The following is a 57083-nucleotide window of genomic DNA, read 5'->3' on the forward strand; positions in this document are numbered from 1 at the left end:
CACGCCCCCTTCCCTGGCCACCGAAACCGTCACCCTGTCCATCGACGGGCAGACCCTCACCGTGCCCGCAGGCACGTCCATCATGCGCGCCGCCGCCGAAACCGGCATCCAGATCCCGAAGCTGTGCGCCTCCGACAACCTGGAAGCCTTCGGGTCCTGCCGGCTGTGCCTGGTGGAAATCGAGGGCCGCCGGGGGCACCCCGCATCCTGCACCACGCCCGTCGAGGACGGCATGGTGGTGCGCACGCAGACGTCGAAACTCCACGACCTGCGCCGCAATGTCATGGAACTCTACATTTCCGACCACCCGCTGGACTGCCTGACCTGTCCCGCCAACGGCGACTGCGAACTGCAGGACATGGCCGGCGTGGTGGGCCTGCGCAATGTGCGCTACGGCTTCGACGGCGCCAATCACCTGCAGGACCCGCTGGACACCAGCAACCCCTATTTCACCTACGACGCCTCGAAATGCATTGTCTGCAGCCGCTGCGTGCGCGCCTGCGACGACGTCCAGGGCACCTACGCCCTGACGGTCCAGGCCCGGGGCTTCGATTCGCGCATCGTCGCCGGGCAGGACGACGGTTTCCTGGACAGCGACTGCGTGTCCTGCGGCGCCTGCGTGCAGGCCTGCCCGACCGGCTCGCTGATCGAGAACACCATCATCGAACAGGGCCAGGCCGACCACGCCGTCATCACCACCTGCGCCTATTGCGGGGTGGGCTGCGGCTTCAAGGCCGAAATGCAGGGCGAAACCGTCGTGCGCATGACCCCCTGGAAGGACGGCAAGGCCAATCGCGGGCACTCCTGCGTGAAGGGCCGCTTTGCCTGGGGCTATGCAACCCACGCCGACCGGCTGACCAAGCCCATGATCCGGGAAAAGATCACCGATCCCTGGCGCGAGGTCTCCTGGGAAGAAGCCCTCGGCCACGCGGCGTCCGAACTGCGCCGCATCCAGTCGAAATACGGCATCGATTCCATCGGCGGCATCACGTCGTCGCGCTGCACCAACGAGGAAACCTATCTGGTCCAGAAACTGGTGCGGGCCGCCATGGGCAACAACAACGTCGACACCTGCGGCCGAGTCTGCCATTCCCCCACCGGCTACGGCCTGAAGACCACCATCGGCGAATCGGCCGGCACCCAGACCTTCGACTCGGTCATGCACGTGGACGTCGCCATCGTGCTGGGCGCCAACCCCAGCGCCGCCCACCCGGTCTTCGCCTCGCGCCTGAAACAGCGCCTGCGCCAGGGCGCCCGCCTGATCGTGATCGACCCGCGCCGCATCGAACTGGTCGACGCCCCGCACGTCAAGGCCGACTACCACCTGCCGGTGCGCCCGGGCACCAATGTGGCGGTGCTCAACGCCCTGGCGCACGTCATCGCCACCGAAGGCCTGGCCAACCAGGATTTCATTCAGGCCCGCTGCGAGGACCTGGCCTTCGAACAGTGGCTGGAATTCATCCGCCGCCCGGAACACGCGCCCGAAGCCACCGAATCCATCACCGGCGTGCCGGCTGCCGACCTGCGCGGCGCGGCCCGCCTGTACGCCACCGGGGGCAACGCGGCCATCTACTACGGTCTGGGCGTGACCGAACACAGCCAGGGCTCCACGGCCATCATGTGCATCGCCAACCTGGCCATGCTGACCGGCAACATCGGCCGCGAAGGCGTGGGCATCAACCCGCTGCGCGGCCAGAACAACGTGCAGGGGTCCTGCGACATGGGGTCCTTCCCGCACGAATTCCCCGGCTACCGGCACGTGTCCGACGACGCGGTGCGCGGCGAATTCGAACAGGCCTGGGGCGTGCACCTGCAACCCGAACCCGGCCTGCGGCTGCCCAATATGTTCGACGCGGCCCACAGCGGATCCTTCAGGGGCCTGTACTGCCAGGGCGAAGACATCGCCCAGTCCGACCCGAACACGCAGCATGTCGTGGAAGCCCTGAAAGCCATGGAATGCGTCATCGTCCAGGACATGTTCCTGAACGAGACGGCCAAATACGCGCACATCTTCCTGCCGGGCTCGTCCTTCCTGGAAAAGGACGGCACCTTCACCAACGCCGAACGGCGCATCTCGCGCGTGCGCCAAGTGATGCGGCCCAAGGCCGGCCTGGCCGACTGGGAAGTCACCTGCGCCCTGTCCAGGGCCATGGGCTACCCCATGGATTACGCCCATCCCGGCGAGATCCTGGACGAGATCGCCCGCCTGACGCCGACCTTCGCGGGTGTGTCGTTCGGCCGCATCGCGGCGCTGGGCGGCAGCCTGCAGTGGCCCTGCAACGACAAGGCCCCGGACGGCACGCCCATCATGCACGTGGGCGAATTCGTGCGCGGCAAGGGCCGCTTCATGATCACGCAATACGTGCCGACCGAAGAACGCTCCACGCGCCGCTTCCCCCTGCTGATGACCACCGGCCGCATCCTGTCGCAGTACAACGCGGGGGTGCAGACGCGACGCACGGCCAACAACGCCTGGCACAACGAGGACGTGCTGGAAATCCACCCGCATGACGCCGAAGACCGGGGCATCCTGGAAGGCGACCAGGTCGCGATCCAGAGCCGCGCGGGCGAAACCGTGCTGCGGGCCACCGTCACGGACCGCATCCAGCCGGGGGTGGTCTACACGACCTTTCACTTCCCGGAATGCGGCTCCAACGTCCTGACGACCGACAACACCGACTGGGCGACGGACTGCCCCGAATACAAGGTCACGGCCGTCCAGGTCAGCAAGGTCACACAGCCGTCGACCTGGCAGCAGGACTGGACAGCCTTCGGGCAGGAACAGGGCCGGTTGCTGCAGGACCGGGAAACGCTGGCCAACGCCGCCGGATCCTGAGGACCCCGCCATGCATCCCGCCGACTTCAATCCCATGCCTACCCAGCCCGGCAGCGACGACGCCCACCAACTGGGCGCCATCGTCCGCATCCACGGCCCGCAGGCCGTCGCAGCCCAGGACGCCATCGCCTGCGAACAGGCCGTGGCCCTGGAATACAACGGCATCGCGCATGCCACGCTGCTGGCCTCTCCCCTGCACATCCGGGAACTGGCCCTGGGTTTTTCCTTCACCGAAGGCATCATCCGCAGCGCCGCCGACGTGCTGGACCTGGACATCGAAACCACGCCGCTGGGCCTGATCGCCCGCGTGACCATCCTGGGCAGCCGCCTGCATGCGCTGAAGCAGCGCCGACGCCACCTGGCCGGCATCACCGGCTGCGGCCTGTGCGGGGTCGAAGGCCTGGCCCAGGTGCCACGCGACTTGCCCCCCCTGCCCACGCCGGCACGCCCCTGGCGACAGGCTGCCGTGGAACGGGCGCTGGGGCAATTGCGCCGGGGCCAGCCGCTGCACAACCTGACCGGCGCCACGCACGCGGCCGCCTGGGCTGACGCCGACGGCACGCTGGCCTGGATCTTCGAGGACGTCGGGCGCCACAACGCCCTGGACAAGCTCATCGGCCATCTGCTGCTGCAGCCCGTGGACCGCAGACAGGGTTTCGTGGTGGTGTCCAGCCGGGCCAGCTTCGAGATGGTGCAAAAGGCGCATGCCGCCGGCATCGGCGCACTGATCGCAGTGTCGGCGCCCACATCCCTGGCCGTGCAGCTGGCGCAGGCCGCCCCCATGATGCTGGCCGGCTTCGCCCGGGATGGTCGATTCACCTTGTACAGCCATCCCGATTACCTGGAACAGGAGAGCCAACCGTGACCAATATCGAACATCTGATCCGACTGGCCAACCGCATCGGCTATTTCTTCGAGGCAATGCCGGACCGTTCCGCCAGCATCGACAGCATCGCCGACCACATCCGGCGCTTCTGGGAACCCCGCATGCGCGCAGCGCTGCTGGACTACCTGCACGCCCACCCCGACGGGCAATGGGGCGATACCGCCCTGACGCCCATCTGCCTGGAAGCCATCCAGCGTCATCGCGACCGGCTGACGCCGGCGCGGCCCGCAACAGCCTGACCTTTCTTCACGGATTTTCCGACCTCAACCGCAACACCAACCACAGACCGGGCATACGACCCAGGAGGAGACAGCATGAGTACGGAAGCAAGCCACCCCGGATTTTTCAGCAAGGAACGCATCACCGCCCCACCCGGCTTCAACCGCTGGATGATCCCGCCAGCCGCCCTGGCGGTCCACCTGTGCATCGGCCAGGCCTATGCCTTTTCGGTCTTCAACGGCCCCATGACCAAACTCATCGGCATCCAGCAGCCCGCACCGGATGACTGGGGCCTGCCCGCCCTGGGCTGGATCTTCAGCCTGGCCATCCTGTTCCTGGGCCTGTCGGCCGCCTTCGCCGGCAAATGGCTGGAAGAAGTCGGCCCGCGCAAGGCCATGTTCGTGGCCGCCTGCTGCTTCGGTGGCGGTTTCATCGTGTCCTCGATCGGCGTCTCCACCCATCAGCTCTGGCTGCTGTACCTGGGCTACGGGGTGCTGGGCGGCATCGGGCTGGGCATCGGCTACGTGTCTCCCGTCTCGACCTTGATCAAATGGTTTCCGGACAAGCGCGGCATGGCCACCGGCATGGCCATCATGGGCTTTGGCGGCGGTGCCTTCATCGCCTCGCCCATGTCCGTCGCCCTGATGGAACATTTCCGTACACCAATCTCCATGGGCGTATCCCAGACCTTCCTGGTCATGGGGGTGCTGTACTTCATCTCCATGATGATCGGGGCCTATGCCATCCGCATCCCGGCCGCCGACTGGAAACCCGAGGGCTGGACGCCGCCGGTCACCCAGAAAGGCATGATCTCCCGCAACCACGTGCACATCGACCAGGCGCTCAAGACCCCGCAGTTCTGGCTGCTGTGGTGGGCCCTGACGCTGAACGTCACGGCCGGCATCGGGGTCCTGGGCCAGGCCTCTGTGATGATCCAGGAAAGCTTCCGGGGTGCCATCACGCCCGCCGCCGCAGCCGGCTTCGTCGGCCTGCTGTCGCTGGCCAACATGCTGGGGCGGTTCTTCTGGTCCAGCACCTCCGACTACCTGGGACGCAAGACCACCTATGGGATCTTCTTCGTGCTGGGGGCGATCCTGTACTTCCTGGTGCCCGGCATGGGCGCATCGGGCAACGTGGCCCTGTTCGTCCTGTTCTACGCCATCATCATTTCGATGTACGGCGGTGGATTCTCCACCGTGCCGGCGTACCTGGCCGACCTGTTCGGCACCCGCTACGTGGGCGGCATCCACGGCCGGCTGCTGACTGCCTGGGCCGCTGCCGGGGTGCTGGGGCCGGTCCTGGTGAACTACATCCGCCAGTATCAGGTGGATCACGGCGTCCCGCCGGGCCAGTCCTACACGGTCACCATGTATCTGATGGCCGGGCTGCTGGTCATCGGATTCTTCTGCAACCTGTTCGTGCGGCCAGTGGCCTCGCATCACCACATGAGCAGCGACGCGGATAGCGGCATGCTGTCCGGCGCCACCCTGGCCCATCAGAAATAAGGAGACCCCATGTCCACCACGACACACACCCCATCGCGCGCGCTGATCGTCCTGTTCTGGCTGTACGTCGGCGTTCCCCTGGTCCTGGGCATCTGGGAAACCCTGCTGAAAGCCAGCGCCCTGTTCCACTGAACGGCTTCCGGCGCCCGGCGGCACCCGGGCGCGGCTTCGGCATTTGCTTATATCCGCATAAAAACATAAGCATCCGTTCGTTCACGGCCTGAAGGAAGCGTCCCAGAATGGACGCTTCTTTCGTTTCGCCAAGGCCATGCCATGCTCGCGCCGAACTATCTGCCCGAAGCCCATCATTCCCTGATCGCCGAACTGGCGGACACGCTCGAATCCACCAGCCTGCATTGGCTGTCCGGCTATTTCGCCGGAGTCGCCCAGGCCCGCCAGCCAGCACGCGAGTCCGCCCCACCGTTGACGGTCGCCGCAGCACCCGCAACCGACGCGGCCCAACGCCTGACCATCCTGTACGGCAGCCAGACCGGCAACGCCAAGCGCCTGGCCACCCAGCTGCACGAGCAGGTCCAGGCGCAGGGGCTGACTGCGCGCCTGGTGCGCGCCGACCAATACAAGACCAAGGAACTGAAGGACGAGCAACTGCTCTACGTCGTGATGAGCACGCAGGGCGACGGAGACCCGCCGGACGATTCCATCGCCTGGGTCGAGTTCCTGCTGGGCAAGCGCGCGCCCAAGCTGCCTAAACTGAAGTACGCCGTCCTGGGACTGGGCGATTCCAGCTATCCGTCTTTTTGCGGCATCTCGCAAAAGATCGATGCCCGGCTGACGGAACTGGGCGCCCAGCGCCTGCAGGACGCCGGCACGGCCGACCTGGACATCGAGACGGTTGCCGGCCCCTGGCAGGCCCGTGCCCTGGAACAGGCGGGACAGGCGTTGAAAGCCGCCGCGCCGGCCACCGCCCAGGCCACGGTGACGCCGCTGCGCCCGCAAACCGAAAGATTCACGCGCGACCACCCGTTCCAGGCCGAAGTGCTGCTGAACCAGCCCATCACCGGACGCGACAGCGACAAGGACATCCGCCACCTGGAACTGTCCCTGGAGGGCAGCAGGTTGAACTACGAGCCAGGCGACGCCCTGGGCGTATGGCCGGTGCAGGACGACACCCTGGTCGCCCGGGTGCTGGAGGCCACGGGGCTGAACGCCGCCGACTCCGTCGAACACCAGGGCGCCGCGCGGCCGCTGGGCGAATGGCTGGGCCGCTACCGCGAGCTGACCGTGCTGACCCGCCCCTTCCTGACGGCGCTGGCGGAGCGCGCCGGCCAGGCGGACCTGAGCACCCTGCTGCAACCCGAATCCCGCGAAGCGCTGTCGACCTACATGGCGCGGCACCAGCTGATCGATGCCGTGCGGACCTGGCCGGTGCGCTGGAGCGCGCAAGACCTGGTAGCGGCCCTGCGTCCCCTGACTCCACGCCTGTATTCCATCGCATCCTGCGCCACGGCTGCCGAAGACGAAGTCCACCTGACGCTGGCGCACGTCGCCTTCGAGCACGAGTCCGAATCCCGCTGGGGCGTGGCCTCGCACTTCCTGGCCGAACGCGCCGAGGGCGACACGGTGCCGATCTTCATCGAGGAAAACACGCGCTTTCGCCTGCCCGAAGACCCGGCCCGCGACATCATCATGATCGGTGCCGGCACCGGCGTGGCGCCCTTCCGCGCCTTCGTCCAGGCCCGCTCGGACGCGGACGCCGCCGGCCGCAACTGGCTGTTCTTCGGCAACCCGCATTTCACCAGCGACTTCCTGTACCAGACCGAATGGCAGCAGGCCCTGAAGGACGGCCAGCTGGACCGCATCGACCTGGCCTTTTCCCGCGATCAGGCCGACAAGATCTACGTGCAGCACCGGCTGCTGGAACGCGGCGCCGACGTCTACGACTGGATCCAGGCAGGCGCCCACGTCTACGTCTGCGGCGACGCGGACCACATGGCCCGAGACGTGCATGCCACCTTGCAGGAGATCGCCCGCGACCAGGGCGGTCTGAGCGAAGACGGCGCACGGCAATGGCTGGACGACCTGGCCGCCCAGGGCCGCTACGCCCGGGATGTGTACTGAACCCCGCCCCTACCGCCTGCGGACCGAACGGCCCGCAGCCCCTCTTTTCGACATGAAGCCCCCCCGATGAGCGTTTCCCCCCTATCCCCCCTGGAAGACATCAAGATCGCCAGTCGGTTCCTGCGCGGCACGATCGCCCAGGAACTGGAAAACCCGATTACCGGCGCGATCCCCGAATCCGACACCAAGCTGCTGAAATTCCACGGCAGCTACATGCAGGACGACCGCGACATCCGCGACGAGCGGCGCAAGCAGAAACTGGAACCCGCCTACGCGTTCATGGTGCGGGCGCGCCTGCCAGGCGGTGTCATCGCGCCGGACCAATGGCTGGCGCTGGACGAACTGGCACAGCGCTATGCCACCCGGGGCCTGCGCATCACCACGCGCCAGACCTTCCAGTGGCACGGCATCCTGAAACGCGATCTGCGGGCCTTCATGCAGGGCATCCGCGATGCCCGGGCGACAACGATCGCCGCTTGCGGCGACGTCAACCGCCAGGTGATCAGCTCGGTCAACCCGCACCTGTCCAGCCAGCACGCCCAGGTCCAGGAATGGGTGCTGCGCCTGTCCAACCACTTCCTGCCCCGCACCTCGGCCTACGCGGAAATCTGGCTGGGCGGCGAGCAGGTGGGCGAAGCGGCGGACGAGGAGCCCATCTACGGCAATAATTCCGCCTATCTGCCGCGTAAATTCAAGATCGGCATCGCCATCCCGCCAACCAATGACTGCGACGTGTTCGCCAACGATCTGGGCCTGGTCGCCATCATCGAAAACGGCGAATTGCTGGGCTTCAACGTGGCAGTGGGCGGCGGCATGGGCGCCACGGCGGGCGACCCCACGACCTATCCCCGCCTGGGCTCTCTGATGGGCTTCGTCACGCCGGACGACCTGATCGCCGTGGCCGAGGCCGTAGTCACCCTGCAACGCGATCATGGCGACCGCAAGGAACGCCAGCACGCGCGGCTGAAATACACGGTGGACCGCCTGGGCGTGGACTGGTTTCGCGAACAGATCCAGGCCCGCAGCGGGCGCACCCTGCAAGACGCCCGCCCCTACCGATTCGAGCGCAACGGCGACCGCTACGGTTGGTCGCGCGGCGAGGACGGCCGCTGGCACCTGGGCCTGTACATTGCTTCCGGACGCCTGTGGGATCGCGACGGCCTGCGGCTGCAGACCGGCATGCGTGAAATCGCCAAAGTCCTGAAAGGCGAATTCCGCCTGACCTGCAATCAGAATCTGGTGATCGCCAACGTGGACGAGGCCGACCGCGCCACCATCGACACCCTGGTGCAGGAATACGGACTGGACGGCTACCAGGAACAAAGCGGCATCCGCCGCCACCACATCGCCTGTGTGGCGCTGCCCACCTGCGGCCTGGCCATGGCCGAGAGCGAACGCTACGCTCCGGTGCTGCTGCCCAAGCTGGAGGCCCTGCTGGACAAGCACGGTCTGCGGGATGAGCCCATCCTGCTGCGCCTGTCGGGTTGCCCCAACGGCTGCTCACGCCCCTACCTGGGCGAAATCGCCCTGGTGGGACGGGCGCTGGGCCGCTATGACCTGCGCCTGGGGGCGGACTTCGTCGGTGAACGGATGAACCGCCTGTACCGGGAAAACATCGATGAAACCGAGATCCTGGGCAGCCTGGATACCCTGTTCGCCGACTATGCCGGCCAGCGCCAGCCGCAGGAAGCCTTCGGCGATTTCCTGATGCGCACCGGAGTGGTCTGATCATGCAGCTGTTTCCCCTGTTCACGGATCTGCGGGGCCGCACGGCGCTGGTGATCGGCGCCGGACTGGTTGCCGACCGCAAGATCCATCTGCTGTTGTCGGCCGGCGCCCGCGTGGTTGTCGGCGCCCACGCGGCCCACCCCCAGGTCCAGGCCCGCGCCCAGGCGGGAGAAGTGGAACTGTGCCTGGCCCCCTTTGACCCGGCCTGGCTGGACGAGGCCTGGCTGGTCATCGCCGCCACCAACGACCGCGCGCTGAACCGCCGGATCGCGGACGCCGCCGCCGCCCGGCGGCTGTTCTGCAACGTGGTCGATGACGCGGAGCTGTCCAGCGCCCAGGTGCCGGCCATCGTGGACCGGGCCCCCATCACCATCGCCATTTCCTCGAGCGGCAGCGCGCCGGTCATCGCGCGGCGCCTGCGAGAACGCATCGAATCCCTGTTCGACCCCGCGCTGGGGGCGCTGGCATCCCTGGCGCAGCGCAAACGCGCGGCGATCCGGCAGGCCCGGCCGGATCTGCGCACTCGCCGGGATTTCTACGACTGGCTGCTGGACGGCCCCGTGCTGAGCGCCTTGCGGCGCAGTCGGGCGGACGAGGCCGAAGCCGCCTTGGACCAGGCCCTGAGCCAGAACACCCAGGCGCCGGCCGGCAAGGTCCTGCTCGTGGGCGCGGGCCCGGGCGATCCGGGGCTGCTGACCCTGCGTGGCCTGCGCGCCCTGAACGAGGCCGACGTGATCCTGGCCGATCGCCTGGTCAGCCCTGAAGTGCTGGCCCTGGCACGGCGCGATGCGCAGGTGATCGACGTGGGCAAGACCCTGGGCGGCCCGCACGAAACCACCCAGGCCCGCATCCACGCCCTGATGGTGTCGCACGCGCGGCAGGGCCGCTGCGTGGTGCGCCTGAAAGGCGGCGACCCCATGGTGTTCGGCCGGGGGGGCGAGGAGCTGCAGCACCTGAAGCGCCACGGCATCGCCTACGAAGTCGTGCCCGGCATCACCGCCGCACTGGCCTGCGGCGCCTACGCCGGCATCCCGCTGACCCACCGCGACCACGCGCAATCGCTGACGCTGGCGACTGCGCACCGCCGCGCAGGAGCCGGCGGCGGCACGGTGGACGACCGACCCGGCAACGGCCAGACCCGGGTCTATTACATGGGGGTGAATCGCCTGCCGACCCTGCGCGAACAACTGCTGGCGGACGGGCTGACGCCGACCACCCCCTGCGCCATCGTGGAAAACGGGTCGCGAGTGAATCAGCGCGTACTGCACGGCACGCTGGCCAGCATGGAAGCGCTGGCACATGCACACGCCATCCAGTCTCCTGCGCTTGTCCTCGTGGGCGCAGTCACCGCCCTGGGGATGGAACTGGGCTGGTTCGGCCAGAGCCTCCATGCCCAGAAGACCTGCCGCCCCCGAGAAAACATGCAGCAGGCTATTGCCTGAAAATGCTTATATACGTATCAAAATATCTATTTTTTGTATATTGAGTTACAGGATATAATCCAGGAGGCATTGACAGACTGATACTTCACACTTGGCTCCAGGCAGCTACAGCAGCACGATGGTCGGACCCGGCACCCTCCTCCACAGGCTTTTCCGCTCCCCACTGCACAGCCTGGGCCGTTTGTTTCGCCACTGGATCCACGAAAACGACGCACAGTCTGCTGGATCATGGGTGCTGTCGCTGCTGACGCTCTGTCTGATTTCCCTGCTCATGCTGTGGCTGGGCGACAAGCTCAACGGCCAGGGCATGGCCGTCACGCGCTATCTGGCGCGCATGCAAGCGCCCCTGGCCGCTCAGGCCTACCCGGATGATTGGGGAAAGCAGATCAGCGTCATCACCTATGACAACGAATTCCTGCGGCATAACGATTACGCCTGGCCGATCCCCTACCAGGATCACGCCGACTGGCTCGACCGCCTGACTGCCGATCCCACAGGCCGCCCCAAGGCGCTCTTCCTGGATATCACCTTCGGCCAGGCCAGGGATGACGATGGCATCCAGGACCTGGCGCAGGTCCTGTGCGACATCCAGAATACACGCGGCATCCCGGTATTTCTGGCAGCGCTTGCCGACCCCGCCACAGGCTGGCTATCCACCCATCCCGCCTTGATGCAGGCGCAGCAAGCAGCACAACCTTGTCTGACCCTGGTGGGCGTGACGCACCACCCAGACCCGATCGATGGCGTCACCTGGAGCTACCCTCTGACTGTTCACGCCGAGCAGGGGCAGATCGTGAATGGCCGTCCTGCCTCGCCGGAGACGCCGCATTTCCAGAGCGCCGCGTTGACGCTTGCGGAACAGGTGGGCCGAATCCCGCTGGGCGAAGAAACCCACGCCCTGGCGCTTGTCTGGGGCAAGAGCCACATGCCATCACGGCCATCGGCCTACTGGCAGCACTGCAGTCCGGCGAAACACTGGCCCTGGTTAGCAATCCCAAACTTCATCCGCGACATACTGGGTGACACGCCGGTGCTACTGTCCTGCCCGACGCACGACACACTCTCCATGAAACAGGTTGGCGAGCTGGAAGACGAGGCCTTGCGTACATACACCAAGGACAAATATGTCTTTGTCGGGGCCATGATCGACGGCTACAACGATTTTGCCCAATCGCCCGTCCAAGGACGAATTCCGGGGGTCTTCGTCCACGCCATGGCACTGGACAATCTGCTGACCTACGGCAAGCGATACAAACAGGATGCAGGCTGGGCCTTCCCACCCTCCTGGGGCCTGGCCCTGATCTGCTGCATCACTGTGTTCAGCGTACTGCTGGCGCGGACTTGCCTGCGCTCAGCCGGAAAACGGCTGGCGGAACGCTACCGGACTGCACCCGGTCTGGACAGGCTGGCGGCGCGAGGCACAGCCCATCCCTGGCTGGCAAGTACGCTGAGACTGACAGGCCGCGCGGCAGGGTGGGCGCTGCGTGTCTGGGTTCAGTTGATCATCGCCACAGCGATGATCATCCTGCTACAGCACTATTTTCGTATTGGATCCTTGCCTGTCATCGAACTGATCGGCATGACGCTGCTGGCCGAAGGCTTCAACTACCTGGACAAGCTACGCCGCTACCTGGGCACACGGATCTCGCAGCAACCGGCAGGCGGGCGGAGCACACCCGCAACCTCAACCATCCAGAAGGAGACATCATGAAACAATGCGTCGGCATGTTGATCATGCTCATCGCCCTAACCCAGGCCGCAGCAGCAGCGAGCCCTGCTGAAATCAAGAGCGCCAGCCCGACATCTCGCGACATGATCGATCTCTACGAGCAAGCCAAGGCCGCAGCGCCGGTCGCCCAAGCCAAGACAGCCGCATTGCAGTTTCCCATCCCGGTGCTAGACACGAAATCCGGATACTCGAAGATCATGCTGAACGGCAAGGAATATTGGGTGCGCAACAGCCAGGTACGAATGCAGCGGACATCGAGCGCCAAATGCGGCCCCACCTCCATCATCGCCCTGGGGCCCACCACATCCACACCGGGCGTCAGCGAACACGCCTGCCCCAAAGGCCGCTAGTCATGATGGTGCCTTCGAAACGCACGATCCGCCTGGGGCTGACACTCTCCGGCCTGTTGCTGCTGGGCGCCTGCCAACACCTGCCAGACGGGATCAGCAGCCTGCCCTTCATGCACAGCAGCAAATCCGACGCCACGGACATTGCAGGCCCGCTGCCTCCGCCGGCGGACCGAACCTGGCCATCCGACAGCCACGATGTCATCAACCAGAAGGCGCAAGGATACGGCCTGGTGCACATGCCTGCCATGCAACGCTATCTTGATGGGCTGCTCACCCGCATCAAAGACGCTGCCGGCGTTCCTGAATGGCCCGGCCACGTGTATGTCCTGGCTGCCGCGGGCCTGGAAGCCACGGCCAGCGGCGCAGGCAATGTGTACGTCTCGCAGGCCTGGCTCAGTTCGGCCGAGTCCGAAGACGAAATTGTCGCCCTGCTGAGTCACGAGTTCGCCCACGTCTACCTGCACTACGACAAACTCAACGACGTGCTGCCCGCCAGCGACACCGCAGCCCGCGTACTGGCTGTAGGCGCAGCCCTGGCCATCGGCTCCAGCAATCTGCAGGGTTGGTCTCCGGTCGACACCGGCCTGCTGTCATACACCGCCGCACGCAAGCTCTTGTCCACGGCCTGGAGCCGCTCACAGGAATCCGACGCCGACATCCTGGGCGCCAACTTGGCGCTGAAGCTCGGTTATTCCTATGAAGCCGGCTTCAAGACCCTGCTTGAGCGTCTGGCCACCTGGGAAGAACAACGCGCCAAACAGGAGAAAGTCGCCGCCCGGCAGCTGGCGGAGTCCATCAAAGCGACTGCCATCGAAAACTACAAGCAGCGCCACCAGGCAGACGGCACAGGGATCGCAACTCAGAAAACGAACGAGGCCTTCGCCAATCTGACGGGGTTCCTGCAGGGCGGGTCTCATCAGGTTTCCAAGAACCTCGACGACCTGTGGGGCAGCGTCACGTCTTCCCATCCCGATCTGGTGGGTCGGCTGGACCGCCTCAGCGCGGCAGCCGACGAGTTGCCCAAGCACATGCTGAAGGATGAAGCCACGCAGGCCAGTTGGCTGAAGGCGCTGAAAGACCGGCACACAGCATCGATCCTGAAAAATCACGCGCTGGCATTCCAAGTGCTGGAGCATCCCGACAATCCCGAGGCGCTCGCATGGGCGCGACAATCGGCCCGTGGCGATACGTCCACGGATGCCCTGCCGCTCTTCGCCCTGTACATCGCGCAAAAGGCACACGGACGCATGCCTGCCGACAAGGCCAGCACCGTCCTGACCCGCAACTTCGCCTCAACCAAGGATCGGGCCTGGATCACATACGCCGAACGCAGCAAAGCGCTGGCGGACGCAGGACATCGGCAACAGGCCCAACAGGTGCTGGCCCAAGGGTTCCAGCTGTTCCAGGACGCTGGATCCGTCTGGCCATACTTCATTGGGTCCGTGGGACAGAACGGGGACTGGCCCCAAGCCAAGAACCTGGCCCAGGAATGCAGCACAAGATTTCCGCATGAGAAACCGGCCTGCAGCCAGGCAGCCCTGACGCCATCGGAACGTGCCCAGGCCGATCAGCAAAACGAGGCGAAAGCCAAAAGCCTGGTCGACAAACTGCTCCCATTCCAATAGAGGAAAAGCAGCGAAGGCCCTGTCACACGACAGGGCCTTCGCCAAATTACCAGCGGGAGACGCGGCAAGGCATTGCCGCAACGCATCAACCCCGTTACTGCGTGTCCTTCAGGTTCTTGTCCAGCACCGACAGGATCCGGCGCGCGGTGGCGTCGGTCAGCAGCTTGCCATCGGCGTCCAGCACGGTGACTGCCGTGCTGCCGCCCTGCTGGGCCAGGTGGACCCGCAGTTTTTGCGGCTCGGCGGCGTTCTTGGTGCCGAACATGCGGCCGAAGATGGTCTGCTGCTCGATCTTTTCACCGGTGTCGGTATCCAGATAGCGAATGTAGTAGTCGCCCTGGTCACGGTTGCGGTCTTCGACGGTGAAGCGTGCCGAATCGATGGCCACGCCGACGCGCCGCCAGGCGCGGTCGAAGGATTCATTCACCAGCAAGGAAGCCTGGCCATCGGCCAGCTGGGCCGTGGTGCCGGGGCCGGCATCCGTCGAGGCGTTCTTGATTTCCTGGGCGGCCTGCTTCTGGTCGGTGCCCAGGTAAACCATCAGGCGCGCCAGCATGGCGGCGTTCAGGCCCGGGTCTTCTTTGCCGAAGACCCACTTGAAGGCCGTGCCGTCGCCCGTGGGGGTTTCTTCCATGTGCTGGTGGCTGATGTAGATCTCGGTCTTGCCGTTGGCGCGTTCCAGACGGGTAGAGAAGCGGTCGCGTTCGCCGCTGTCGAACACCTGATCCAGGACGCTGCCCAGGGCGCTGCGCAGCCAGCCTTCGGGGATTTTCGCGCGGTTTTCAGCCCAGTCGGTTTCGATCAGCCCGGCCTTGGGGTTCTGGGACTGGATGGTGAAACCCTGCTGCCCCCAGAATTCGATGATCTTCGGGTACAGGGTCTCGGCGGTTTCGTCGACGACCAGCCAACGCAGCGTGCCGTCTCGCATCACCTGGACGCCAGCGGCCTGCGGCAGGACGCGGTCCGCCGGGTTGGCGCTCTGGTTGCGCTGGCTGGCGGAATAGGCGCTGAGGCTGGCGACGCCTTCGGGGGCCTTGTAGTGGGTGTTGTCGCTGGCCTGGGTCAGATCGGGTGGGATCGACAGCGGATCGCCGGTGACCGTGCTTTTGTATTCGATGGATTCGGATTGCCCGGTCAGCTGCCCGAGCGTGGAGCAACCGGCCAGCGCGCTGAGCAGCAGGATGCTGGCCAGGGAAAACGGCGTACGTTTCATCATCATGTCAGAGGCAACCTGCATCAATCAAGGCTTGGCGCACCACCGTGCGGAAGGAATCGGACAGCGGGGTCAGGGGCAGACGATAGCCCATCTGGATCAGGCCCATCTCGGCCACGGCCCACTTCACGGGAATCGGGTTGGCTTCCAGGAAAAGGACCCGGCCCAGCGCGGCCAAGGCCGTATTCAGACGCCGGGTTTCGGGTACGTCGCCGCGCAGGGCCGCCGCGCACAGTTCGTGCATCAGGCGAGGGGCGACGTTGGCCGTGACGGAGATATTGCCCCGCCCGCCCAGCAGGATCAGGGCCGCCGCAGTGGGGTCATCGCCGCTGATGACGTGAAAGCCCGCCGGAGCGGCGGCGATCAGCTGCGCGCCGCGCGCGATGTTGCCCGTGGCGTCCTTCACCCCGATGATGCCGGGCACCTGCGCCAGGCGCAGGATGGTGTCGTTGGACAGATCGGCCACCGTGCGGCCCGGCACGTTGTACAGGATGCTGGGCAGTTCGACGGATTCGGCGATCGCCCGAAAATGCTGGTACAGGCCTTCCTGGGTGGGTTTGTTGTAGTAGGGCACCACCGTCAGGCCGGCCGCTGCACCCGCCGCATAGGCATGGCGCTGCAGTTCGATGGCCTCGGCCGTGGAATTGCCGCCCGTGCCTGCGATGACGGGGATGCGTCCGTTGGAATGACGTACCGCCAGTTCGATCAATTCGGCCTGTTCCTGCACCGTGACCGTGGGCGATTCGCCCGACGTCCCGACCACTACCAGGGCATCGGTGCCTTGATCAATATGCCAGTCGATCAGTTTTCGAAAGGCATCGAGGTCCAGTTGCCCATCGGGATGCATGGGCGTGACCAGGGCGACCATGCTGCCCTGAAAGACTGGAAGGGATGAATCCGCACCGGCCATGATGAAGAATGTCTCCGAAAAACGCCCGGGCGACATCCCAGGCGGTAAAAGAATCAAGTTTACCGGATTCGCGCGCCTGATTTACAAAAATCCGTTGACGATCCATTCGCCGAATTTCAGCAGCGGCACCATCAGGGGCCAGAGCCATCCCATCATCATCAGCACGATCAGGATGACGAGCCCATACGGTTCGATGCGCCCGTACTGCCAGGCCATGCGCGGGGGCAGCAGGCTGAAGACGATGCGCCCGCCGTCCAGCGGCGGCAAAGGCAGCAGATTCAGCGCCATCAGGATGAGATTGACCTGCACGCCGGCATGGGCCATCTGCGTCCAGAAACTATCGCCGCCCTGCGCCACGCCGGTAGACAGCAGCACACGCCAGAGCAGCACCCAGGCGATGGCCTGCAGCAGGTTGGATGCCGGGCCGGCCAGCGCCACCCAGAGCATGTCCTGTTTGGGACGGCGCAGCCGGCTCCAGTTGACGGGCACGGGCTTGGCCCAGCCAAACAGCAGCCCGCCGCCCATGAATCGCGTGACGAACAGCAGCACCAGGGGCACGATGATGGTGCCCATGAGGTCGATGTGTCGCATCGGATTCAGACTGATGCGGCCCGCCTGCTGCGCCGTGGGATCGCCGAAGAACCGTGCCACATAGCCATGGGCGGCCTCGTGCAAGGTGATCGCAAACAGGACCGGCAAGGCGTAGACCGCGATGGTCTGGATGAGTTGATCCATGAAGAAACTGGCTGGGGAGCCGGCCCGCGCCGGCAATCCCCGCAAGCATAACCGCTATTGCAGCCCCAGCGTGGCCGGATCGCCCCGCCCCACCCGCACCACCTGCGGGATATCCTGGGTCAGGTCGATCACGGTAGTGGGATCGAAGGGGCAGGCGCCGCCGTCGACGATGGCGGCCAGGTCATGCTGATAGCGCGACAGGATGTCCTGCGCGTCGTTCAGCGGCAGGGCCTCGCCCTGCGGGATCAAGGTCGTGGACAGCAGCGGCGAACCGACGGCCTCGATCAGGGCGCGGGCCACGCGGTGGTCCGGCACCCGGATGCCGATGGTCTTGCGCGAGGGGTGCGATACCCGACGGGGGACTTCCTTCGTGGCCTCCAGGATGAACGTCCAAGGGCCGGGGGTGGCCAGTTTCAATAGACGATAGTGGGTGTTCTCGACCTTGGCGAAATGGCTGATTTCAGCCAGATCCCGGCATAGCAGGGTCAGGTGATGGCGGTCATCCAGACCCCGCAGGCGGCGCAGGCTGTCGGCTGCTGCCTTGTCGTCCAGCCGGGCGACGACGGCATAACTGGAATCCGTGGGCACGGCCACCAGTCCGCCCTGGGATAACAGTTCGCCCGCCTGCTGCAGCAGGCGGGACTGCGGGTTTTCGGGATGGACAACGAAAATCTGTGCCATAAGCGTTTCCTTTTTAGAGGAGAGGCCCGGCTGGCATGAGCCCGGCCCAATCGAAACCACAAGCGATAACATGACCGAAAACGCAGCGCGGATCAAGGGGCCGGGAGCATTTCAGCAAAAGCTTTGCGGGCATGTTAGAATCGCTGTTCTTTCAGTGGTGACCGTAGCTCAGTTGGTAGAGTCCCGGATTGTGATTCCGGTTGTCGTGGGTTCGAGCCCCATCGGTCACCCCATCTTTTTCCCGGCTCTCCGGCCAGGCAGGGACGACCCCGCCTGCGATGCTTGAACGCGGTGACGACACCGCCTCCATAGCACCCATTCCCCATGCAGATTCATCATCGATCGCTCTCCGAACGCATCTTTCATGCGCTGGCGTTCGAAATCCTGGCCATCGGCATTTCCGCCCCCCTGGCAGCCTGGATCACCGGCCATTCGGCGCTGGACATGGGCATCATGACCGCCGTCATCGCCACCATCGCCGTCACCTGGAACATGATCTACAACTGGCTGTTCGATCGCCTGCAGGCCCGCCTGGGGTTCGACCGCACCTACTGGGTGCGCGTGGGCCACGCCTTCGGCTTCGAAGGCGGCCTGATCATCATCGCCATCCCCTTCGTGGCCTGGTGGCTGGGCATCTCCATGTGGCAGGCGCTGATCCTGGACATCGGTTTCGTCCTGTTCTACCTGCCCTACGGGTTTCTTTTCAACCTGGGTTATGACAAGATTCGTCAGAATCTGATCGCCACGCACTAGCCAGGCTCGGCCCCGGAAACCCCGGCGGCCCGCAGCGGCGCTGGCGCATCGACCCGCCACCCGCCCGGACGCCCATGACACCGAACACCGCTGCCCCCCATCTCGACACGCCCGACTGGGCGAGCGCGCCGTCCGGCTGGAACTGGGCCGCACAGGATGCCGACGGCCGATGGTTCTGGTACCGGATCGAACCGGTCCCCGGCATTGGCGGCGGGGTCTGGCGATCCAATTCACGCAACCAGCAATACGCTGGCCTGGGTGCCCCCAACCCCGATTGGCTGGATTCGCTGCAGCAGCGTCCGGCCGCCGAAACCAGGGGCTGAGCCATGCTGGTCATCACGCAGTTCCTGTCGGATTACTGGCCGCACCTGGTGGCGGCCATCTCGCTGACGCTCAGCGCATTTGCCGCCGTGCATGCGGCCATGAACAAGAACGACGTGCGCGCGGCCATCGCCTGGGTCGGGGTCGTGCTGATGTCGCCGTTCCTGGGGCCGTTCCTGTATCTGGTGGCCGGCATCAACCGCATCCGCCACGATCAGCTCTCTACCCAGCGCAGCCGGCTGATCAAGGACTACGTCAACCACGCCCGCGAGCCCGTCAAAGACGTCGCGCCCCTGGCCGGCCCGCAGTTCGCGTCCCTGCGCGTGCTGTGCGACCGCATCAGCCGCTTTCCCCTGCACGACGGCAACCACATCACCCTGCTCGACAGCGGCGACCAGGCCTACCCGGCCATGCTGCAGGCCATCGATGCGGCAACCCATTGCATCGCCCTGCAAAGCTACATCTTCGACCACGACCGGATCGGCCTGCAATTTGCCGAGGCGCTGCGCCGCGCCCACGACCGGGGCATCGCCATCCGCGTGCTGATCGACTCGGTGGGCTCGCGTTATTCGCGCCCGCCCATCATCCACCTGCTGCGCCAGCATGGCATCCGCACCGAACTGTTCATGTCGAACATGCTGGGCCTGCGCATGCCCTACGCCAACCTGCGCAGCCACCGCAAGATCCTGTTCGTCGACGGCCACCTGGGATTCATGGGCGGCATGAACATCCGCGAGGGCTTCATGACATCCCTGGTGGGGCGCCATGCCGCCAGGGACACCCACTTTCGCATCGAAGGCCCCGTGGCCACGCAGCTCTTCGCCGTCTTCGCCAACGACTGGGAATTCACCACGCGCGAGCGGCTGCGCATCGAAGACTGGTGCCAGCGCGCCCCGGACGCCACCGCGCAGCAGGTGCCGGCGCGCTGCATCCGATCCAGTCCCGACCGCTTCATCGCCGCCACGCACAACGTGCTGCTGGGTGCCCTGGCCGTCGCCCAGCGGCACGTGCGCATCCAGTCGCCCTATTTCCTGCCCGACCAGACCCTGATGGGCGCGCTGAACACGGCCGCCCGCCGGGGCATCCAGGTCGACATCGTCATCCCGGGGCGCAACAATCTGCGGCTGGTCAACTACGCCATGACGGCACAGCTGGCCCAGGTGATCGCCGGCGGCTGCCGGATCTGGCGCAGCCGAGGCAATTTCGACCATTCCAAGCTGACCACCATCGACGAGGGCTGGTCGTACGTCGGCTCGTCAAACATGGACCCTCGCAGCCTGCGGCTGAACTTCGAACTGGACATGGAAGTCTACGATCCGGCCCTGGCCCGCCAGATCGCCGGGCGCATCGACGGCGAAATCGCCCAGGCCGATCCGGTCACGCTGGAATCCCTGCAGGCCATCCCCTTCCTGAAGCAGCTGCGCAACCGCATCATCTGGCTGGCCAGCCCGTATCTGTAAGAACCCGGCGTCATGTGCTTAGGCACTATGGCCATAAAGCATCCGGGCCGCCTGCATACAGGACCGAAATGGTGCAGAATAAACACGTTCGTTTCATGAACCGTTTTGGATGACACCATGACCCAGCGTCTCAACTACTACAAGGCCTCCCCCGAGGCCGCCCAGAAGTACTCCGAATTCAGCCAGACCCTGCATAAGAACCCCTTTCTGGCAAAGATCGGCTACCTGGTCACGCTGCGCGCCTCGCAGTTGAACGGCTGCGCCTTCTGCGTGGACATGCACGTGAAAGAAGGCAAACTGGCGGGCGAACGCGAACTGCGCCTGCATCACGTCGCCGTCTGGCGCGAATCGCCGCTGTTCGACGCCAAGGAAAAAGCCATCCTGGAATGGACGGAAGCCCTGACCCAGCTGCCGCCCCACGGCATCCCGGACGAGCTGTTCGCCCGGGTGCGCGAACATCTGTCCGAACAGGAACTGGCCGATCTGTCCTTCCTGGTCGTCGGCATCAACGGCTGGAACCGCCTGGGGGTGGCCTTTCGTGCCGTGCCAGGTTCGGCCGACAAGCAATTCGGCCTGGACAAGGCCGGGCTGAACTGACGCCCAGGGTCGCCATGATCGCAGGGCGCCGGCGCCCAGCCGGCCACCCCGCGATCGTCAGGCGCAGACGGCCAGACCCGATGATCAGGCCGACCCGATCCTGCCCAGCGCCTGGGCCAGATCAGCCTTCAGATCGTCGATGTGTTCCACACCGACCGACATACGCACGAAATTGGGCTCGATGCCGGCCGCCTGCATCTCGGCCTCGCTCATCGAACTGGCCCACATCGATGCCGTATGCACGGCCAGGGTTTCCACCCCGCCCAGGCTGACCGCCTGGGTTGCCAGTTTCAGCGCCGACACAAACCGCTGCGTGGCGGCGTAGCCGCCCCGGATCGAGTACGCCACGATGGCGCCAAAGCCCTTCATCTGGCGTGCCGCCAGTTCATGCTGGGCATGGCTGCGCAGCCCTGGATACAGGACCTGCTCGACTTCGGGACGCGATTCCAGCCATTGCGCCACGGCCAGGGCATTGGCGTTGATGCGTTCCATGCGCAAGGATAAGGTGCGCAGGCCGCGCAGCAGCAGCCAGGCATCCATGGGCGAGAGCACCGCTCCCAGGGTGACGTGCATCTTCCAGATCTGTTCGGCCAGGACCTGGCTGCAGCAGATGGCGCCCGCCATGATGTCGCTGTGTCCGCCCAGGTATTTGGTGGCGCTGTGGACCACGATATCGATGCCCAGGTCGTGCGGACGCTGATTCAGGGGCGAGGCAAACGTGTTGTCCGCCACCGTCAGGATGCCCCGGGGCCGCGCAATTGCCGCCACTGCGGCCAGATCCGTGATCGACAGGCTGGGATTGACCGGGGTTTCGACCATGATCAGCTTCGTGTCGGGCCGCAAGGCGGCCTTCAGGCTGTCCAGGTCCGTCTGGTCGAACACGCTGACCTGCACGCCGTAGCGGGTCAGGACTTCGGAAAAGAGCTTGGACGTGCTCATGTAGTGGCGCTGCTGCACGACGACGTGGTCGCCCGCCTTCAGCAGCGCCAGGATCGTGGTGCAGATGGCACCCATGCCCGATCCGGTCAGCAGCGCCGTTTCCGTGCCCTCCAGCCCTGCCAGGATGGCCTCTACGTGCTTGTTGACCGGATTGCCGTGGCGCGTATAGAAATTGGCCGGGCGCACCGTGGTCGCCATGGCCGAGAATTCTTCCGCCGATTCCGCCCGGAACGTCGCGCTGTAATGGATGGGCGGCACTACCGCAGCATCATGATGGCAGGCGGCATCGCCATGCAGGACCACGGTCTGTTCGTGCCAGGAGGCGATGTCGGGGATATCGGGCGAATGCGGATTCATGGGTGGGATTCCAGGGTGCGAATAGGGATTCATGATACTGCGGGGCGGCGAACGCATCGGGCCGCCCGAAGGCGGCCCGATGCCTGTCCGGACGCGATCCGATCAGTGGGCGCTGGCGGCCGCAGCACCGATGCCGGTTTCGCTGCGCACGGTCTGCGCCTCAAAGCCGGCGCGGTCGATGCGGGCACGTTCGCTGTGGTCCGTGACCGAGAACAGCCAGATCGACACGAAGCCGATCGTCATGGAAAACAGCGCCGGCGACGCATACGGGAACCAGGCGGAACCCGCCGGGTTGCCCAGCGTGGCTTCCCACACGGACGGCGACACGACCGTCAGGCCCACGGCGCTGATCAGGCCGGCAAAGCCGCCGATCATGGCGCCGCGCGTCGTGCAGCCTTTCCAGAGCACGGACATGAACAGCACCGGGAAGTTGGCCGAAGCGGCGACCGCGAAGGCCAGGGACACCATGAAGGCGATGTTCTGCTTTTCAAAGGCGATACCCAGCACCACCGCGACGATGCCCAGGATGATCGTGGTGATCTTCGCCACTTTCATTTCCTGTTCGCGCGAGGCGTTGCCGTTCTTGACCAGGGTGGCATAGATGTCATGCGACACGGCCGAAGTCCCCGACAAGGTCAGTCCGGCGACCACCGCCAGAATCGTGGCAAAGGCCACCGCCGACATGAAGCCCAGGAAGACGTTGCCGCCCACGGCATCGGCCAGATGCACCGCCGCCATGTTGCCGCCGCCGATCAGGGCGCCGGCCGCGTCCAGGAACTGCGGATTGGTGGACACCAGCACGATGGCGCCAAAGCCGATGATGAAGGTCAGGATGTAGAAATAGCCGATCCAGGACGTGGCCCAGAACACCGATTTGCGGGCTTCGCGGGCATCGGGCACCGTGAAGAAACGCATCAGGATGTGCGGCAGGCCTGCCGTGCCGAACATCAGCGCCATGCCAAAGGAAATCGCGCTGATCGGGTCCTTGATGAAGTTGCCCGGCCCCATGATGGACTGGCCCAGGGAACCGGCCTGCGCCGCGTCCTTGCCGGCGTTCATGGCGGCCAGGGTCTTGACCTCGACTGCAGCGGCGAACAGGCGTTCCGGCGAAAAACCATAATGCGCCAGCACCATCAGCGCCATGAAGGTCGCGCCGGCCAGCAGCATGGCGGCCTTGATGATCTGCACCCAGGTGGTGGCCGTCATGCCGCCAAACAGCACGTAGACCATCATCAGCACGCCCACCACGACCACGGCGATCCAGTATTCCAGGCCGAACAGCAGCTTGATCAGCTGGCCGGCGCCGACCATCTGCGCGATCAGGTAGAAGGCCACGACCACCAGGGTGCCCGACGCCGCAAAGGCACGGATCGGACCCTGCTTGAAACGATAGGCCGCCACGTCGGCGAAGGTGAATTTACCCAGGTTGCGCAGGCGTTCGGCCATCAGGAACGTCAGGATCGGCCAGCCGACCAGAAAGCCGATGGAATAGATCAGGCCGTCATAGCCGTTGATCATCACGGCCGCCGAAATCCCCAGGAACGACGCCGCCGACATGTAGTCGCCGGCAATCGCCAGGCCGTTCTGAAAGCCGGTGATGCCGCCGCCCGCCGTATAGAAATCCGCAGCGGAACGGGTACGCTTGGCCGCCCATTTGGTGATCCACAGGGTCAGCAGCACGAACACGGCGAACATGAGGATGGCCGTCCAGTTGGTCGGCTGCTGCTGCAGCTCGCCCAGGTCGCCGCCAGCCGCCAGGGCCGTCCCCGCCGCGCCCGTCAGGGCCAGCGCGCTCAAGGCGCGCGCAATCATGCGGTTCATCTCAGGCCTCCTGCACGATTTCGCGCGTCAGGCGATCGAATTCGCTGTTGGCGCGGCGCACGTACAGGCCCGTGATCAGCACGCTGAACACGATGACGCCGAAGCCGACCGGGATGCCCCAGGTCATGACGCCTTCGCCCAGCTTCAGGGCGAACAGTTCCTTGTCGAAGGCAATCACGCCGATGAAGGCGTAGTACACGAGCAGCATGACCACGGTCAGCGTCCAGCCGTAGCGCATGCGGGTGCGGCGCAGATGCTGGTATTTTGGATTGGACACGATGCTCCGTGTCAGTTTGTCTCCCATGTCGGTCTCCTACTTGTTATGGGGGATGAATCCTGATTTGCCGGCAAGTTAGAGGGCAGGTCTTACGGAAACCTTACATTCCCGTTAAAGCTGCCCCCGATCAGGGAAAACACCGATCCCGGGATTGCACGTTAGAATTCAGGGTTCACAGGCATGCAGCCACCACCGCAAGGCAGGCGTCCAGCGCTCGGCAACCCCGCCGATACTGTGCCCAGCCGCCCTTAGCTCAGTTGGATAGAGCAACGGCCTTCTAAGCCGTAGGTCACTGGTTCGAATCCAGTAGGGCGGGCCACCCGCCTGTCCGTTTCGGCTCTCTCCTTGACCTTCCCCCGTGGGAAGGATCGCACTTCCAGGCAGCTCGACCGACACCGGGCGGCATGGGCATGATGAACATGAGCAACATGATGTCCAACGGACGGCCCACGATGATGCAATGCTGAACCGCCGCCCTCCCGGAATGGGCGGGCGGATCGAAGCTGACGCAAAGTGTATCGTTCCGCAATCGACGACCCAGGGGGACTCCGTCATGGCTTGGTCCGCACAGCAATACACCTTGTTCGAATCCGAACGCACCCGCCCCGTGCGGGATCTGCTGTCGGCCGTGCCGCCGCGCGAGGTCGCCTGGGCGGCGGACCTGGGTTGCGGGCCGGGAAATTCCACGGAAATCCTGCTGCACCACTACCCCGACGCCGCCATCACGGGCATCGATACCTCTACGGGCATGTTGGCGGCCGCCCGCGAACGGCTGCCGGGACTGCGATTCCAGCAGGCGGACATCGCCCGCTGGCAGCCGGACGAACCCTACGACCTGATCCTGGCCAATGCCTCGCTGCAATGGATTCCCGACCACGCGGCGCTTTTCCCGGAACTGATCCGCCACCTGACGCCGGGGGGCAGCCTGGCCGTGCAGATGCCCGACAATCAGGACGAGCCGGTCAAGACTGTGATGCGCGAGGTGGCCTCCGACCCGCGCTGGGCCGGGCGCATCGGCGACGAACGCAGCACCCGTTTCCCCCGCCATCCGGTCCCCTGGTATTACGACCTGCTGAAACCGCACTGCAGCCGCGTGGACATCTGGCGCACCGTCTACTGGCACGTGCTGCCCGGCGGGGTGGATGCCATCGTCGAATGGTTCAAGGGCAGCGCCCTGCGACCTTTTCTAGCCCTGCTGGAAGCCGATGACCAGGCCGCGTTCCTGCACGCATACCGGCAGGCGCTGGTCCCGGCGTACCCAGTCCAGGCCGACGGATCGGTTCTGTTACCGATTCCCCGGCTATTTCTAGTCGCGACGCGCTAGACCGCGCGGCGCAGATGCTACAGTTCCGGGCATAGTTCCCCATCCTGTCCTCCCCATGCACGTCCCGCGTTTTCTTCGCCTGTGTTCCCTGTCCATCCTGTGCCTGCTGATTGCAGCCCCCGCTGCCCGGGCCGAACTGGTGCTGCGGCTGGGCAGCCCCCAGGCTGCGCCCGGCGCTACCGTCGAACTGGAAGGGCTGCTGGTCAACGACACCGGCAACCCGCTGTCCAGCACCATGCCCCGCGAATTGAACGGGCAATGGACGGATGCCCAAGGCCGTGTCACCCCGGCGCATTTCGAGCTGCGGACATCGTCCGATGCGACCAACCTGCCCACCAACACATTCACCCGCACGGCCTGGACCGGCACCGTCCCAGCCACGGCCCAGGGGCTGCTGACCCTGACTGTCCAGGGCGCGGACGACACCCTGCTGGCGCTGCAAGTGGGCGACGCGCCCCTGCTGGCACACGCTGCCGGTGCCCAGCCCGCACCCCCACAGCAAGTCGTCCTGAACGACAGCGCAACGCCCATCCCGGCGACCGGCGCCCAGACCGGCGCGGCCCCGGCCGCTCTATCCCCATTTGAAACCTTCCGCAACGCGCTATCCCCGTACGACCCCATCTACTTCGCGCTGGGCCGCACGGGCGGGACAAACGCCCGCTTCCAGCTCAGCTTCAAATACCGGCCCTTCAGCCCCGCCGACCCTGCCCATCCCGGCTTCATGGACAACTGGTACCTGGGCTATACCCAGACGTCCCTGTGGGACCTGCATTCGGACTCTATTCCCTTCATCGACACCACCTATAACCCCAGCCTGTTCTGGGCGCAGGAATCGCTGGTGGAAAGCGCGGACAAGCGCTGGGCATTCGGACTGAACGCGGGCGTCGAGCACAAATCCAACGGCAAGGACAGCGATGATTCGCGATCCCTGAACGACGCGTACCTGCAGCCGGAATTCAGTTACCGCTTCGATGGCGGCAGCCGGCTCAGTTTCCAGCCGCGCATCAAAGCCTACTTCGCGACCGACCGCGACATGGGCTACCAGGACTACCTGGGCCACGTCGACTGGAAACTGCGCTGGGCGCAGGACAACGGCCTCGCGCTGTCGGGCCTGTACCGCCAAGGCAGCCGCGGGCACGCCACGCAACTCGAAGCCGCCTGGCCGCTGCAGCGGACCTTCCTGCACATGAACGGCTACCTGTATGTCCAGTATTTCCGGGGATATGGCGAGACCCTGCTGGGCTATAACCAGAAAAGCGATCCGCAAGCGCGCATCGGCATCGCCCTGGTCCCCTGACCGGGCAAGATCAAGGACACCGCATGTTCACCCAGATCGGCATCTTCATCCTGGCGCTTGCGCTGCTGCTGACGGCCAGCCGCCTGCTGCTGACCGTCTGGCTATGGCCGCGGGTGCGCGCCGCCGGCGGCCCCTGGCCGATCGTGCGCTGGGGCCTGCGCATCGACCTGAACCAGATCGCCATGTGGGCCGGCATCCCCGCCCTGCTGGCCCCCTGGCTGGCCGACCAGCCCCTGGCCGTCTGGTTGACGGGCCTGTGGCTGCAGGGCGTCTGGCTGCTGTTCGTGCTGCTGGAAATCTCCACCCCCCAGTTCATCCAGGAATACGACAGCCGGCCCAACCGCCTGTACCTGGACTACCTGAAGTACCCCAAGGAAGTCTTCGGCATGCTCTGGAAGGGCTACAAGCCGGTGCTGGCCGCCGCCGGGGTCGTGCTGGCGCTGGCCGCCTGGCTGGGCCACGCACTGTTCGCGCAGGCCCAGCCCAACCCGCTGCCCGCCTGGCCCTGGCGCGTGGGCATGACGCTGCTGATCGCCGCCGCCATCGTGCTGGCCATTCGCGGCACGCTGGGGCACCGCCCCATCAACCCGGCCTCGGCAGCATGGTGCGGCGACAGCCTGCTGAACACCCTGCCCCTGAACTCGCTGTACAACGTGCTGTTCGCGCTGTACGCCATCAAGAACGAACGATCCGCAGCCGACGTGTACGGCGACCTGCCCGACGAAACACTGCATCGCATCATCCTCGAACAGGCGCGCATTCCCGCCGGCCCGCCGGAACTGCCCACCCTGCACCACCAGCCCGCCAGCCGGGCAGCCGAGCGGCCCCGCAATCTGGTGTTGATCGTGCAGGAAAGCCTGGGCGCCCAATACGTGGGCAACCTGGGCGGAGCAGGGCTGACCCCCTGCCTGGACGCGCTGGCCTCGACCGGCTGGAACTTCGCCCGCGCCTACGCCACCGGGACGCGTTCCGTACGCGGCCTGGAAGCCGTGACGGCAGGCTTTCCGCCCACGCTGTCGGACGCAGCCCTGCGCCTGACCGATGCCCAGAGCCGTTTCTTCACCCTGGCCCAGCTGCTGCGCCGCTACGGTTACCGTTCACGCTTCATCTACGGCGGGGAAGCCCACTTCGACAATATGAAGAGCTTCTTCCTGGGCAACGGCTTCGACGAACTGCACGACCTGCCGACCTTCGACTCGCCGGCCTTCGTCGGCACCTGGGGCGCCAGCGACGAGGACATGTTCGACAAGCTGCACACGCTGCTGTCGCAAGGCGGCGAACAGCCCACCCTGCACCTGGCGTTCTCCGTGACCAACCACACGCCCTGGGAATACCCGGCGGGCCGCATTGCGGTCCAGGGCGATCCCGCCACCGTGCAGAACACCGTGCGCTACGCCGACTGGGCCATCGGGCAGTTCTTCGAGCGCGCGCGCGCCAGCGCCTATTGGCAGGACACTGTCTTCCTGATCGTGGCGGACCACGACGCGCGCGTCGGCGGCGCACAGCGCATTCCGCTGCGTCACTTCCACATCCCCGCCCTGATCGTGGGCGCCGGCATCGAGCCGCGCCGCGACGAGCGCATCGTCAGCCAGATCGACCTGCCCCCCACCCTGCTGTCCCTGATCGGGATCAGCGACGCCCATCCCATGATCGGCCACGATCTTACCCGCCCCGATGCAGGGGGGCGCGCCATGATGCAGTACGAAGACCATTACGGCTATCTGCGCGGCGACACGCTGGCGGTGCTGGAACCGGACCAGGCCCCGCACTTCTTCCGCTATGCCGCCCCCGACGGCTATGCGGAACTGCCCCCCGATCCGGACCTGGCGCAGATCGCCCTGGCGCATGCGCTGTGGCCCACCTGGGCCTACCGCCACCACGCCCACACGCTGCCGGAACTGCGGATCAACCGCCCCGAATGACCGTGCGCCCCATGGTAGAATTCGCGTTTCAGTCGGGGCGTAGCGCAGCCTGGTAGCGCATCTGCTTTGGGAGCAGAGGGTCGCATGTTCGAATCATGTCGCCCCGACCAATAAAATCAAAGGATCCGCCATGTCTTCCACTTCTACCGATGATCTGGGCAAACTGATTCTGCGTCTGGCGCTGGGCATTCTGGTCCTGCTGCACGGCCTGGCGAAAATGGACGGCGGGGTCGGCTGGATCGTCGGAATGCTGGAAGCACGCGGCCTGCCCGGCTTCGTTGCCTACGGTGTGTATATCGGCGAAGTCGTCGCCCCCGTGCTGCTGATCCTGGGCCTGTGGACCCGCGCAGGCGGCCTGATCGTCGCCCTGAATATGCTGTTCGCCTTCAGTCTGGTCCACATGAATGACCTGTTTGCAATCGGCAAGAGCGGCGGCTGGTCGCTGGAACTGCAGGGCATGTACCTGTTCGGCGGCATCGCAGTGGCGCTGCTGGGCGCTGGTGCCTACAGTCTGGGCGGGCGCGGCGGCCGCTGGAACTGAATCAGGCCTCCCCGCACAGTTCCACTGCCCGCCTCGGCGGGCAGTTTCTTTTCCGACAACGATGCTGCCGCCCGGTCACGCGGCCGGCAATGTGATCACCACGCACGCTCCGCCCAGTTCACCCTTGCGGATCAACGCCCAGCCACCGTACAGGTCAGCCAGGTCGCGGACGATTCCCAGACCCAGGCCTGAACCCGGCGTGCGTTCGTCGGCGCGCTTGCCACGCTCGAACACGGCCTCGGCGCGTTCCGGGCTCAGGCCGGGGCCATCATCCTCGACCCGGATTTCCAATTCGCCGTCCTGACGGCGGGCGCTCACCCGCACACTGCTGCGCGCCCATTTGCCCGCATTGTCCAGCACATTGCCCAGCATCTCCTGGAAATCCTGCGACTCGCCGCGAAAGGCAAGATCGGCCGCTACGCCCTGCAGGTCGTAGCGCAGGTCGCGCTCCGCGTGAACACGCTCCATCACCCGCACCAGGCCCTGCAGCAGCGGCAGAATGGGACTGCGCAGGCCCGTCATGCGCACGGCGGCGGCCGCCCGTGCATGGGCCAGGTGGTAATCGACCTGGCGGCGGGCCGCATCGACCTGTTCGGCGACCAGGCGCGGCAAGGCGGGGTCGCCTGCAGCTGCCGCATTGGACATGACGGCCAGCGGCGTCTTCAGCGCGTGTGCCAGGTTCCCTGCCTGCTGGCGGGCGCGATCCAGGCCCTGGGCATTGCGCTGCAGGACCAGGTTGAAGTCCTCGACCAGCGGCTGGACTTCGGTGGGAAACACCCCATCGATCTGATCCGTACGCCCTTCGCGCACGTCCGCCAGACGGCCGCGCAGGCGGGCCATGGGCCGCAGGCCGTAGGAAACCTGCATCCAGGCCGCCGCCAGCATGCCCAGCACCAGCACTCCCAGCGCCAGGCCCAGCATGCGGTTGAAGCGGCTGATCGGTTCGGCCCACAAGGCCTGATCCGCCGCCACGGACAGCACCATGTCGTCAAAGGGGCCTTCCGCCGGTTCTACCTTGCGCACCCGCACGCGCAGCCGGGCGCCCGACGGGCCCAGCGCCGTGGCCTGCAGGTCCCGGCCGGCCTGCAGATCCGGGTAGGCATCGGGCAGATGCGCATCCCACAAAGACCGGGAGCGCAGCAACTGGGCGGGCAGGCCGTGCTGGGCGGGCACGCTGATCTGCCAATACAGGCCCGAGAACGGATGGCCGAAACGCGGATCGCTGGGAAACGAGGATAGCGATACCTGGCCCTGGGGATCGACCTGCAGCACCGCCGTCAATTGATCCAGGTGGATGTTCAGTTCGGACTGCAGCTGCGCCAGGATATGCTGGCGAAACAGCTGCTGGATGCCCCACCCGGCCACTGCCACGCTGAGCAGTACCCAGGCCAGCATGCCGGCCAGCAGGCGCAGGCGCAACGACCGGTAGCGCGCCCGCAGCTGCCTCATGGCGCGCGGGCCGCTTCCAGCCGGTAGCCCAGGCCGCGCACCGTCTGGATCAGATCGGCGGGGATCTTGCGCCGCAGGCGGGCGATGAAGACTTCGATCGTGTTGGAATCCCGATCGAAATCCTGGGCATAGATGTGTTCCACCAGCTGGCTGCGGGACACGACTTCCCCCTGGTGCATCATCAGATAGGCCAGCACCCGGTATTCATGGCTGGTCAGTTCCAGCGGCGCGCCGTCCAGCAGCAGGCGCGACTGACGTGTATCGAGCAGCAGCGGCCCGCAGCGGATGTCCGCACTGGCATGGCCACCCGCCCGGCGCAGCAGCGCGCGCACCCGCGCCTGCAGTTCTTCCACGTGAAAGGGCTTGGTCAGATAATCATCGGCGCCGGCATCGATGCCGGCGACCTTGTCGTGCCAGTTGTCGCGCGCGGTCAGGATCAGCACCGGCATCTGCCGATCGGACTCGCGCCAGGTCCGCAGCACCGACAGGCCGTCGCGCCCGGGCAGGCCCAGATCCAGGACCACCAGGTCGTAGGGTTCGAACAGGCCCTGATGCTGGGCATCCAGGCCGTCCGAGGCGACGTCCACGACGTAGCCGGCGGACTCCAGGGCGGTTTTCAGCTGCGAGGCCAGCAGCGGTTCATCTTCGGCAACCAGAAGCCTCATGGATGCTTTCCTTGATCATGCGGGGGACGGCGACCCGCCCATAATACCTGCCCGGTGCGGGCATCGACCTTGATCTTGACCAAACGCCCCTGATCCTGGAGGATTTTCAGCTTGTAGACCCAGCGATCCGTACAGGTCCCGCTGTGCTGGCAGTCCCCGTCATCCTCGTCGAATTCGACCTTCAGGACCTGACCGGGATAGTCTTTGGCGACGCGGGCCAGCACGTCCTGCAGAGGCAGGACCTCACCGGCGGCCTGCAGGCGTTCGGCCTTTTCTCGATCACGATCATGGTCGTGGGCCTGCGCACCCGTGGCCCATGTTCCCACCAGCGCCAGCAGGGTGGCCAGCATGTGGCGACGTTGCATGACAAACCCCTTTCAGATTGGATGGGGGCAGGATAGCGGGAGCAGGATGAATGTCGGGTGAACGAGGTGCCCGCAGGGGCTATCTCAAACTGTTGCATCTCTCCACGTCGCGCCCTGCAGGGCGCTCCGATAAATCCGGCGCGAAATAGCCCGCAGGGGCTATTTCGTGTCCGGATTTATCCAAATCTACCTGTGATGTAGTCTTCGGTTTCCTTGCGGGTGGGCTTCACGAAGATCTGGTCGGTGGGGCCGAATTCCATCAGTTCGCCCAGGTACATGTAGGCGGTGTAGTCCGAGCAGCGGGCGGCCTGCTGCATGTTGTGCGTCACGATGACGACGGTGTAGTCGTCCTTCAGTTCGGCGATCAGTTCCTCGATCTTGGCGGTGGAGATCGGGTCCAGAGCCGAGCAGGGTTCGTCCAGCAGCAGGACTTCAGGCTTGATCGCCACGCCCCGGGCGATGCACAGACGCTGCTGCTGGCCGCCCGACAGGCCGTTGCCGCTTTGGCCGAGCTTGTCCTTGACCTCGTTCCACAGGGCTGCCTTGGTCAGGGCCCATTCCACCCGTTCATCCATTTCGCCCCTGCTGAGCCGCTCGAACAGACGCACGCCGAAGGCGATGTTGTCGTAGATGCTCATGGGAAACGGCGTGGGCTTCTGGAACACCATGCCGACCTTCGCACGGATCAGGGAAATGTCCAGGCGCGAATTCAACAGGTCTTCGCCGTCCAATTCGATGGAGCCCTCGGCCCGCTGGCCGGGGTAGAGCTCGAACATGCGATTGAAGGTGCGCAGCAGGGTCGATTTGCCGCAGCCCGACGGGCCGATGAAGGCAGTGACCTTGTTCTCGGCGATGTCCATGTTGATGTCGCGCAGGGCATGGAAATTGCCGTAATAGAAATTCAGGTGACGCACGGCCAGTTTGGTGCGTTCCAAAGCGGCGGTCGAGGACAGGATCATAGTGGGCAAAAGTGGATTATTTACGGAACAGGCTGCGGGCGGCGATATTGATCCCCAGCACCAGCAGGGTGATCAGGGCGGCGCCCGCCCAGGCCAGGCGATTCCAGTCCTCGAAGGGACTGGCGGCGTATTGGAAGATCACCACCGGCAGATTGGCGATGGGCGCGTTCATGTTGAAGGACATGAACTGGTTGTTCAGCGCGGTGAACAGCAGCGGCGCCGTTTCGCCGGCGATGCGGGCCACCGCCAGCAAAATGCCGGTGATGATGCCCGAGCGCGCCGCACGATAGCAGATGAAGACAACCACCCGCCACTGCGGGCAACCCAGCGCGGCGGCAGCCTCGCGCAGGCTGTTGGGCACCAGGCAGAGCATGTTGTCGGTGGCCCGCACCACGACCGGAATCACCAGGATCGCCAGGGCGAAGGCCCCGGCCCAACCGGAATAATGGCCGACCTGCGCCACATAGACGGCGTAGATGAACAGACCGATCACGATGGACGGCGCCGACAGCAGCACGTCGTTCAGAAACCGGGTGGCTGGCGCCAGCCAGCCCCGGCGGCCATATTCGGCCAGATAGGTGCCCGCCAGCACGCCGATGGGGGTGCCGATCAGCGTGCCGACGGCCGACATCAGCACACTGCCGATGATGGCGTTCAACAGGCCCCCGGCTTCGCCCGGAGGCGGCGTGCTTTCCAGCACCAGGGTCAGCGACAAAGCGCTGCCGCCCTTGAGCAACAGCGTGGCAATGATCCAGGCCAGCCAGAACAGCCCCGACCCCAGGGCCACGCCCGACAGGGTGAGCATGAGGCGGTTGAACCGCCGCCGGCGCCGGTAGATCGGATTGGTCAGAGCGATGGGGGAATCGGGCACGGGCATGGCGGATCAGTGATGCGCGCCTTCTTTGCGCGACAGTTTCAGGAGCATGAATTTCGACAGGGCCAGCACCACCGTGGTGATCAGGAACAGGATCAGACCCAGTTCCAGCAGGGCGGATTTCTGCAGGCCGCCGGCCTCGTTGAATTCGTTGGCCAGGGCCGAAGCAATGGAATTGGACGGCGAGAAAATCGAGGACGGCAGATTGAAGGCGTTGCCGATCACGAAAGTGACAGCCATGGTCTCGCCCAGGGCTCGTCCCAGGCCCAGCATGATGCCGCCGATGACGCCATGCTTGGTGTAAGGCAGGACGACCTTCCAGACGACTTCCCAAGTGGTACTGCCCAGGCCGTAGGCGGATTCCTTCAGCATGGGCGGCACCTGCTCGAACACGTCGCGCATGACGGCGGTAATGAAGGGAATCACCATGATCGACAGAATCAGACCGGCCGTGAACAGACCGATTCCCATGGGCGGGCCCGCAAACAGGTCGCCCAGCACCGGCACACCCTCGAACAGGTCGACGATGATCGGCTGCACATATTCCTGGAACAGGGGCACGAAGACGAACAGCCCCCACATGCCGTAGATGATGGACGGAATGGCTGCCAGCATCTCGATGGCGATCCCCAGGGGACGACGCACCCAGGGCGGCGCCAGTTCGGTCAGGAACATGGCAATACCGAAGGATACCGGGACTGCGATCAGCAAAGCCAGCAAGGCGCTGATGACCGTCCCCAGGATGGGCACCAGGGCGCCGTAGTGCTGTTTCACCGGGTCCCAGTCGTTGGTCCAGAGAAACGCCAGGCCGTCCCGGACCAGGGTGTCCCGGCTGCCATACACCAGCGACACCAGGATGCCGGCCAGCAGAATGAAGACCAGGAACGCAAACGCCCGCGTCAGATGCCGGAATCCGGCATCCACCAGCAGACTGCGGTGTTGAATGCTCATGAGGGGGACTTTCGGTGATGGAGACTCGCCTGCCGGGAGGCGGGCCGATCAGGATTCAAAAACCCGTATTTTCCCACAAACGGGCCGCCATCAGACGCCCCGCCGTGGAAAGCCCCGGCGTCCGCCCGGATCCCTTGCGGGTCGAGCCAGAGCGCCGGACACCCCGTCAGGGCCAGACAGCGGAGCCGTCCGCGCCGCGGATATGCTGCGTCCAGAGGCTGCGGATCTGCTGGGTCACTGCTTCGGGCAGGGGGACGTAGTCCAGTTCGCGGGCCATGTCCGCGCCATCACGCCAGGCCCAGTCGAAGAAAGCCAGGACTTCGTGCGCCTTTTTCGGGTCGTCCTGCTTGCCGTGAACCAGGATGAAGGTGGCTGCAGTCACGGGCCAGGAATCGGCGCCCGGTTCGTTGTTCAGCACCAACCCCATGCCAGGGGCGGAAGACCAGTCTGCATGAGCGGCCGCAGCAGCGAAGGCCTGCTGGGACGGTTGCACGAACTTCCCTTCGCGGTTCTGCAACTGCGCCCAGGCCAGGCCATTCTGATGAGCGTAGGCATATTCCACATAACCGATGGAATTGGCCAGCTGGCGCACGTAGGCAGCGACGCCTTCATTGCCCTTGCCGCCCTGCCCCGTGGGCCACTTGACGGCCTTGCCCTGCCCGACTTGTTCCTTCCAGGCCGGCGACACCTGAGACAGGTAGTTCGTCCAGCCGAACGTCGTACCCGAGCCATCGGAACGGTGCACCACCACGATGCCCTTGGCCGGCAGCTTCGCGTCCGGATTCAGGTCGACGATCGCCGGGTCGTTCCATTTCTTGATCTTGCCCAGGAAGATGTCGGCCAGCACCGGCCCCGTCAGTTTCAACTGGCCGGCCTTGATGCCTTCGACGTTCAGCACCGGCACCGTCCCACCGACCACGGCGGGGAACTGGACCAGGTCGTTTTCCTTCAGGGCCTCGGGCTTCATCGGGTCATCGGAGGCGCCGAAGTCCACGGTCTTGGCGATGATCTGCTGCTGCCCGCCGCCCGAGCCGATGGACTGGTAATTGACCCGGTGGCCAGTGACTTCCTGGTATTTGGCCGCCCATTTCGCGTAGATCGGATAGGGAAAGGAAGCACCCGCCCCCGTGAGGTCAGCGGCGAACGCAGGCGCGCCAGCAGCCGCCATCAGCGTCAGGCCGGCAGCGCACGTCAGAATTCGTTTAAGCATGTCAAAAACCCTTTGTGGTTTGCGGTGATGACAGCTTCCAAGCTGTCAGGTCGTCATCTTAAAGAGCCGACGTGACAGTTTGATGACAGTCATGACAGACGCGCCGTCAGGTGTTGATGCAGGTTGACGGGGGCGCGGCGGTTGCGCACGCGCAGATAGCGGCCATCGGGCTGGGCGGCCCAGGCCAGCTGGTTGTCGCGCCAGGCGAAAGTGAAGGCCTCGTCGATCACGCGGCGGCGCAGGGTCTTGTCCAGCACAGGGAAGGCCAGTTCGACCCGGCGCAGGAAATTGCGATCCATCCAGTCGGCCGATGACAGGTACAGGGGTTCGGCGCCGTCCTGGTAGAAATAGAAGACTCTGGAATGTTCCAGGAAGCGGCCGATGATGGAGCGCACCCGGATGTGTTCTGACAGCCCCGGCACACCGGCCTGCAGGGCGCAGGCGCCGCGCACGATCAGATCGATGCGCACCCCGGCCTGGCTGGCCTCGTAGAGCGCCTGGATCACAGTGGGTTCCAGCAGGGAATTCATTTTCGCGCGAATGCGGGCGCGCTTGCCGGCCCGGGCGAATTCGGTTTCGGCGCGGATCAGGTTCAGCACGGTTTCGTGCAGGGTGAAGGGCGACTGCAGCAGCAGCTTCAGTTCGCGGCGTGCGCCCAGGCCCGTCAGCAGGGAAAAGACCTGGTCCATGTCTTCGCAGATCGACTGATTGGCGGTCAACAGGCCGAAATCGGTATAGAGCTTTGCCGTGCGGGGGTGGTAATTGCCGGTGCCCAGGTGGCCGTAGCGGCGGATGCGCCCGTCTTCGCGGCGCAGGACCAGGGCCATCTTGGCATGGGTCTTGTGGCCCACTACCCCGTAGCTGACGTGGGCGCCGACTTCTTCCAGGCGCGCCGCCCAGTTGATGTTGGTCTGTTCGTCGAAACGCGCCATCAGTTCGACCACCACGGTGACTTCTTTTCCAGCGCGGGCCGCCGACAGCAGCAGCCCCATGAGTTCGGAGTCTTCGCCCGTGCGATAGATGGTCTGCTTGATCGCCACCACCTGCGGGTCCAGGGCGGCGGCGCGCAGGAACATCAGCACCGGCTGAAAGGACTGGTAAGGGTGATGCAGCAGATGGTCGCGCGCGGCAATGGCGGCAAACAGGGCTTCCGGGCGTTCCAGGTCGCCGTCGAATGGCGGCGGCACCCGGGGGCGGAACACGGGATATTCCAGATCGGAACGCCCGACCCGGTTGCACAGCTGCATCAGCCGGGCCAGATTGACCGGGCCGTTGACGCGATAGGTGTCGGCCGGCCCCAGGTTGAATTCACGCTGCAGGAACAGTTCCAGATCGGGCGGCATGGCATGGGCGATCTCCAGCCGCACGGACGCCCCGAAATTGCGCTGCGACAGTTCGCCCTGCAGGGCCTGGCGCAGATTGGTGATTTCTTCTTCGTCGACGAACAGGTCGCTGTTGCGCGTCACCCGCCACTGATAGCAGCCCTGCACGTCCATGCCGGGAAACAAGTCGCCCACGAAGGCATTGATCAGGGTGGTCAACAGCATGAAGCCATCTGGGATGCCGGCGATCTCGGCGGGGACCTTGACCATGCGCGGCAGCGCGCGGGGCGCCTGCACGATGGCGATGTGGCCCTCGCGGCCAAAGGCGTCCTCGCCGCTGAGCGAAACGATGAAGTTCAGGCTTTTGTTGTAGACCCGGGGAAAGGGATGGGCCGGGTCCAGCCCAATGGGTGTCAGCAGCGGCATGACGTCGCGCAGGAACACCCCATAGGCCCATTCGCGCTGCAGATCGGTCCAGCCGGTGGAATAGATCAGCCCCACCCCGCATTCCATCAGTTTGGGCATGACCTCGCCCGTCAGCAGGCGGTTCTGCCGGTCTACCAGAGCATGGGCGGCCCGCTGCACGCGGTCGAAGGCTTCGCCGGGGGCCATGCCATCGGCCCCCAGCAGTTCCGGCGTCTGGCGCTGCTGTTCCTTCAGGCTGGCCATGCGGATTTCGAAGAATTCGTCGAGGTTTGAGCCGACAATGCACAGGTAGCGCAACCGTTCGAGCGGCGGCACGTCCAGGCGTTCGGCCATGGACAAGACTCGTTCGTTGAATTTCAGTACGGAAAGTTCGCGATTCAGCAAAGGTGGCGATGCATCGGCGCCGTGCATGGGGACTCCCAATCCTGTCATGTTACGGCCACTATAATCGCACAGTGTGACACTCTCAGGTATCCCCATGGACGACCGGTTGGCTTCCATCGACCTCGGCTCGAACACCTTCCGGCTTTCCATCGGGCGCATCGTGCGCCACGGCGACGCCGTCCAGATCTACGCCGAAGACAAACTGCGCGAACTGGTCGCCCTGGCCAACGGCCTGGACGAATACCAGCGCATCGACGCTGCGACCACCGCCCAGGCGATCGCCGCCCTGCAGCGTTTCGGCGACAGGCTGAAGGGCTTTTCCCCGGCCAACGTACGAGCCGTGGCCACCAACACCTTCCGGGTGGCGCGCAACGCTGCCGACATCCTGCCGCTGGCCGAACGCGCCCTGGGCTTTCCCATCGAGATCATCTCCGGCCAGGAAGAGGCCCGGCTGATCTACCTGGGCGTGATCCAGGACCTGCCCCCTTCGGACGACCGCCGCCTGGTGATCGACATCGGCGGAGGGTCCACCGAATTCATCATCGGCCGAGGCCGGCAACCACTGCAGCTGGCCTCGCTGCAACTGGGCTGCACGACCTGGACGCGCCAGTTCTTTCCCAACGGCCTGATCACCAAGGCGCGCATGCACCGGGCCATCCTGGCGGCTCGCAGCACCATCGAATCCATCACCCACCGCTACCGGCGCATCGGCTGGCAGGAGGCCTACGGCTCGTCGGGCACTGCCAAAGGCCTGCTGGCCATTCTGGTGGAAAACGGCCTCAGCAAACAGGACATCACCCTGGACGGCATGGACCGCCTGGCCACCGCGCTGATCAAGACCGGACACGTGCGCCTGCAGGACTGGGCCGGCCTGAAGGCCGAGCGCGCGCCGGTGCTGGCGGGCGGCCTGGCGATCATGATGGCGGCCTTCCAGGAACTGGGGATCACGCACATGAACGCGGGCGACGGGGCCCTGCGCATCGGCGTGCTGCACGACCTGCTGGGCCGGGATTCCCACCACGACCAGCGAGACGAAACCGTACGGCAGATCGGCGGCCGCTACCAACTGGACACGGTCCAGGCCGATCAGGTCCGCCAGGCCGCGCTGGCCCTGTTCGACCAGCTGGGTCTGGACAACCGCCTGCTGGCGACGGCCGAACTGCGCAAGGCGTTGGGCTGGACCGCGCAACTGCACGAAATCGGCCTGGTGATCGCCCGCAACGACTATCACAAGCACGGCGCGTACATCCTGGAACACGCCGACATGCCGGGGTTCTCGCACGACGACCAGCAACTGCTGGCCTTTCTGGCCCTGGGTCACCAGGGCAAGCTGGCGAAAGTCCGTGCCTACGCGCCCAGCCGCGAACAGTGGCTGGCCCTGTGCTGCCTGCGCCTGGCGGTCCTGCTGCTGCGTCGCCGGGAAGCCCACGACCCCCTGCCCTTCGGCCTGGATGCCCAAGCGCAGCAGATCACTCTGTCCGTGCCCGCAGGCTGGCTGACGGCGCACCCGCTGAGCGGTTTCCTGCTGAAAGGCGAAACCGAGGTCTGGCGCAAGATGGGATTCACGCTGGACGTCGTCGAACAGCACTGATGCCGCAACGCCCACCTGGCGGGCGAGTTCAGAGCATCCCGAAATGCCGGCGATAGCGGGCGTCCAGCCACTCCAGATCCAGCAGGATGGGAAAATCGGCCGTGTGGAAATCCGGGTCCCATGCCGGCGCCCCGCAGATGGTCGCGCCCAGCTTCAGGTAGCCCTTGATCAAGGGCGGCACCCGCGCGGGCAGCGTGCTGTTCAGGCGATCCACCGGATAGGGATGCAGGGCCCGGATGCGAGGCACGTCGGGATGGCGGTCCATCAGCGCCTGTGCCTGTCGCCAGACCTCGGACGCTGTGGCGCCGCCATCGCGCAGGCTGACACTGGCGCAGCCCAGCATGTAGCGGTAGCCGCCCTGCATCATGACCTGGCCAAGGGCCGACCACAACAACATGATGGCCGTGCCATGGCGGAATTGCGCATCGATGCAGGAGCGCCCGACTTCCACCAGCCAGGGTCGCAAGGCCTGCAGTGGCGCCAGGTCGAATTCGGATTCGGAATAATAGCTGCCCGCCCAGACGGCCGATTCCGGCGTCAGCAGGCGGTAGGTGCCCACGACGCGGCGCGTTTGCACGTCCTGCACCATGAAATGCACGCACCAGGGATCGAAATGATCGACGTCCCGGTCGCCTTCAGCGTTGGGGAAGTGCGCACCCATGTCCTCGGTGAAGACCCGAAAGCGCAGGCGCTGCAGGGCCTCGAGGTCGGCCGGCGTACGGGCGATGCTCAGGGTCAGGCCACCGGCCTCTACTCCAGGCCAGTCTATCTGTTCCATGGGCACCGCGTGCGACAAGGGATGGCAGGCCAGCATGAAGATCTCCAGGGTTCCGTGAGGTGGAGACGATTGTGCCCGATCAATATGTCACCCATGAGACAGGATGCAATCAGGTCAATTTGACAGCCACGAGCTGACGCACGCCTTCTTCGGCCAGCGCGGCATCATCGGCCTCGACCATCAGGCGCAGCTTGGGTTCGGTACCCGAGGCGCGGATCAATACCCGCCCGCGCTCGCCCAATGCGTCACGCACCGCCTGCGAGGCCGCCTGCAGGCCCGCATGAGACTTCCAGTCCAGTCCCGGAGCCAGGGGCACGTTGACCATCTGCTGCGCATACATCTTCAGATCGGCCACCAGGGCCGCCAACGGCACCTGCGCATGACGCACCGCCGCCAGCACCTGCAAGGCGGCAACGATGCCGTCACCCGTAGTGTGCTTGTCCAGGCACAGCAAGTGGCCGGAACTTTCGCCGCCGTACAGCCAGCCGTGCTGGCGCAGCAGTTCCAGCACGTAACGGTCGCCGACCTGGGCACGCTCGAAGGGAATGCGCAATTCCTTCAGGCGGCGTTCCAGGCCGAAATTCGTCATCAGCGTGCCGACCACGCCGTCGACGGGATGCAGCTTGGCCCGGTCCCGCACGATGGCATAGAGCAGTTCGTCGCCGTTGTACAGGCGCCCCGAGGCATCCACCATCTGCAGGCGGTCGGCGTCGCCGTCCAGCGCGACACCGAAATCCGCGCCTTGAGCCAGGACTGCCGCCGCCAGGGTTTCCGGGTGGGTGGCGCCGACCTTTTCATTGATGTTGAAGCCGTCCGGATCACAGCCGATGGCGCTGACGTCGGCTCCCAGTTCCCGAAAGACGTGGGGCGCGATGTGATAGGCCGCCCCGTGGGCGGCATCGACCACGATCTTCAGGCCCTGCAGGTCCAGCTCGCTGGGAAACGTGCTCTTGCAAAATTCGATGTAGCGCCCGGCTGCATCGTTGATGCGCCGCGCCCGGCCCAACCCGGCCGAGTCCGCACAGCCCACGGGCTGTTCCAGCATGGCCTCGATGGCGGCTTCGGTGGCGTCGGGCAATTTGGTCCCGGCCGACGAAAAGAATTTGATGCCGTTGTCATAGTGCGGATTGTGCGACGCGCTGATGACGATGCCGGCGGCCAGCCGCCAGGCGCGGGTCAGATAGGCCACGGCAGGCGTCGGAATCGGCCCCGCCAGCAGCACGTCGACCCCCGCTGCCGACAAACCGGCTTCCAGGGCGGATTCCAGCATGTAGCCGGAGATCCGCGTGTCCTTGCCGATCACCACGGTGGGGCGCCCGGCCGAAACCGCGCCCTGCGCCAGCACACGACCGGCGGCATACCCCAAACGCAGCGCGAATTCCGCATTGATGCGCTCGCCGCCAACCACGCCACGGACCCCATCGGTCCCGAAATACTTACGCGTGCTCATGCACGGACTCCTTGTTCAACATGCGGTTGTTCGACCGCCGCCCAGACTCGCAGGGCATCCACGGTATCCGCCACATCGTGGACCCGCAGGATATGCGCCCCGCGCACCGCGCCCGCCAGCGCCGCCGCGACACTGCCGCCCAGGCGCTGCGCAGCGGGCCGCCCGGTCACGGCCCCGATCATCGATTTGCGCGACACGCCCACCAGGCTGGGGTAATCAGCCCCCATGACCTGCGGCAGGTGACGCAGCAAGGCGTAATTGTGCGCCACCGTCTTGCCAAAGCCAAACCCCGGATCCAGGACGATGCGTTCGGCTGCAATACCGGCATCGCGCAGGCGCTGCGCACCGGCGGCCAGATAGTCGCGAATCTCGGCAACTACGTCGTCATAGACGGGATCCTGCTGCATGGTACGGGGTTCCCCGCGCATGTGCATCAGGCACAGGGCGCACCCGGCATCCCGCACGGCATCCAGGGCGCCTGACGCCGTGAATCCGCTGATGTCGTTGATCATGTCGGCCCCCGCCTGCAGGGCGCGCCGCATGACGGCTGGCTTGCAGGTATCGACCGACAGGGGGACGCCGCTATCGCGCAGCCCCTGGATCACCGGCTGGATGCGACGCCATTCCTCGTCCACCGAGACGGCCTGCGCCCCTGGCCGGGTGGATTCGCCGCCGATGTCCAGCATGTCGGCGCCTTCCTGGATCAGGCGCAGGCCATGAGCCACCGCCTGGGCCGCCTGGAAATGGGCGTTGCCGTCGGAAAAGGAATCCGGCGTGACGTTGACGATTCCCATGACCAGCGGGCGTTCCAGAGACAGCTGGAAACGCCCGCATTGAAGAGTTGCAAACATATGGATTCGGAAACGACCCGATCAGACGGGCGTGGTGGCAGGGCCCTTATCCGGGTTGGCGGCTGCCTGGCCAGCCGACGGCGGCGTGTGCGGCGTGTTGTCGCTGTTACCCGACGAAGACGAACGCGGGGGACGCGGCGGCCGGCCTTCCATGATGTCGTTGATCTGCTCGGCATCGATGGTTTCCCATTCGAGCAGGGCATTGGCCATGGCGTGCATCTTGTCCTGGTTGGACTCGATCAGGTTGCGGGCCACGCTGTACTGCTCGTCGATGATGCTGCGGATCTCGGCATCGACCTTTTGCATGGTGGCCTCGGAGACGTGCGTGGTCTTCGTGACGCTGCGGCCCAGGAAGACCTCGCCCTCGTTTTCGGCATAGACGACCGGCCCCAGGGAATCGGTCATGCCGTAGCGCGTGACGATGTCGCGCGCGATGGCCGTGGCGCGCTCGAAGTCGTTGGAGGCCCCCGTGGTCATCTGGTGCATGAAGACTTCTTCGGCGATGCGTCCGCCAAACAGCACCGCGATGGTGTTCAGCAGGCGTTCCTTGTCCATGCTGTAGCGGTCGCCCTCCGGCAACTGCATGGTCACACCCAGGGCACGGCCGCGCGGAATGATGGTGACTTTATGCACCGGATCGGTTTTCGGCAGCATGCGGGCCACCAGCGCGTGACCGGATTCGTGATACGCGGTATTGCGGCGTTCTTCTTCCGGCATGATCATGGAACGGCGCTCGGCGCCCATGATGATCTTGTCCTTCGCCTTTTCCAGGTCGTTCATGTCGACCGTGCGACCGTTGCGCCGGGCAGCGAACAGAGCAGCCTCGTTGATCAGGTTGGCCAGGTCGGCCCCCGAAAACCCGGGCGTGCCGCGCGCCAGAACGTTGGGATCGACGTCCTGGGCAATGGGGACCTTGCGCATATGGACTTTCAGGATCTGCTCGCGGCCACGAATGTCGGGCAGCGACACCACCACCTGGCGGTCGAAGCGCCCCGGACGCAGCAAGGCCGGATCCAGCACGTCGGGCCGGTTGGTGGCCGCGACCACCAGTACGCCCTGACCGGTTTCAAAACCGTCCATTTCGACCAGCAGCTGGTTCAGGGTCTGTTCGCGTTCGTCGTTGCCCCCGCCCAGGCCGGCGCCGCGCTGGCGGCCCACGGCGTCGATTTCATCGATGAAGATGATGCAGGGGGATTGTTTCTTGGCGTTTTCGAACATGTCGCGGACACGGGCCGCGCCCACGCCGACGAACATTTCAACGAAATCGGAACCGGAAATGCTGAAGAAGGGGACCTTGGCCTCGCCCGCAATGGCCTTGGCCAGCAGGGTCTTGCCGGTACCCGGAGGGCCGACCATCAGCACGCCGCGCGGAATGCGACCGCCCAGGCGCTGGAATTTGGTGGGATCACGCAGGAAATCGACGAGTTCCTGGACATCTTCTTTCGCCTCGTCGCAACCGGCGACGTCGGCAAAGGTGATGTTGTTGTTGTTTTCATCGAGCATGCGGGCGCGGGATTTGCCGAAGCTGAAGGCCCCGCCCTTTCCGCCGCCCTGCATCTGACGCATGAAGAAAATCCACACCCCGATCAGCAGCAGCATCGGGAACCAGGAAATGAACAGACTGGTCAGGAAGGACGGTTCTTCGCGGGCCTTGCCCGACACCTGCACGCCGTCTTTCACCAGTTCGGGCACCATCCACAGGTCGCCGGGCGAGGTCAGGCTGTAGGCACGGCCGGATTCGGGCGTGACATAGATGGTGTCGCCCTGGATGTCGACCTTGTTGATCCGACCCGCCCGCGCGTCGTTCATGAACTGCGTGTAAGTCACGGAATCACTGCCGGCGACCGGGCGGCCGTCGAACTGTTTGAACACCGTAAAGAGCACGAGCGCGATCACCAGCCAGACCGCGATCTTGGAAAACGAGTTGTTCAAAGCGAATCTCCTGGGTTTTGCTGTCGTCGGCCTGTCATCCGCAGAAATGCGCGATTACAACAAGCTGACAAATCCGTCAATGTTTCATTCTACCTGAATCCACCATCCGGCCACAGCCGGCCGGTGCCGATCTACGGCCCCGGTTCACGCGGGAATTTCAAGCCCCGGCCAACCAGGAAGGTTTCCGAAGATTCGTCCCGCGAAGCCTTGGGCTTGCGTTCGACGACCCGCACGAAATGCTGCTTGAAGGTCTGCACGATCTGGGAAAACCCGCTGCCGTGGAAGGCCTTGACGATCAGGGCGCCGTCCGGTTTCAGGTGGCTGCAGGCAAATTCCAACGCCAATTCGCAGACATGCGCAATCCGGGCGGAATCGGCCGAGGCCACACCGGACAAGTTGGGGGCCATATCCGAAATCACAAGGTCCACCACCTGGCCCTGAAGGCAATCGTGCAATTGCTGCAGGACCGCGTCGTCGCGGAAATCGCCCTGAATGAACTCCACGCCGGCGATGGGCTCCATGGGCAGGAGATCCAGGGCGATGATGCGCCCGTCGATCACACCGCCGGCCGCCAGCAGCCGTTCGCGCGCGATCTGCGACCAGCTGCCGGGAGTCGCGCCCAGGTCGACCACGACGTCACCTCGGCGCAACAGTCTTTCGGTATCCAGGATTTCCGTCAATTTGAATGCCGCGCGGGCACGATAGCCCTTTTGTTGCGCCATTTTCACGTAAGGGTCTTGAATATGACGCTGCACCCACGCTTTGGAGAATTTTTTCTTGGCCATTCCCGTACAATTCCAGTATGCCGAAACTCGAACTAAGCCCCCAGCAGCGCCGCGACCTGCGCGCCGCTGCCCACCCGCTGCACCCTGTCGTCCTGATCGGCGACAAAGGCCTGACCGACGCCGTGCTGGGTGAAATCGACCGCAGTCTGACATCCCACGAACTGATCAAAGTCCGTGTGGCAGGCGCCGAACGCCCAGACCGCGAAGCCATGCTGGAAACCATCTGCGATGCCCTGTCGTGCGCTGCAGTGCATCATCTAGGCAAGACGCTGATTATCTACCGGCCCGACGTGGTCGCGCAACAGGCGGCCGCAGCAGCAGCCAACATCACCCGCGCCGTGCGGAAAAAATCCGACCCCTATGTGCCCAAGAAGCAGGCTGCGCATCCGGGGGCGGACAAACCGGCTGCCCACCACGCCCCGCGCAAATCCAGGGACGACGTCTCCGGCAAAATCGGCTTCGGGCCTGCTGATGGTCGCGATGGTCGCCGGGACGACGCCCCCAGCCGTCCTGGCACTGGCCGCGCACGCCCGACTGGCAGCCGGTCGACGTCCGCCAATGCCCACGGCATCCCGCGCCGCAGCGGCAGCGCCCTGTCGCTGCGCGCCGGCGCCCGACGCAGCCGCAATCCTCGCTGATCATCCAGCTCCACGCTGCGCCGCTGCTCGGCAAAAAAACAGCCCCGGCATCGGTACCTGCACCGACACCGGGGCTGAATTTTTTGACGCCTGCCCTGCGTGGCGTGGGGATATTTTTCGGCTCTGCGGCAGCCCTACTGATAGCTGACGGAGCAGACCTCGTATTCGCGCACACCGGCAGGGGCGCGGACTTCGACCACGTCGCCCTGGCTCTTGCCGATCAAGGCGCGCGCCACCGGGCTGGACACCGAGATCATGTTGGCACGGATGTCGGCTTCCAGATCGCCCACGATCTGGTAGGTCAGGCGTTCGCCCGATTCCAGATCCTCGATTTCGACGGTCGCGCCAAACACGGCCTGGCCCTCGACGTCCAGATCTGCCGGATTGATGATCTGTGCGTTGGACAGAGAGCCTTCCAATTCCTGGATCCGGCCCTCGATGAAGCCCTGGCGTTCGCGGGCGGCATCATATTCGGCGTTTTCAGACAGATCGCCCTGCGCACGCGCCTCGGCGATGGCATTGATGACTTCGGGGCGTTCTACCGTCTTCAGACGTTGCAATTCAGCTTGCAAACGCTCAGCCCCACGAGCTGTCAAAGGGATCGCAGCCATAGTTTCCTGACTCAAAGTAAAAAGACGCCCCATGCGCGGGGGCGCCTGACAACAAGAAAAAGTAAAGACAGAGGTGAACCCCTATCGCCATACCCCGGCAGATTCGAAATGAAATTCCGTCCCGGGATGCTGAGAGCGAGCGACCTACGCGGTGGACTGATCACAGCCGCCGGCGGCGGGATGGTGTTCCCTGCACGAAGCCGGATGAGGCAATAGATTCGCTCGTGAAAAACCCCGGCCGAAACCGGGGTGCTGAGGCTATTGTGGTCAATCTGGCGGGAAAATGCAAGCCCCGCGTCGGGGCTTCAGATTTCTCGGGCACCGACCGCGCACTGCGGAAACATTCGACCCCAGACTGTGGATCGTGTCATTTCCCAGGATCCTTGACCTGCTCTTGCTTATCGAACTCGACGTTCTGCAGGACCGAGCCGACTCGCTCGACCTTGCGGATGTAGACATCCTGGACCAGGTCGCGAGTCTGCGGGTCAATCGATACCGGGCCGCGCGGACTCATCCAGTGCATGCCCTTCACGGCTGCCATGAACGCGTCCCCGTCGGCATTGCCGCCGGTCTTGCGCAGCGCATCATAGATGAGATGCATGCCGTCGTAGCCGCCCACGGTCCAGAAGTTCGGCCGCTGACCGGGGTACGCCTGCAGGTAGTCCGCGACATAGGTCTTGTTTTCCGCAGACTCGTGGGCCTGGGAATAATGAAAGGATGTGATCATGCCCAGGGCCGCATCGCCCATGGCATCGATCACGCCCTCATCGGTCAGATCGCCGGTCGTCACCAGGCGGATGCCGGCGGCGTCCAGGCCACGCTCTTTATAGCCCTTCACGAAAGCGACCCCCTGCTCGCCCGCTGGCAGCATGACGAAAATGGCATCGGGTTTGGCGTCCTTCGCCTTTTGCAGGAAAGGTGCGAAATCCGGCGTGCTGACCGGCGTGCGGACCTGACCGACGATCTTGCCCCCGCCGGCGGTGAAGGTCTTGGTGAACTCCGCCTCGGCATCGTGGCCGGGGCCGTAATCGGCCACGATGGTGTAGACCGTCTTGATCCCGTTGCCCAGCGACCAGGCCGCAATCGGTGTCGTGACTTGCGGCAGGGTGAACGAGGTGCGGACGATGTAGTCCGACTTCGTGGTGATGGAAGAGGTCGCCGCATTCATGACCACCATGGGGGTCCGGGATTCCTGCGCCAGGGGGGCCACGGAAAATGCCGACGGAGTCATGCCGAAGCCGGCCAGCAGGTCGACCTTGTCTCGCACCAGCAACTCTTGCGCCTGGCGCTTGCTGACCGCCGGCGCGATGCCGGTGTCATCCTTGATGATCAACCGGATCTTGCGGCCAGCCACGGTGTCGCCGTGCTGGCGCATGTACAGGCGGATACTGTTCTCCAGCTGCTGTCCATGAGCGGCAAAAGGCCCGGTCAGCGGCAGGATCACACCGATCTTCAGATCCTGGGCCTGAGCGCCGGCGGCGACGGTCAGGGCGGCAGCAAAAGCGATTTTCTTCAGCGATATCATGTCTTCCTCCTTTGGAATCGAAACCGGAAGCAATCTGTCGTCTAGGCTGTTTCCAAGCCGCAGAAATTTTCCGCAATGGCGATCTGCGCCGCCTCGGAACTGCGCGTGTACTCGAACTCGGCAAGCTGCATCTGCCGCGCGAACGGGTTGTCCGTCATCTTGTGGGTCAGGTTGGTCATCCACCACGAAAAGCGCACGGCTTTCCAGATCCGTGCCAGGGCCCGATCGCGATATCCATCCAGATCCGAGGTGTCGTGATCCAGGTAATGGCGGCGCAGGGCGTCCGCCAATTCCTTGGCATCGCCCACCGCCAGATTCAGGCCCTTGGCCCCAGTCGGCGGCACGATGTGTGCCGCATCCCCGACCAGGAACAGCCGGCCATGCCGCATCGTCGTGCAGACGTAGCTGCGCAAGGGCGCGATGCTCATTTCCAGCGCGGGGCCGGTCACCAGTTTTTCCGCCAGATCGCTGGGCAGGCGGCTGCGATACAGGTCCCAGAACTTGTCGGCATCCCAGTGACGGATGTCTTCGGTGGCCGGGACCTGCACGTAGTAGCGGCTGCGCGTCCTGGACCGCAGGCTGCACATCAGAAAGCCATCGGCGTGATTGATCCAGGCGACCTCCTCCGAGACCGGAGGGACGTCGGCCAACAGCGCCAGCCAGCCAAACGGAAAGGTCAGCGCATATTCCTGCAGCGCGCTCTTGGGGATGGACTGGCGCGACACTCCATGGAATCCGTCGCAGCCCGCGATGAAATCGCAATCCATGCGCCACTGCCGCCCTTCGTGACGATAGGTGACGTAGGGCCGCGAGCTCTCGAGATCGTGAGGCTGCACATCGCCGGCCTCGTACAGGGTGATGCCACCGCAGGCCACGCGTGCATCCATCAGGTCGCGGGTGACGCGCGTCTGTCCATAGACGGTTGCATGCTTGCCGATGCGGCTGAAATCGATGTGGCAGCTTTCCTCATCCCAGCGCAGATCAAAGCCGTTCATGCGCAGGCCTTCCTGTTCTGCGCGATCCCCGACGCCTGCTTCGCGCAAGGCGGCGATCGTGGGTTGTTCCAGCACACCGGCGCGAACGCGCCCGAGCACATAGTCGGCGCTGCGGCTTTCCAGGATGACGTGATCGATCCCGTGCCTGTGCAGCAACTGTCCCAGCAGCAAACCCGAAGGCCCCGCGCCGATGATGACGACCTGGGTGCGGCGTGTTTCTTCCATGACTGATGTCTCCTGTGGATGGTTCCGGGTCAGGGTTCTTCGAAGGTGATGAGCCCCATGCCCGTGGTCATGGGGGCGTAATAATGCCGATGCACGCGGCGGGCCTGTCCAGACAGCGCACCGCGCATCACCAGCCACATGATCAGCTCGATGCCTTCGGCGCCTGCCTGCTCCATCAATTCCTGGTGCGTCATCCGGGCCAGGCTCTCGGGATCGCGCTCGATCCGGTTCAGGAAGTCCTGATCGAAGGCCGGATTCATCGCACCGAAGCGCTTGCCCTGCAGTTGGTGGGACATGCCGCCGGTGCCCAGGATGACGACCCGCAGGTCGCGCGGATCGGCTTCGACCGCCCGACGGATCGCCTGGCCCAGCTTGAAGCAGCGCAGGGCCGTCGGCAGAGGGTGCAGCAGCACGTTCACTGCCAAGGGCACGGCGGCGACTCCCCAGTCGGGCGCGGGGTCGAAACACAGGTGCATCGGCACCAGGAAACCATGCTCCACGGCCATTTCCTGGCACAGGGTCAGGTCGAACTCGTCGTAGACCAGCGATTCGCACAAATGGCGCGAGAACTCGAAGTCGCCCCTGATGGGCGGCAGCGGACGCACGCCCATGCCCTCGTCGGCAATCGCGTACTGGTCCGCGCAGCCCAGCGCGAAGGTCGGGTATTTGTTGAAGAAGAACTCGGCGCCGTGGTCGTTGTAGACCATGATGGCCACGTCGGGCCGCAGTTCCGACAGCCATTCACGCACGGGCACGTAGGCGTCGAACAGCGGCTTCCAGTCGGGATCGTTCTGCGCGCCCCGGTCATAGGCTCCGCCGATCGAGGGGACGTGCGAAGTGCCGATGCCGGCAATGATTTTTCCCATGATCAGCGCGCTCCCTTGGCGTTGCGAGAACCCAGGAAAGCGTCGAAGCTCTCGCCGCGCATCTGGGCGCCCATCCGATAAAGACCGTGTCCGGTCACGAACCCCAGCTTGAGCAGGTAATAGATATTGCCGCCTGCCGCATTGAGGCCTGCCCAGTCCCGGGCGCGGACCATGCTCTTTTCGGCCTCGGTCAAGCCATGCGCGGCCAGATAGGCTTCTTCGTCAGCCTGATACGCCAGGCGGTTGGCCGCAGAGGTCAATGAATCGCACAGCTTATTGATGCGATAGCCCTTGTGGGATTCGCTCAAATTGAATATCAGGACATCGGGAATTGGCCGGCTGGCATCCAGTTGTGTCATGTCGCGCTCCGATCACGTGGCGGCTTGTGCTTTTCAGCCCACAAGCCTTAAGCTTCAAGCTTCACAAAGTGAGCTGTCATGATCGCGTCCCGGCGGCCTGCTGCGTAGGGACGAACGGGACCAAAGATGGTGTTTTTCGGACATGGGCGCTTCGATACCGCTGTATTCCCTGTATGGCCAGATCGACACGGCGGCCGAGCTGCGCTTCCTGCACCTGGAATCCCTGGAATCACGCAACCGGGTGTACAGCTGGAACATCCGGCCACATCGGCACCATGACCTGTATCAGCTGATCTGGGTCGAGCAAGGCGCCGGGACCGTCATGCTCGACGAGCAGACCCTGTCATTGCAGGCGCCGGTCCTGATCAGCATTCCTCCTCCGATCGTTCACGGCTTTCGCTGGCAGCCGGGCACCAAAGGGCTGATCCTGACGATTGCAGAAGGGTTCGTGGCGGACCTGGCCCGGCAGTCGGGCGACGAAGCGGTCCATGCCGCGCTGGGGCGGCTGCTGACCATCACCGGGGCGGTCGATCCGGGCAGCGTCGGACGGCTCAGGGGGTTGTTTGAAACCATCCTGGATGAATACATCCACGAACGGGTCTGCCGAAGCACGGCGATCTCGGGCAACGTCCTGATGCTGTTCGCGGAAGTCGCCCGGCTGCGCCACCTGAGCCTGCAGAAAGACAGCCACGAAGATTCAGGCAGGATGGCGCTCTACCGGCGTTTCAAGGAACTGGTCGAAGCGCACTATCGCGACCCATGGCGGGTGGCGGACTACGCCCAGGCGCTGGCCACGACAGAACGCAATCTGCGGCGCGTATCCATCGACATGGCAGGCCAGCCGCCCGTTCGGATCCTGCACAGGCGCATCCTGCTGGAAGCCAAGCGCCATCTGCTGTACACCGAGAAAACGGTGGCCGAGATCGGCTACGACCTGGGCTTCGAAGACCCGGCCTATTTCACCCGGTTCTTTGCCCGCAACGAAAAGCGGACGCCGGCCGCCTTCAGGCGCAGCAGCCGGCAGGCCTGATCTCAGGCGGCCATGGGGGCTTTTTTGCGCCCTCGCAGCAAGGCATACAGGATGATGGCGCCAAATGTGGCCGTCCCGATGCCGTCCAGTTTGAAACCACCCAGTTCGATGGAAAAATTGCCTGCCCCGAGAATCAGGGTCACGGCCGCCACGATCAGATTGCGGTTGTCGCTGAAGTCGACCTGGTTGACCACCCAGATACGGGCGCCCGCAATGGTGATCAGGCCGAACACGACCACGGCCATGCCGCCCAGCACCGGGCCCGGAATGGCCTGGATGACCGCGCCGAACTTGGGCGAGAAGCCCAGCAGCAGCGCCACCAGAGCCGCCACCACGAACACCAGGGTGGAATAGATCTTGGTGACCGTCATGACGCCGATGTTCTCGGCGTAGGTGGTGACCCCCGTGCCGCCCATGGAACCCGAAATCATGGTGGCAACGCCGTCGCCCAGAAATGCACGGCCCAGGTAGCGGTCCAGGTTCTGGCCCGTCATGGCGCTGACGGCCTTGATGTGGCCCAGGTTCTCGGCAACCAGGATGATGGCCACCGGCGCGATGACGCTGATGGCGTGGCCTTCGAACACCGGCGCCGTCATTTTCGGCAGGCCCAGCCAGGACGCGGCCGCGATGGCGGAGAAGTCGATCGGCGTGCCCAGCCCCAGGCCGTTGCTCAGCACTGCGTACAGGACGCAAGCCAGGAACAGGCCCACCAGGATCAGCAGGCGCTGCACCAGGCCGCGCGTGTAGACGGCTACGCCACCCACGCACAGAATCGTCAGCAGCGCCATGACCGAATCGAACAACGAACCGCCCATGGCGCCCTTGGCGGCGATCGGCGCCAGGTTCAGGCCGATGACGGCCACCACGGCCCCCGTCACCACCGGCGGCATCCAGCGATCGATCCAGTCGGCGGCCCCGCCCTGGCGGGCATTGACGAACATGGTCAGCAAGCCAATGCCTGCATAAATCAGGCCGCAGACGATGATGGCGCCCAATGCCACGCCAATGTTGGGGTTCGGGCCGCTGCCCGCGTAGCCGGTGACGGCCACCACGCCGCCGATGAAGGCGAAGCTGGAACCCAGGTAGCTGGGAACCCGGCCACCGACGAACAGGAAGAACACCAGCGTGCCGACCCCCGACATCAGAATGGCCATGTTGGGGTCGAAGCCCATGATCAGGGGCGCCAGGATGGTCGAACCGAACATGGCGACGACGTGCTGGGCGCCCATCGCCACGGTCTGCGGCAAGGGCATGGTCTCGTCAGGCTGCACGACGGCGCCTTCCGCTGTGCCGGACACGCGACGCCAGCGGGGGAAATAGGTAGTTGTCATGGGCAAGCGGCCCGAGGCCGTCCGGAAGAGGAAGGTGGAAGGTTGAAATTTCGTCGCAAGTGTACGGCGCGAGCCGCACACCCCGCAAGACCGGCCGGGCGGCCCGGCAGCGAACCTGCCCCCGTTGCAGTGCAGGCACCCCGTGTTCAAGCAGAACGCGCCGCCGCCTGTGCCCAGGGCTCTTCCTGCAGGGCAGCCGCCACATAATCAATGAAGGCCTGGACGCGGGCGGGCCGATTGCGCCCGGGCGGCGTGACCGCATGCAAGGCCAGGGGTTCGACGGCCCAGGGCGCCAACACGGTTTCCAGGGCACCGGACTGCAAATCCGGCCAGACCAGGAATTCCGGCTGCAGGGCCAGACCCAGCCCTGCACGCAAGGCGGGCATCAGGGCATCGGCGTTGTTCACCTGCAGGCGGGTCGGCATGAACTGAGAAAATTCCCCCAGCCGTGGATGCCGGAAATGCCAGGTCACTCCGTGGCGCGCATAGGAATAATGCAAAGCCTGATGCGCCTGCAGGTCTCGCGGATGGCGGGGCCGCCCATGTGCATCCAGGTATGCGGGCGCGCCGACCAGCATGACGCGCACTCCGCACAGGCGCCGGGCCAGCAGACTGGAATCTGCCAGCCGCGCGATCCGCAGGGCCAGATCGAAATGGTCGGCCAGCAGATCCACCTGGGCGTCGTTGAACTGCACATCCAGCTGCACTTCCGGATGCAAGGTCATGAACCCCGGCAGCAGTGGTGCCAAGCGCGCCAGGCCGAAGGACATGGGCGCGGACACCCGGACCCGGCCTCGCAAAGCCTGGGAATGTTCCGTGACTTCCGCCTCGATCGCCTCGCCTTCTTCCAGGATGCGCGTGGCGCGATCCAGGGCGCTGCGGCCGCTGTCGGTCAGTGTCAGGCGACGCGACGTGCGATGAATCAGCGTCGTCTTCATGCGGGCTTCCAGGCGGCTGATGGCCTTGGACACGGTCGCCTGGGACACCTGGCAGGCAGCTGCCGCGCGGGCGAAGGACCCGGTTTCAGCGACTTTGGCAAACAAGGCCCAGGCCTGGAGATCGGGCAATCCCTTCACGACGTTTCCTTTCCACGGGGTCAGATGGATGGCAACAATCATATCAAAATTGGAAACGATGAAATTCTATTGTTTATATTCTCAACATGATCCATCCACCGTAGACTACCCGCATCATCCAAGCCTCAAGGAGGCCATCATGATTGAACGCCGTCCCTACGCCTCGCTGGGCGCAGCCGACCACGGCTGGCTCGAAGCCCGGCACCACTTTTCCTTTGCCGAATACCATGACCCCCGGCGGGTCCACTGGGGCGCGCTGCGCGTCTGGAACGACGACACGATCCAGCCCAACAGCGGCTTTCCCCCGCATCCGCACGCGGATATGGAAATCATCACCTTTGTGCGCGAAGGCGCCATCACGCACCAGGACAACCTGGGCAATCAGGGCCGCACGCTGGCGGGTGACGTCCAGGTCATGAGCGCGGGCACTGGAATCGTCCATTCCGAATACAACCTGGAACCCGGTGTCACCCGGATCTTCCAGATCTGGATCTTCCCGGACCAGAAAGGCGGCACGCCCTGCTGGGGCACGCAGCCCTTCCCCAAGGCCGATCGCTCGGGACGTTTCGTCACCTTGGCCAGCGGCCTGGAAGGTGATGAAGAGGCGCTGCCCATCCGGGCGCAGGCCCGGGTCTGCGGCGCCACACTGAAGGCCGGCGACACCGTGGAATACGCATTCAAGGATGCGAGCCGCGTCGGCTACCTGGTCCCGGCAGTCGGCCGGGTCGAGGTCAACGGCGTTGCGCTGGAAACACGCGACGGCGCAGCCGTCCGGGACGAGCCTGTCCTGCGCATCACTGCCACCGAGGATGCCGAACTGATTCTCGTGGACAGTTCTGCACTGTAAACGCCCGCCTGATTGATTCAAATACGCATCCCGTTCTTCGGGCGGGATGTTTTCTTACCCTGGTTTTTACCTGCTTCATACGGAATCACACCATGAACTCTCGCACCATCGACACATTTTCCCTGATCGGCCGCATCCTGATCGCCATCCTGTTCTGGGTCGGCGTCTCTGGCAAGATCGCCCAGCCCGCCGGCACCATCGGCTATATCGGCTCGGCCGGCATCCCGTTGCCGACGCTGGCCTACGCCGCCACGGTCTTCGTCGAACTGGTCCTGCCGATCCTGCTGGTGCTGGGATACCGGACGCGCCTGAGCGCGCTGATCCTGGCGATCTTCTCGGTGGTGGCCGCCCTGTTCTTCCATGCGCAGTTCGGCGACATGAACCAGTCGACCCACTTCTTCAAGAACCTGGCCATTGCCGGCGGCCTGCTGCAACTGACGGCGTTCGGCGCCGGCGCCCTGAGCCTGGATGCGCGCTCGTCCAAGGCGGGCCTCGCGGCCTGACGGGTCTCAGGCAGATCTCTGGCCGGGCTCTTTCAAAGAGCCCGGCTTTTGTCATTCGGGATCGCGGCCGATGCGAGGCTTGCGTTTGCGCCGGGCCGCCACGGCGTCATACAGGGCGTCGGGCACCAGGCGCAGCAGGCGCGCCACCCAGGCCATGGGCCAGGGAATGACGCGATAGCGGTCACCCGCCTCGATGGCGCGCACTGCCTGGCTCGCGAAACGGTCCACCGGCATCAGGAAGGGCATGCGATACGGGTTGCGTGCCGTCATGGGGGTGGCAATGAAGCCTGGCGCCAGGGTGACGACCTGCACACCCGACCCATGGAGTTCCACCCGCAGGCTCTCGCAATAGGCACGTACGGCGGCCTTGGATGCGCTGTAGGCGCCGGCCCCCGGCAGGCCGCGCACGCCCGCCACGCTGCCGATGCCGACCAGCACGCCGCTGCGCCGCGCCCGCATCGCGGGGATGAATGGTTCGAAGGTCGCCACCATCGCCAGGATGTTGGTGTCGAGGATCGCCTGGAACACCGCGAAGTCTTCAGGCGCTTCGGTCAGGGTGCCGGCACTGATGCCGGCGCTGGCGATCACCCGATCCACCGGGCCGCCCGCCAGGAAATCCCGGGCAGCCGCCTGCAAGGCCGCGCGGTCCCGGATATCCAGGGGGTAGACCCTGTGCCCCTGCCCCGGCAAGGCATCCGCCACCGCGCGCAGGGCGTCCGGGCGGCGCCCCACCAAGCCCAGGACGGCACCCTGCGCTGCGTAGCGCCGCGCCAAGGCCGCGCCGATGCCGCTGCTGGCGCCGGTAATGAAAACCCGTCCGGGCGATTCCGCCGGGACGGGCGTGGAGCAGGCCTCTGGAACTGCAGAGGCCTCGGGGCGTGCGGACGTCGTCGTTTCGCCCGCCATGCTGCGTCAGTCGTGGATAGCCGCGTGCATGGCTTGCAGGCCGTAGACCTTCAGGCCGCCGCCGTGGCGCAGGTACTGCAGGCCTTCGACGGCAGCGCGCGCACCAGCGATGGTCGTGAAGAAGGTGACGCGGTTGGCCAGCGATTGCGTGCGAATGATGCGCGAATCGGCAATGGCGTTGCGGCGCTCTTCCACCGTGTTGATGACCATGGCGATTTCGCCGTTCTTGAGCATGTCCACGATGTTGGGACGGCCTTCCGTGACCTTGTTGACGATTTCCACCGTCAGGCCCGCCGCCTCGATGACGGCGGCCGTGCCGCGCGTGGCGATGAGCTTGAAGCCCAGGGCGGCCAGGCCTCGGGCGACCTCGACGGCGCGGGGTTTGTCCTGGGCGCGAACACTGATGAAGACCTTGCCGGATTCCGGCAGCCAGGCGCCCGCCGCGATCTGGGACTTGACGAAGGCCTCGCCGAAGGTCTCGCCCACGCCCATGACTTCGCCGGTGGATTTCATTTCCGGCCCCAGGATAGTGTCCACCCCCGGGAACTTCACAAAGGGGAAGACGGCTTCCTTGACGCAGTAATGGACAGGCGCCGGGATCGAGCTCACACCCTGTTGGGCCAGAGTGCGAC

General features: G+C 65.1%; 53 protein-coding genes and 3 tRNA genes (2 of these 56 cut by a window edge). 27 read left to right on the plus strand and 29 right to left on the minus strand.

What is annotated here, in order from left to right; translation table 11 throughout:
* The 11 genes from fdhF to VDP74_RS06795 all read left to right on the plus strand — a co-directional run.
* On the plus strand, window positions 1-2836 hold the 3' portion of the coding sequence (gene fdhF / locus VDP74_RS06745; protein WP_322998865.1) for a formate dehydrogenase subunit alpha. The gene continues 38 nt to the left of window position 1, outside the view; the window shows 2836 of its 2874 coding nt (coding positions 39-2874); its start codon lies beyond the left edge, outside the window; the stop codon is at window positions 2834-2836.
* 10 nt (window positions 2837-2846) lie between these two features.
* Window positions 2847-3701 (plus strand): formate dehydrogenase accessory sulfurtransferase FdhD, encoded by an 855-nt coding sequence (gene fdhD, locus VDP74_RS06750; protein WP_322998866.1) that lies wholly within the window; start codon window positions 2847-2849, stop codon window positions 3699-3701.
* Complete coding sequence (locus VDP74_RS06755) at window positions 3698-3961, plus strand: formate dehydrogenase subunit delta (RefSeq protein WP_322998867.1); 264 nt, start codon at window positions 3698-3700, stop codon at window positions 3959-3961. Before fdhD ends, VDP74_RS06755 begins: the two co-directional genes overlap by 4 nt.
* A 75-nt stretch (window positions 3962-4036) precedes the next feature.
* Window positions 4037-5446, plus strand: a complete 1410-nt coding sequence (locus VDP74_RS06760) for an OFA family MFS transporter (RefSeq protein WP_322998868.1) — start codon at window positions 4037-4039, stop codon at window positions 5444-5446.
* A gap of 9 nt (window positions 5447-5455) precedes the next feature.
* A complete protein-coding gene (locus VDP74_RS06765) occupies window positions 5456-5578 on the plus strand; it encodes an MFS transporter small subunit (RefSeq protein WP_322998869.1) in 123 nt (40 codons plus the stop codon).
* 141 nt (window positions 5579-5719) lie between these two features.
* A complete protein-coding gene (locus VDP74_RS06770; RefSeq protein ID WP_322998870.1) occupies window positions 5720-7525 on the plus strand; it encodes an assimilatory sulfite reductase (NADPH) flavoprotein subunit in 1806 nt (601 codons plus the stop codon).
* Window positions 7526-7591: 66 nt separating this feature from the next.
* Complete coding sequence (gene cysI, locus VDP74_RS06775) at window positions 7592-9253, plus strand: assimilatory sulfite reductase (NADPH) hemoprotein subunit (RefSeq protein ID WP_322998871.1); 1662 nt, start codon at window positions 7592-7594, stop codon at window positions 9251-9253.
* Window positions 9254-9255: 2 nt separating this feature from the next.
* Window positions 9256-10695: a siroheme synthase CysG gene (gene cysG, locus VDP74_RS06780; RefSeq protein WP_322998872.1), complete on the plus strand. Its 1440-nt coding sequence runs from the start codon at window positions 9256-9258 to the stop codon at window positions 10693-10695.
* 232 nt (window positions 10696-10927) lie between these two features.
* Entirely contained in the window at window positions 10928-12406 is a 1479-nt protein-coding gene (locus VDP74_RS06785) for a CHASE2 domain-containing protein (protein WP_322998873.1), read from the plus strand.
* Complete coding sequence (locus VDP74_RS06790; protein ID WP_322998874.1) at window positions 12403-12774, plus strand: hypothetical protein; 372 nt, start codon at window positions 12403-12405, stop codon at window positions 12772-12774. Before VDP74_RS06785 ends, VDP74_RS06790 begins: the two co-directional genes overlap by 4 nt.
* A 2-nt stretch (window positions 12775-12776) precedes the next feature.
* Window positions 12777-14399: a M48 family metalloprotease gene (locus VDP74_RS06795; protein ID WP_322998875.1), complete on the plus strand. Its 1623-nt coding sequence runs from the start codon at window positions 12777-12779 to the stop codon at window positions 14397-14399.
* Window positions 14400-14493: 94 nt separating this feature from the next.
* Here VDP74_RS06795 and bamC read toward each other — a convergent pair whose 3' ends face one another.
* From bamC to VDP74_RS06815, 4 genes are all read right to left on the minus strand, one after another.
* A complete protein-coding gene (bamC, locus tag VDP74_RS06800) occupies window positions 14494-15618 on the minus strand; it encodes an outer membrane protein assembly factor BamC (protein WP_322998876.1) in 1125 nt (374 codons plus the stop codon).
* A gap of 1 nt (window position 15619) precedes the next feature.
* Complete coding sequence (gene dapA, locus VDP74_RS06805; protein ID WP_322998877.1) at window positions 15620-16522, minus strand: 4-hydroxy-tetrahydrodipicolinate synthase; 903 nt, start codon at window positions 16520-16522, stop codon at window positions 15620-15622.
* An 81-nt stretch (window positions 16523-16603) separates the two neighbouring features.
* A complete protein-coding gene (locus VDP74_RS06810; RefSeq protein WP_322998878.1) occupies window positions 16604-17257 on the minus strand; it encodes a site-2 protease family protein in 654 nt (217 codons plus the stop codon).
* Window positions 17258-17311: 54 nt separating this feature from the next.
* On the minus strand, window positions 17312-17938 hold the full coding sequence (locus VDP74_RS06815) for an L-threonylcarbamoyladenylate synthase (protein WP_322998879.1): 627 nt from the start codon (window positions 17936-17938) through the stop codon (window positions 17312-17314).
* A 157-nt stretch (window positions 17939-18095) separates the two neighbouring features.
* Here VDP74_RS06815 and VDP74_RS06820 point away from each other — a divergent pair.
* The 5 genes from VDP74_RS06820 (at window position 18096) to VDP74_RS06840 (ending at window position 21069) form a co-directional block, all read left to right on the plus strand.
* Window positions 18096-18171 (plus strand) — tRNA-His (locus VDP74_RS06820).
* Between the two features lie 91 nt (window positions 18172-18262).
* A complete protein-coding gene (locus tag VDP74_RS06825; RefSeq protein WP_322998880.1) occupies window positions 18263-18691 on the plus strand; it encodes a multidrug/biocide efflux PACE transporter in 429 nt (142 codons plus the stop codon).
* A 74-nt stretch (window positions 18692-18765) separates the two neighbouring features.
* The gene (locus VDP74_RS06830) at window positions 18766-19014 is read left to right on the plus strand and encodes a hypothetical protein (protein WP_322998881.1); all 249 of its coding nucleotides are present in this window, start codon (window positions 18766-18768) and stop codon (window positions 19012-19014) included.
* 3 nt (window positions 19015-19017) lie between these two features.
* Entirely contained in the window at window positions 19018-20472 is a 1455-nt protein-coding gene (locus VDP74_RS06835; protein ID WP_322998882.1) for a phospholipase D-like domain-containing protein, read from the plus strand.
* A 117-nt stretch (window positions 20473-20589) separates the two neighbouring features.
* Entirely contained in the window at window positions 20590-21069 is a 480-nt protein-coding gene (locus VDP74_RS06840) for a carboxymuconolactone decarboxylase family protein (RefSeq protein ID WP_322998883.1), read from the plus strand.
* An 84-nt stretch (window positions 21070-21153) separates the two neighbouring features.
* On the opposite strand, the gene VDP74_RS06845 is transcribed toward VDP74_RS06840, so the two are convergent.
* From VDP74_RS06845 to VDP74_RS06855, 3 genes are all read right to left on the minus strand, one after another.
* Window positions 21154-22365 (minus strand): aminotransferase class I/II-fold pyridoxal phosphate-dependent enzyme, encoded by a 1212-nt coding sequence (locus tag VDP74_RS06845; RefSeq protein WP_322998884.1) that lies wholly within the window; start codon window positions 22363-22365, stop codon window positions 21154-21156.
* Window positions 22366-22467: 102 nt separating this feature from the next.
* Window positions 22468-24186 (minus strand): cation acetate symporter, encoded by a 1719-nt coding sequence (locus tag VDP74_RS06850; protein WP_322998885.1) that lies wholly within the window; start codon window positions 24184-24186, stop codon window positions 22468-22470.
* 1 nt (window position 24187) lies between these two features.
* Window positions 24188-24490 carry a DUF485 domain-containing protein gene (locus tag VDP74_RS06855; protein WP_322998886.1) on the minus strand — a complete coding sequence of 101 codons (303 nt, stop codon included), beginning with the start codon at window positions 24488-24490 and terminating at the stop codon, window positions 24188-24190.
* A gap of 215 nt (window positions 24491-24705) precedes the next feature.
* Here VDP74_RS06855 and VDP74_RS06860 point away from each other — a divergent pair.
* From VDP74_RS06860 to VDP74_RS06885, 6 genes are all read left to right on the plus strand, one after another.
* Window positions 24706-24782, plus strand: a tRNA-Arg gene (locus VDP74_RS06860).
* A 234-nt stretch (window positions 24783-25016) separates the two neighbouring features.
* Window positions 25017-25787: a trans-aconitate 2-methyltransferase gene (tam, locus tag VDP74_RS06865; protein ID WP_322998887.1), complete on the plus strand. Its 771-nt coding sequence runs from the start codon at window positions 25017-25019 to the stop codon at window positions 25785-25787.
* 55 nt (window positions 25788-25842) lie between these two features.
* Entirely contained in the window at window positions 25843-27084 is a 1242-nt protein-coding gene (locus tag VDP74_RS06870) for a phospholipase A (protein ID WP_322998888.1), read from the plus strand.
* Window positions 27085-27107: 23 nt separating this feature from the next.
* Entirely contained in the window at window positions 27108-29006 is a 1899-nt protein-coding gene (locus VDP74_RS06875) for an LTA synthase family protein (RefSeq protein ID WP_322998889.1), read from the plus strand.
* Between the two features lie 33 nt (window positions 29007-29039).
* Window positions 29040-29116, plus strand: a tRNA-Pro gene (locus VDP74_RS06880).
* 20 nt (window positions 29117-29136) lie between these two features.
* Window positions 29137-29547 carry a DoxX family protein gene (locus tag VDP74_RS06885; RefSeq protein WP_322998890.1) on the plus strand — a complete coding sequence of 137 codons (411 nt, stop codon included), beginning with the start codon at window positions 29137-29139 and terminating at the stop codon, window positions 29545-29547.
* A gap of 75 nt (window positions 29548-29622) precedes the next feature.
* On the opposite strand, the gene VDP74_RS06890 is transcribed toward VDP74_RS06885, so the two are convergent.
* The 8 genes from VDP74_RS06890 to ppk1 all read right to left on the minus strand — a co-directional run bounded on the left by VDP74_RS06890 (window position 29623) and on the right by ppk1 (window position 38179).
* Window positions 29623-30996 (minus strand): ATP-binding protein, encoded by a 1374-nt coding sequence (locus VDP74_RS06890; RefSeq protein ID WP_322998891.1) that lies wholly within the window; start codon window positions 30994-30996, stop codon window positions 29623-29625.
* Window positions 30993-31661, minus strand: coding sequence for a response regulator transcription factor (locus VDP74_RS06895; protein WP_322998892.1), 669 nt, complete (start codon window positions 31659-31661; stop codon window positions 30993-30995). Before VDP74_RS06895 ends, VDP74_RS06890 begins: the two co-directional genes overlap by 4 nt.
* Window positions 31658-32026 carry a PepSY domain-containing protein gene (locus VDP74_RS06900; protein ID WP_322998893.1) on the minus strand — a complete coding sequence of 123 codons (369 nt, stop codon included), beginning with the start codon at window positions 32024-32026 and terminating at the stop codon, window positions 31658-31660. The genes VDP74_RS06895 and VDP74_RS06900 overlap by 4 nt, the downstream gene beginning before the upstream one ends.
* A gap of 176 nt (window positions 32027-32202) precedes the next feature.
* A complete protein-coding gene (gene pstB, locus VDP74_RS06905) occupies window positions 32203-32985 on the minus strand; it encodes a phosphate ABC transporter ATP-binding protein PstB (RefSeq protein WP_322998919.1) in 783 nt (260 codons plus the stop codon).
* A gap of 16 nt (window positions 32986-33001) precedes the next feature.
* Complete coding sequence (gene pstA, locus VDP74_RS06910; RefSeq protein ID WP_322998894.1) at window positions 33002-33862, minus strand: phosphate ABC transporter permease PstA; 861 nt, start codon at window positions 33860-33862, stop codon at window positions 33002-33004.
* Window positions 33863-33868: 6 nt separating this feature from the next.
* Window positions 33869-34810: a phosphate ABC transporter permease subunit PstC gene (pstC, locus tag VDP74_RS06915; RefSeq protein ID WP_322998895.1), complete on the minus strand. Its 942-nt coding sequence runs from the start codon at window positions 34808-34810 to the stop codon at window positions 33869-33871.
* 166 nt (window positions 34811-34976) lie between these two features.
* A complete protein-coding gene (gene pstS, locus VDP74_RS06920) occupies window positions 34977-36020 on the minus strand; it encodes a phosphate ABC transporter substrate-binding protein PstS (RefSeq protein WP_322998896.1) in 1044 nt (347 codons plus the stop codon).
* 89 nt (window positions 36021-36109) lie between these two features.
* Entirely contained in the window at window positions 36110-38179 is a 2070-nt protein-coding gene (gene ppk1, locus VDP74_RS06925; RefSeq protein ID WP_322998897.1) for a polyphosphate kinase 1, read from the minus strand.
* A gap of 67 nt (window positions 38180-38246) precedes the next feature.
* Here ppk1 and VDP74_RS06930 point away from each other — a divergent pair, with 67 nt between their 5' ends.
* Window positions 38247-39743 (plus strand): Ppx/GppA phosphatase family protein, encoded by a 1497-nt coding sequence (locus VDP74_RS06930; RefSeq protein ID WP_322998898.1) that lies wholly within the window; start codon window positions 38247-38249, stop codon window positions 39741-39743.
* Window positions 39744-39771: 28 nt separating this feature from the next.
* Here the strand turns inward: VDP74_RS06930 and VDP74_RS06935 are convergent, their stop codons facing one another.
* The 5 genes from VDP74_RS06935 to VDP74_RS06955 all read right to left on the minus strand — a co-directional run bounded on the left by VDP74_RS06935 (window position 39772) and on the right by VDP74_RS06955 (window position 45539).
* A complete protein-coding gene (locus tag VDP74_RS06935; RefSeq protein ID WP_416232950.1) occupies window positions 39772-40557 on the minus strand; it encodes a GNAT family N-acetyltransferase in 786 nt (261 codons plus the stop codon).
* Window positions 40558-40630: 73 nt separating this feature from the next.
* Window positions 40631-41971, minus strand: coding sequence for a phosphoglucosamine mutase (glmM, locus tag VDP74_RS06940; protein WP_322998899.1), 1341 nt, complete (start codon window positions 41969-41971; stop codon window positions 40631-40633).
* Window positions 41968-42822, minus strand: a complete 855-nt coding sequence (folP, locus tag VDP74_RS06945; protein ID WP_322998900.1) for a dihydropteroate synthase — start codon at window positions 42820-42822, stop codon at window positions 41968-41970. The genes glmM and folP overlap by 4 nt, the downstream gene beginning before the upstream one ends.
* A 21-nt stretch (window positions 42823-42843) precedes the next feature.
* Window positions 42844-44754 carry an ATP-dependent zinc metalloprotease FtsH gene (ftsH, locus tag VDP74_RS06950; protein ID WP_322998901.1) on the minus strand — a complete coding sequence of 637 codons (1911 nt, stop codon included), beginning with the start codon at window positions 44752-44754 and terminating at the stop codon, window positions 42844-42846.
* A gap of 131 nt (window positions 44755-44885) precedes the next feature.
* Window positions 44886-45539, minus strand: coding sequence for an RlmE family RNA methyltransferase (locus VDP74_RS06955; protein WP_322998902.1), 654 nt, complete (start codon window positions 45537-45539; stop codon window positions 44886-44888).
* A 17-nt stretch (window positions 45540-45556) separates the two neighbouring features.
* On the opposite strand from VDP74_RS06955, the gene VDP74_RS06960 reads away from it, so the two are divergent.
* Entirely contained in the window at window positions 45557-46177 is a 621-nt protein-coding gene (locus tag VDP74_RS06960; protein WP_322998903.1) for a YhbY family RNA-binding protein, read from the plus strand.
* A 134-nt stretch (window positions 46178-46311) separates the two neighbouring features.
* Here VDP74_RS06960 and greA read toward each other — a convergent pair whose 3' ends face one another.
* The 5 genes from greA to VDP74_RS06985 form a co-directional block, all read right to left on the minus strand.
* Window positions 46312-46788 carry a transcription elongation factor GreA gene (gene greA, locus VDP74_RS06965; protein ID WP_322998904.1) on the minus strand — a complete coding sequence of 159 codons (477 nt, stop codon included), beginning with the start codon at window positions 46786-46788 and terminating at the stop codon, window positions 46312-46314.
* Window positions 46789-47155: 367 nt separating this feature from the next.
* Window positions 47156-48313, minus strand: coding sequence for an ABC transporter substrate-binding protein (locus VDP74_RS06970; protein ID WP_322998905.1), 1158 nt, complete (start codon window positions 48311-48313; stop codon window positions 47156-47158).
* Window positions 48314-48354: 41 nt separating this feature from the next.
* A complete protein-coding gene (gene pobA / locus VDP74_RS06975; RefSeq protein ID WP_322998906.1) occupies window positions 48355-49533 on the minus strand; it encodes a 4-hydroxybenzoate 3-monooxygenase in 1179 nt (392 codons plus the stop codon).
* A gap of 29 nt (window positions 49534-49562) precedes the next feature.
* Window positions 49563-50399: a class III extradiol dioxygenase family protein gene (locus VDP74_RS06980; protein WP_322998907.1), complete on the minus strand. Its 837-nt coding sequence runs from the start codon at window positions 50397-50399 to the stop codon at window positions 49563-49565.
* 2 nt (window positions 50400-50401) lie between these two features.
* Window positions 50402-50758: a protocatechuate 3,4-dioxygenase gene (locus VDP74_RS06985; protein ID WP_322998908.1), complete on the minus strand. Its 357-nt coding sequence runs from the start codon at window positions 50756-50758 to the stop codon at window positions 50402-50404.
* A gap of 142 nt (window positions 50759-50900) precedes the next feature.
* Between VDP74_RS06985 and VDP74_RS06990 the strand changes: the two genes are divergently transcribed.
* Window positions 50901-51788 carry a helix-turn-helix domain-containing protein gene (locus VDP74_RS06990; protein WP_322998909.1) on the plus strand — a complete coding sequence of 296 codons (888 nt, stop codon included), beginning with the start codon at window positions 50901-50903 and terminating at the stop codon, window positions 51786-51788.
* A gap of 2 nt (window positions 51789-51790) precedes the next feature.
* Here the strand turns inward: VDP74_RS06990 and VDP74_RS06995 are convergent, their stop codons facing one another.
* Both VDP74_RS06995 and VDP74_RS07000 read right to left on the minus strand, forming a co-directional pair.
* Complete coding sequence (locus VDP74_RS06995) at window positions 51791-53119, minus strand: solute carrier family 23 protein (protein WP_322998910.1); 1329 nt, start codon at window positions 53117-53119, stop codon at window positions 51791-51793.
* 146 nt (window positions 53120-53265) lie between these two features.
* Window positions 53266-54195, minus strand: coding sequence for a LysR family transcriptional regulator (locus VDP74_RS07000; protein WP_322998911.1), 930 nt, complete (start codon window positions 54193-54195; stop codon window positions 53266-53268).
* A gap of 139 nt (window positions 54196-54334) precedes the next feature.
* Here VDP74_RS07000 and VDP74_RS07005 point away from each other — a divergent pair, with 139 nt between their 5' ends.
* Together VDP74_RS07005 and VDP74_RS07010 are read left to right on the plus strand one after the other, a co-directional pair.
* Entirely contained in the window at window positions 54335-55042 is a 708-nt protein-coding gene (locus VDP74_RS07005) for a pirin family protein (RefSeq protein ID WP_322998912.1), read from the plus strand.
* Between the two features lie 92 nt (window positions 55043-55134).
* A complete protein-coding gene (locus VDP74_RS07010; protein ID WP_322998913.1) occupies window positions 55135-55545 on the plus strand; it encodes a DoxX family protein in 411 nt (136 codons plus the stop codon).
* Window positions 55546-55596: 51 nt separating this feature from the next.
* Here the strand turns inward: VDP74_RS07010 and VDP74_RS07015 are convergent, their stop codons facing one another.
* Both VDP74_RS07015 and carB read right to left on the minus strand, forming a co-directional pair.
* Window positions 55597-56451 carry an SDR family oxidoreductase gene (locus VDP74_RS07015; RefSeq protein ID WP_322998914.1) on the minus strand — a complete coding sequence of 285 codons (855 nt, stop codon included), beginning with the start codon at window positions 56449-56451 and terminating at the stop codon, window positions 55597-55599.
* A gap of 6 nt (window positions 56452-56457) precedes the next feature.
* Window positions 56458-57083: part of a carbamoyl-phosphate synthase large subunit coding region (gene carB, locus VDP74_RS07020; RefSeq protein WP_322998915.1), annotated on the minus strand (this coding region is incomplete at its 5' end). Its footprint extends 1852 nt past the window's final position; the window shows 626 of its 2478 annotated nt.

Source organism: Castellaniella sp. (genome assembly GCF_034674885.1).
In the GTDB taxonomy this organism is placed as follows: domain Bacteria; phylum Pseudomonadota; class Gammaproteobacteria; order Burkholderiales; family Burkholderiaceae_B; genus Castellaniella.

What these genes read in the sequence shown, in the direction of transcription:
- bamC (WP_322998876.1), bottom strand. Translation starts at nt 15,618, where the DNA reads ATGATGATGAAACGTACGCCGTTTTCCCTGGCCAGCATCCTGCTGCTC.
- VDP74_RS06890 (WP_322998891.1), bottom strand. Translation starts at nt 30,996, where the DNA reads ATGAGGCAGCTGCGGGCGCGCTACCGGTCGTTGCGCCTGCGCCTGCTG.
- VDP74_RS06885 (WP_322998890.1), top strand. Translation starts at nt 29,137, where the DNA reads ATGTCTTCCACTTCTACCGATGATCTGGGCAAACTGATTCTGCGTCTG.
- VDP74_RS06795 (WP_322998875.1), top strand. Translation starts at nt 12,777, where the DNA reads ATGATGGTGCCTTCGAAACGCACGATCCGCCTGGGGCTGACACTCTCC.
- VDP74_RS06995 (WP_322998910.1), bottom strand. Translation starts at nt 53,119, where the DNA reads ATGACAACTACCTATTTCCCCCGCTGGCGTCGCGTGTCCGGCACAGCG.
- VDP74_RS06855 (WP_322998886.1), bottom strand. Translation starts at nt 24,490, where the DNA reads ATGGGAGACAAACTGACACGGAGCATCGTGTCCAATCCAAAATACCAG.
- VDP74_RS06850 (WP_322998885.1), bottom strand. Translation starts at nt 24,186, where the DNA reads ATGAACCGCATGATTGCGCGCGCCTTGAGCGCGCTGGCCCTGACGGGC.
- dapA (WP_322998877.1), bottom strand. Translation starts at nt 16,522, where the DNA reads ATGGCCGGTGCGGATTCATCCCTTCCAGTCTTTCAGGGCAGCATGGTC.
- VDP74_RS06990 (WP_322998909.1), top strand. Translation starts at nt 50,901, where the DNA reads ATGGGCGCTTCGATACCGCTGTATTCCCTGTATGGCCAGATCGACACG.
- VDP74_RS06870 (WP_322998888.1), top strand. Translation starts at nt 25,843, where the DNA reads ATGCACGTCCCGCGTTTTCTTCGCCTGTGTTCCCTGTCCATCCTGTGC.
- VDP74_RS06960 (WP_322998903.1), top strand. Translation starts at nt 45,557, where the DNA reads ATGCCGAAACTCGAACTAAGCCCCCAGCAGCGCCGCGACCTGCGCGCC.
- VDP74_RS06955 (WP_322998902.1), bottom strand. Translation starts at nt 45,539, where the DNA reads ATGGCCAAGAAAAAATTCTCCAAAGCGTGGGTGCAGCGTCATATTCAA.
- VDP74_RS06980 (WP_322998907.1), bottom strand. Translation starts at nt 50,399, where the DNA reads ATGGGAAAAATCATTGCCGGCATCGGCACTTCGCACGTCCCCTCGATC.
- VDP74_RS06815 (WP_322998879.1), bottom strand. Translation starts at nt 17,938, where the DNA reads ATGGCACAGATTTTCGTTGTCCATCCCGAAAACCCGCAGTCCCGCCTG.
- VDP74_RS06935 (WP_416232950.1), bottom strand. Translation starts at nt 40,557, where the DNA reads ATGCTGGCCTGCCATCCCTTGTCGCACGCGGTGCCCATGGAACAGATA.
- cysI (WP_322998871.1), top strand. Translation starts at nt 7,592, where the DNA reads ATGAGCGTTTCCCCCCTATCCCCCCTGGAAGACATCAAGATCGCCAGT.
- greA (WP_322998904.1), bottom strand. Translation starts at nt 46,788, where the DNA reads ATGGCTGCGATCCCTTTGACAGCTCGTGGGGCTGAGCGTTTGCAAGCT.
- VDP74_RS06930 (WP_322998898.1), top strand. Translation starts at nt 38,247, where the DNA reads ATGGACGACCGGTTGGCTTCCATCGACCTCGGCTCGAACACCTTCCGG.
- VDP74_RS06830 (WP_322998881.1), top strand. Translation starts at nt 18,766, where the DNA reads ATGACACCGAACACCGCTGCCCCCCATCTCGACACGCCCGACTGGGCG.
- VDP74_RS06970 (WP_322998905.1), bottom strand. Translation starts at nt 48,313, where the DNA reads ATGATATCGCTGAAGAAAATCGCTTTTGCTGCCGCCCTGACCGTCGCC.
- glmM (WP_322998899.1), bottom strand. Translation starts at nt 41,971, where the DNA reads ATGAGCACGCGTAAGTATTTCGGGACCGATGGGGTCCGTGGCGTGGTT.
- VDP74_RS07005 (WP_322998912.1), top strand. Translation starts at nt 54,335, where the DNA reads ATGATTGAACGCCGTCCCTACGCCTCGCTGGGCGCAGCCGACCACGGC.
- VDP74_RS06790 (WP_322998874.1), top strand. Translation starts at nt 12,403, where the DNA reads ATGAAACAATGCGTCGGCATGTTGATCATGCTCATCGCCCTAACCCAG.
- VDP74_RS06810 (WP_322998878.1), bottom strand. Translation starts at nt 17,257, where the DNA reads ATGGATCAACTCATCCAGACCATCGCGGTCTACGCCTTGCCGGTCCTG.
- tam (WP_322998887.1), top strand. Translation starts at nt 25,017, where the DNA reads ATGGCTTGGTCCGCACAGCAATACACCTTGTTCGAATCCGAACGCACC.
- VDP74_RS06765 (WP_322998869.1), top strand. Translation starts at nt 5,456, where the DNA reads ATGTCCACCACGACACACACCCCATCGCGCGCGCTGATCGTCCTGTTC.
- cysG (WP_322998872.1), top strand. Translation starts at nt 9,256, where the DNA reads ATGCAGCTGTTTCCCCTGTTCACGGATCTGCGGGGCCGCACGGCGCTG.
- VDP74_RS06760 (WP_322998868.1), top strand. Translation starts at nt 4,037, where the DNA reads ATGAGTACGGAAGCAAGCCACCCCGGATTTTTCAGCAAGGAACGCATC.
- folP (WP_322998900.1), bottom strand. Translation starts at nt 42,822, where the DNA reads ATGTTTGCAACTCTTCAATGCGGGCGTTTCCAGCTGTCTCTGGAACGC.
- VDP74_RS06895 (WP_322998892.1), bottom strand. Translation starts at nt 31,661, where the DNA reads ATGAGGCTTCTGGTTGCCGAAGATGAACCGCTGCTGGCCTCGCAGCTG.
- pstC (WP_322998895.1), bottom strand. Translation starts at nt 34,810, where the DNA reads ATGAGCATTCAACACCGCAGTCTGCTGGTGGATGCCGGATTCCGGCAT.
- pstB (WP_322998919.1), bottom strand. Translation starts at nt 32,985, where the DNA reads ATGATCCTGTCCTCGACCGCCGCTTTGGAACGCACCAAACTGGCCGTG.
- ppk1 (WP_322998897.1), bottom strand. Translation starts at nt 38,179, where the DNA reads ATGCACGGCGCCGATGCATCGCCACCTTTGCTGAATCGCGAACTTTCC.
- VDP74_RS06770 (WP_322998870.1), top strand. Translation starts at nt 5,720, where the DNA reads ATGCTCGCGCCGAACTATCTGCCCGAAGCCCATCATTCCCTGATCGCC.
- pstA (WP_322998894.1), bottom strand. Translation starts at nt 33,862, where the DNA reads ATGCCCGTGCCCGATTCCCCCATCGCTCTGACCAATCCGATCTACCGG.
- VDP74_RS07015 (WP_322998914.1), bottom strand. Translation starts at nt 56,451, where the DNA reads ATGGCGGGCGAAACGACGACGTCCGCACGCCCCGAGGCCTCTGCAGTT.
- VDP74_RS07010 (WP_322998913.1), top strand. Translation starts at nt 55,135, where the DNA reads ATGAACTCTCGCACCATCGACACATTTTCCCTGATCGGCCGCATCCTG.
- VDP74_RS06985 (WP_322998908.1), bottom strand. Translation starts at nt 50,758, where the DNA reads ATGACACAACTGGATGCCAGCCGGCCAATTCCCGATGTCCTGATATTC.
- VDP74_RS06840 (WP_322998883.1), top strand. Translation starts at nt 20,590, where the DNA reads ATGACCCAGCGTCTCAACTACTACAAGGCCTCCCCCGAGGCCGCCCAG.
- VDP74_RS06835 (WP_322998882.1), top strand. Translation starts at nt 19,018, where the DNA reads ATGCTGGTCATCACGCAGTTCCTGTCGGATTACTGGCCGCACCTGGTG.
- VDP74_RS06825 (WP_322998880.1), top strand. Translation starts at nt 18,263, where the DNA reads ATGCAGATTCATCATCGATCGCTCTCCGAACGCATCTTTCATGCGCTG.
- pobA (WP_322998906.1), bottom strand. Translation starts at nt 49,533, where the DNA reads ATGGAAGAAACACGCCGCACCCAGGTCGTCATCATCGGCGCGGGGCCT.
- VDP74_RS06845 (WP_322998884.1), bottom strand. Translation starts at nt 22,365, where the DNA reads ATGAATCCGCATTCGCCCGATATCCCCGACATCGCCTCCTGGCACGAA.
- fdhD (WP_322998866.1), top strand. Translation starts at nt 2,847, where the DNA reads ATGCATCCCGCCGACTTCAATCCCATGCCTACCCAGCCCGGCAGCGAC.
- VDP74_RS06900 (WP_322998893.1), bottom strand. Translation starts at nt 32,026, where the DNA reads ATGCAACGTCGCCACATGCTGGCCACCCTGCTGGCGCTGGTGGGAACA.
- pstS (WP_322998896.1), bottom strand. Translation starts at nt 36,020, where the DNA reads ATGCTTAAACGAATTCTGACGTGCGCTGCCGGCCTGACGCTGATGGCG.
- VDP74_RS06875 (WP_322998889.1), top strand. Translation starts at nt 27,108, where the DNA reads ATGTTCACCCAGATCGGCATCTTCATCCTGGCGCTTGCGCTGCTGCTG.